Source organism: Pseudomonas sp. RIT-PI-r, from assembly GCF_001297015.1.
Taxonomy (GTDB): Bacteria; Pseudomonadota; Gammaproteobacteria; order Pseudomonadales; family Pseudomonadaceae; genus Aquipseudomonas.
Genome location: NZ_LIGE01000018.1, coordinates 1 through 57,671, shown reverse-complemented (window position 1 = coordinate 57,671; position 57,671 = coordinate 1). Strand labels below are relative to the sequence as shown.

The window sequence follows — 57,671 nt, the reverse complement described above, 5'->3', positions numbered from 1 at the left end:
TCCAGAGTTTCCAGACCCAACAGCTCCAGGCCTTGCTTGAGGGTGCGACCGGTCAGCGCGGCCAGGCGCAGACGGCTCTGCATCTGGGCCGGGGTTTCGGCAGCGAGGATCGGGCAGTTCTCGTAGAAGCTGGAGAACAGACCGGCAACGTCGTACAGATAAGTGCAGAGAATGTGCGGCGTGCCTTTGTCGGACACGTTGTTCAGCACTTCGCCGAACTGCGCCAGTTTCGCCGCCAGTTCTTGCTCATGTGCGGCTTCCAGCACGATCTGGCCATCGACTTCGCTGAAGTCCTTGCCCAGTTTGCGGAATACACCGGCCACACGGGTGTAGGCATACAGCAGGTACGGCGCGGTGTTGCCTTCGAAATTCAGCATCAGGTCGAAGTTGAAGCTGTAGTCGCTGGTGCGGTGCTTCGACAGGTCGGCATATTTCACCGCGCCGATGCCGACGACTTTGGCGATGTTGCGCAGCTCGTCTTCGGCCAGCGTCGGGTTCTTTTCTTTCACCAGGTTATAGGCACGTTCCTGCGCTTCGTTCAGCAGATCGATCAGCTTCACGGTGCCGCCGTCACGGGTCTTGAACGGACGGCCATCGGCGCCGTTCATGGTGCCGAAGCCCATGTGTTCCATCTCCATCGGATGGGTGACAAAACCGGCCTTGCGCGCCACGGCGAACACTTGCTGGAAGTGCAGGGCCTGACGCTGGTCGACGAAGTACAGCGCGCGATCGGCTTTCAACTTGCCGCTGCGGTAGCGCACGGCAGCGAGGTCAGTGGTGGCGTACAGGTAACCGCCGTCAGCCTTGACGATGATCACCGGCAGCGGGTCGCCGTCGGCGTTCTTGAACTCGTCGAGGAACACGCATTGCGCGCCATTGCTTTCGACCAGCATGCCGGCGGCTTTCAGATCGTTGACCACGTTGATCAGGTCGTCGTTGTAGGCACTTTCGCCCATCACGTCGGCCATGGTCAGTTTGACGTTGAGCAGTTCGTAGATCTTCTGGCAGTGCGACAGCGAGATGTCCTTGAACTTGGTCCACAGCGCCAGGCACTCGGCGTCACCGGCCTGCAGCTTGACCACCAGGCCACGGGCGCGGTCGGCAAACTCTGCGGATTCGTCAAAGCGCTGCTTGGCGGCGCGGTAGAAATTTTCCAGGTCGGACAGCTCGTCGCTGGTGATCGGGTTTTCCTGCAGATAGGCCATCAGCATGCCGAACTGAGTACCCCAGTCGCCGACGTGGTTCTGACGGATCACTTCGTCGCCGAGGAATTCGAGTACGCGGGCCACGCCGTCGCCGATGATGGTCGAGCGCAAGTGGCCGACGTGCATCTCTTTGGCCAGGTTCGGTGCGGACAGGTCGACCACGGTGCGTTGGGCAGGACCGGCCTTGCGTACGCCAACATGGGCATCAGCCAATGCAGCGTCGAGGCGCGAAGCCAGCGCCTGAGTGTTCTGGAAGAAATTGATGAAGCCCGGGCCAGCGATTTCGGCTTTGGTGACGTTCTCGTCAGCCGGCAGTGCGGCGATGATTTTTTCCGCCAGATCCCGCGGTTTCATGCCCGCAGGCTTGGCCAGCATCATCGCGATGTTGCTGGCGAAGTCGCCGTGGGTCTTGTCACGGGCGTTCTCCACCTGAATCGCCGGCGACAGGCCTTCAGGCAACACACCTTCGTTGACGAGTTGGGTGAGGGCTTGTTGGATCAGCTGGCGAATGGTGTCTTTCATGGTCTTCTCTTTCGACCGCAAGCGCGGCGGGCGCATCGATGCGCGGGTGGAAAAACTGGGCATTATCCGTTGCGAAGACGGGCTTGCCAACCTTAGCAGGCAGCTTATGGATATGTGGTGTCATTCAGATCAAAAGATCGCAGCCTTCGGCATCTCCTACACGGGGATACGCATTTTCCTGTAGGAGCCGCCGAAGGCTGCGATCTTTTGATCTTCAATACAAATCGACGGGATCGACATCCAGCGACCAGCGCACCGCGCGCCCACTCGGCATCTGCTCCAGTACCAGCAACCAGCTCGCCAGCAACCGATGCAGCGGCGCACGTGCCGTCGCCTGCAACAAAAGTTGCGCGCGATAACGCCCGGCGCGGCGCTCCATCGGCGCAGGCACTGGCCCGAGCAATTCGATCCCGCCCAGATTCTGCTCAGCCAGCAAGCGCTCGGCTTCGCTACACGCCTCATCGAGAAAGCCTTCCGCTTGCCCCGGTTTGTGCGCTTCGGCACGCAACAACGCCAGATGCGCAAAGGGTGGCAGCCCGGCGGCCCGGCGTTCGCTCAAAGCCTGCTCGGCAAAGGCGAAATAGCCTTGTTCGGTGAGCTGCACCAATAAAGGATGGTCGGCGAGGTGCGTCTGAATGATCACCTTGCCCGGCTCCTCAGCACGCCCGGCGCGCCCGGCCACCTGCACGATCAACTGCGCCATGCGCTCGCTGGCGCGGAAGTCGCCGGAGAACAAACCGCCGTCAGCATCGAGGATCGACACCAGAGTCACCCGTGGAAAGTGGTGACCCTTGGCCAGCATCTGCGTGCCGACCAGAATGCACGGCTGGCCTTTCTGAATCGTCGCGAACAGCTGATTCATCGCGTCTTTGCGCGAAGTGCTGTCGCGGTCAACGCGCAGCACCGGATAGTCCGGGAACAGAATCGCCAAGCGTTCTTCGGCGCGCTCGGTGCCGGCGCCCACGGGCCGCAAGTCGACCTTGTTGCACTTCGGGCACTGGCGCGGCGTGCGCTCGACGTAACCGCAGTGGTGGCAGCGCAGCTCGCCGTAACGCTGGTGCACGGTCATCCGCGCATCGCAGCGCGAGCACTCGGACATCCAGCCGCAGTCGTGGCAGAGCAACGTTGGCGCGAAGCCGCGACGGTTGAGGAATACCAACACCTGCTGGCCGTTGGCGAGGGTCTGGCCGATGGCTTGTTGCATCGGCCCGGAAATCCCACTGTCCAGCGGACGACTTTTGACATCCAGGCGCAGGAACCGCGGTTGTTTGGCGCCGCCCGCTCGCTCATTCAGGCGTAGTAGGCCATAACGACCGGTGTAGGCGTTGTGCAGACTTTCCAGCGATGGCGTGGCGGAACCGAGCACAATCGGGATGTTTTCCTGCCGCGCACGTACCAGCGCCAGATCGCGAGCGTGATAGCGCAAGCCTTCCTGCTGTTTGTAAGAACCGTCGTGCTCTTCATCGATGATGATCAGCCCGGGATTTTTCATCGGCGTGAACAGTGCCGAGCGGGTGCCGATAATAATGTCGGCCTCGCCATCGCGGGCGGCGAGCCAGGCGTCGAGGCGCTCGCGGTCATTGACTGCCGAGTGCAGCAGGGCGATCCGCGCGTTGAAGCGCTGCTCGAAGCGCGCCAGGGTCTGCGGGCCGAGGTTGATCTCCGGGATCAGCACCAGCGCCTGTTTACCCGCTGCGAGGGTTTCGCGAATCAGCTGCAAATAGACTTCGGTCTTGCCGCTGCCGGTGACCCCGGCCAGCAGGAACGCGTGATAACTGTCGAAGCCGGCGCGGATCGCTTCGTACGCGGCACGTTGTTCGCCATTGAGCGGCAGCTCCGGTTGCGCCAGCCAGTGTTCGTGGCGCACGCCCGGCGCGTGGCGGCGGATTTCCACTTGCACCAGGCCTTTGGCCAGCAGCAGATCGAGACTGTCTTTGCTCAACATCAGTTTGCTCAGCAACTGATGGGCGACGCCGTGCGGGTGCTGGGCCAGGGTCGCCAATGCCTCGCGCTGGCGCGGTGCGCGGGCGATGCGCGGATCTTCGAGGCTGGCGCCAGGGGTGATTGACCAGAAACGTTCTTGCCGGGCCTCGGCCAGTTCGCCTTGGCGCAACAGCACCGGCAACGCCCAGCTCAGGGTGTCGCCGAGGCTGTGCTGGTAATACTGCGACGTCCACAGGCAAAGCTTGAACAGCGCGGGCGGCAGCGGCGGCGTGTCATCAAGCAGGGCCAGCGCCGGTTTCAGTTTCTCCACCGGCACTTCGCTGGTGTCCGTGACTTCGACCAGAATCCCGATCATCTCGCGCCGGCCGAACGGCACCCGCAGGCGCATGCCCGGCTGCAATTGCTCGCGCAGCACGCCAGCCGGCGCTCGATAGTCGAACAGGCGGCGCAGGGGCGAAGGCAAAGCGAGGCGCAGAATGGCGTCGGGCACGCGGGGGATCTCGATCAACACAAGGGCTAGGCACATAACCCTGTAGGAGTGAGCCTGCTCGCGATAGCGGGGTATCAGACGACATAAATGTTGAATGACACACCGCGATCGCGAGCAGGCTCACTCCTACAAGGGAATCGCGTATTGGGCCGGGAGCCTAGCAGACGGTCGGTCTCGGTGACAGCTTGCGTGATTGAAAAGGTCTGGTAGAATCCACGGCCTAATTACGTGCGGTATTCAACAATAGTGTTGGATGGCGGCACGCAGCCTGAGGAAGACACCATGAAAGCCGATATCCATCCAACATACGAAATCACCGCAGTTACCTGCAGCTGTGGCAACAAGTTCGAAACCCGTTCGAACCTGGCCAAGCCTCTGGCGATCGACGTATGCAACGAATGCCACCCGTTCTACACCGGTAAGCAGAAGACTCTGGACACCGGCGGCCGTGTGCAGAAGTTCGCAGACCGTTTCGGTGCTTTCGGCAAAAAAGCCTAAGGCTCCTCATTCTGGAAAACCTCTACGGCTTTTCCGGTCTGATGAAAAAGGCGTCCCTTGTGGGCGCCTTTTTTGTGTCCGCGATCTGGCTGTCCGGCGCGCAGGCCTTCTGCCCAGCGCCCGCTGGATTGACCAGCGTCACGGTGCAGCGCGTGATCGATGGCGATACCTTGCGCTTGGGCGACGGCCGCAGTGTGCGCATGATCGGCCTCAATACGCCTGAACTGGGCAAGCAGGGCCGCAGCGACGAACCGTTTGCAGTGGCGGCGCGCCAACGTTTGCAAGCCTTGGTCGAAGCCAGCGGCGGACGTGTCGGTTTGCGCCCAGGCAAGCAAGCCCAAGACCATTACGGGCGTACGCTCGCCCATATTTACAGTGCCAGCGGCGCCAATCTTGAGGCGCAAATGCTCGCCGATGGCCTGGGTTTTCAGGTCGCGGTGGCACCGAATGTCGATCTGGTCGCCTGTCAGCAAGCCGCCGAACGCAGCGCCCGGCAGGCAGGCCGAGGCCTCTGGCGGCAATCACCTGTAGTGAAATCGGGGCAGATCCAGCGCTCGGGCTTCGCCGTGGTCAGTGGGCGTGTGAGCAAGGTTCAGCGCAATCGCGGTGGAATCTGGATCGAGTTGCATGACTCGCTTGTATTGCGCGTTGCACCCAATCTGGTCGGACAATTCGACAATGCCCGCTGGCCGGCGCTGAAGGACAAGCAAATCGAGGCGCGCGGCTGGATCGTCGATCGCTCGCGGCGCGGTGGGCTTCAATCCGGTCAGTCGCGTTGGTTGCTTCCGCTGACGGATCCTTCAATGTTGCAAACGCCGCGCTGAAGAAAAATTGTAGACATTTTTTCTGTCGATTGTGAACAGTCCAGCCCTTGTGCGCCGTGGCTCTTGGCCCAAAGTCGTAGGGCAGGGCGCTTGACAGGGGTGACCGCTCAGTCTTGTGGGGACTTTGCGAGGCGCGTATCCTCGCTGACCAGTCTGTCCAACAGTAAAAAGCGGAATGCCAAAATGTCTGATCTGAAAACTGCCGCTCTCGAATATCATGCCAATCCTCGTCCAGGGAAGCTGAGTGTCGAGCTCACCAAGGCCACTGCTACCGCTCGCGACTTGTCGCTGGCCTACAGCCCCGGCGTAGCTGAACCAGTGCGTGAGATCGCTCGCGATCCTGAACTGGCCTACAAATACACCGGCAAGGGCAACCTGGTTGCAGTCATTTCCGATGGCACCGCGATTCTCGGTCTGGGTAACCTCGGCCCACTGGCGTCCAAGCCAGTGATGGAAGGTAAAGGCGTACTGTTCAAGCGCTTCGCCGGCATCGACGTGTTCGACATCGAAGTCGACTCCGAAAGCCCGCAAGCCTTCATCGACACCGTAAAACGCATCTCCATCACCTTCGGTGGCATCAACCTGGAAGACATCAAGGCACCTGAGTGCTTCGAGATCGAGCGCGCTCTGATCGAGCAATGCGACATTCCGGTATTCCACGATGACCAGCACGGCACCGCCATCGTGACCGCTGCCGGCATGATCAACGCCCTGGAAATCGCTGGTAAAACCCTGCCAGACGCCAAGATCGTCTGCCTGGGCGCCGGCGCTGCCGCCATCTCCTGCATGAAATTGCTGGTGAGCATGGGCGCACGCATCGAAAACATCTTCATGGTTGACCGTACCGGCGTGATCCACTCCGGCCGTGACGACCTGAACCAGTACAAAGCAGTATTTGCCCACGCTACCGAGAAGCGCAGCCTGGCTGACGCACTGGCAGGCGCTGACGTGTTCGTCGGTCTGTCCGGTCCGAACCTGCTGAGCGCTGAAGGCCTGCTGTCGATGGCGGCCAACCCGATCGTGTTCGCTTGCTCGAACCCGGATCCGGAAATCTCCCCGGAGCTGGCGCACGCTACCCGTAGCGACGTGATCATGGCCACCGGTCGTTCGGATTACCCGAACCAGGTCAACAACGTGTTGGGCTTCCCGTTCATCTTCCGTGGTGCCCTGGACGTTCGCGCCAAGCGCATCAACGAAGAAATGAAAGTGGCTGCAGCCAACGCCCTGCGTGAATTGGCCAAGCTGCCTGTTCCTCAGGACGTGTGCGATGCCTACGGTGGCGCGCCGCTGGAATTCGGCCGTGAGTACATCATTCCGAAGCCAATGGACAAGCGTCTGATCACCCTGATCTCCGACGCTGTGGCCAAAGCCGCGATCGAGACCGGTGTAGCGACCCTGCCGTATCCGAAGAACTACCCGCTGAAAAGCGTGGATGACGTGTTCAACGGCTAAGCCGTTGTAGCGCTTCAACCGAAAGCCCCGGCTCGTGAGAGTCGGGGCTTTTTATTGCCTGAAGATCAAGAGCCCCCTCACCCTAACCCTCTCCCTGAGGGAGAGGGGATTGACCGTGGAAGATTCGCGAGATACACCGACCTGAAAGTGCGTTAGCGCCTATGGATTCAACACAGCACGTTCAGGTCGGCATCACTCACCAGCATCCCCCAATCAGTCCCCTCTCCCTCCGGGAGAGGGCTAGGGTGAGGGGCTCTTGATCTTCAGGCATTGAAAAGCCCCGCACTTCTCTCGAAGGCGGGGCTTTTCAATGCCGCTGGATCAGAACAGATCGATCGGTGCCTGCTCATCCGCCGGCAACGGGCTGCCCGGCACGGCGCCGTTACCCAGCTCATTCACCGACGGCGGCGTATCCTCAGCCTTGAACAGCTCAAAGTACGCACCCGGAGTGCTCGGCGTCGCCGCACGACCACTGACCGGATCCACGCGCAGGCTCAGCAAACCTTCCGGCTCAGGCTGAACATGCGGCGGCTTGTCCTTCAACGCTGCCGACATGTAGTTCATCCAGATCGGCAGTGCCACCGTGCCGCCGAACTCACGGCGACCGAGGCTTTCCGGCTGGTCGAAACCGGTCCACACCGTGGTCACGTAATCGGCGTTGTAACCGGAGAACCACGCGTCTTTCGATTCGTTGGTCGTGCCGGTCTTGCCAGCGATGTCGCTGCGGCCCATGGCCAATGCGCGACGACCGGTGCCAAGCTTGATCACGTCCTGCAGCATGCTGTTGAGGATGTAGGTAGTGCGGCCATCGACGATCCGCTCAGCCACCGCCGGCGCTTGCGCTACGGCAGCATTGCCCGGCGCTTCACCCGGAACCGGCGCGGCATTGACCGTGAACGATTGAGTCTCCGGCGCTGCAATACCGTCCGTCGCCGAACCGCCCTGAGGCACGGTCGGCGGGTTGGCGACGAACAGCGTGTCACCGTTACGGCTTTCGATCTTGTCGATGATGTACGGGGTGATCTTGTAACCGCCGTTGGCGAACGTACTCCAACCGGTCGCAATCTCCATCGGCGTCAGCGTTGCGGTGCCGAGCGCCAGCGACAGGTTTGGCGGCAGGTCCTGCTTGTTGAAGCCGAAGCGGGTGATGTAGTCGATGGTCTTGCCCACGCCCATCGCCTGCAGCAGGCGGATCGATACCAGGTTGCGCGACTTGTACAGGGCTTCACGCAGACGGATAGGGCCGAGGAAGGTGTTGGTGTCGTTCTTCGGACGCCAGACCTTGTCCAGGTACTCGTCGACGAACACGATCGGCGCGTCGTTGACCAGCGTGGCGGCGGTGTAGCCGCTGTCCAGCGCAGCGCTGTAGACAAACGGCTTGAAGCTCGAGCCCGGCTGACGCTTGGCCTGCATGGCGCGGTTGTAATTGCTCTGCTCGAAGGCAAAACCGCCGACCAGCGAGCGGATCGCACCATTCTGCGGGTCCAGCGACACCAGCGCGCCTTGTGCCTGCGGAATCTGGCTGAACTTCAGCGAGTTGTCTTTCTGGCGCTGCACACGAACCAGGTCGCCGACCTGCGCAACATCCGACGGCTGACGCGGGTTAGCGCCCATGCTGTTGGTGTTGAGGAACGGCCGCGCCCATTTCATGGTGTCCCAGGCGACGTGCTCTTCGCCGGTGCGGGTCAGCACTTGCAGGCCATTCTTGTCGATCTGAGTGACGATGGCCGGCTCGAGGCTGCTGATGGTGCGTTGCTTGGTCAGCTCGCTGGCCCAGGCTTCACGGGTTTTGCCCGGCAGACGCGACTCAGGCCCACGGTAGCCGTGACGCTGGTCGTAGGTCATCAAGCCTTCGTGCAGCGCCGTGTTGGCCATTTCCTGCAGATTGCTCGGCACCGTGGTGGTGACGCGGAAACCTTCGGTGTAAGCCTCGCTGCCATAGCGACCGACCATTTCGGCACGGGCCATTTCGGCGATGTACGGTGCGTTCACTTCCGGCGTCGGTACGTGATAGCTGGCGTTCAGTGGTTCGTTGATCGCGGCGGTGTAATCCGCTTCGGTGATCTTGCCGAGCTTGTACATGCGCCCGAGGATCCAGTCGCGACGTTCTTTACTGCGCGCCGGGTTGGCCAGCGGGTTGAAGCGCGACGGTGCTTTCGGCAGGCCGGCGATCATCGCCATCTGCGCCAGGCTGATGTCACGGATCGACTTGCCGTAATACACCTGCGCCGCCGCCTCGATGCCGTAGGCGCGGTTGCCCAGATAGATCTTGTTCACATACAGCTCAAGGATTTCATCCTTGGTCAGCTGCCGTTCGATCTGCAGGGCCAAGAGAATTTCGGTGGTTTTGCGCGAGAAGCTGCGTTCGCTGGTCAGGAAGAAGTTCTTCGCCACCTGCATGGTGATGGTGCTGCCGCCGGACTGGATGTGTCCGCTTTTGACCAATTGGGTCGCGGCACGCATCAGGCTGCTCGGATCAACGCCATAGTGGTTGGCGAAATTGTCGTCTTCAGCACTTAGTAACGCATTAATGAAATTGGGTGGAATGTCGGCGAAACGGATCGGTGTACGGCGCATTTCGCCAAATTCTGCGATCAACTTGTTGTCGCTGGAATAGACCCGCAGGGGAATCTGCAACTGAATGCTTCTCAGCGCCTCCACAGACGGCAAACCCGGACTAAGGTAAAGAAACGCGCCGCTGAGACCTAAAAGCAGTCCGCAGAAAACGGCGACGATGGACCAACCGAAAAATTTCAGCAGACGAATCAAGGCGTTTGAACATCCAGGGCAAAGAATGAATTTGGCGACGGGGTTCCGGCTACACACAGAACAGTCCGCGCTGGCAGTAAAAAGCGGAAAAAAACGCTGGGCATTATAAGCACTTTTCCGTCGGAGGCGTCATTTGCGCTTCTGTCAAGACGGGAGGAAGGAACGCAATGCGTATTACAGAGTCCGTAACTCACGGAAAGTCATAGGGAATTGGTAGTGCTGGGACTCTTCAATAAAAAGACCAATACGTTACTGGGGATCGACATCAGCTCAACCTCGGTAAAGCTGCTGGAGCTGAGCCGTCAGGGCGATCGCTACCGGGTCGAGGCGTACGCGGTGGAGCCATTGCCCGCGAACGCCGTGGTCGAGAAAAACATCGCCGAGCTCGAAGGCGTTGGCCAAGCCCTCAGTCGGGTGCTGGTCAAGGCACGCACCGGGCTGAAAAGCGTGGCGGTGGCGGTGGCCGGTTCTGCGGTGATCACCAAGATCATCGAAATGGACGCCGGACTGTCCGATGACGAGCTGGAAAACCAGCTCAAGATCGAAGCCGACCAATACATTCCCTATCCGCTGGACGAAGTCGCCATCGATTTCGAAGTCCAGGGCGTGTCGCCGCGCAACCCCGAGCGTGTCAGCGTTTTGCTGGCCGCCTGTCGCAAGGAAAACGTCGAAGTCCGTGAAGCGGCCCTGGCCTTGGCCGGCCTGACTGCGCGGGTGGTGGATGTGGAGGCTTATGCGCTGGAGCGCTCGTTCGGCCTGCTCGCGAAGCAGTTGGCGGCCTCGCAGGAGCGCTTGACCGTGGCAGTGGTCGACATCGGCGCCACCATGACCACCCTTAGCGTCCTGCACAACGGCAAGATCATCTACACCCGCGAGCAATTGTTTGGCGGTCGCCAGCTCACCGAGGAAATCCAGCGTCGCTATGGCCTGACTGTCGAGCAGGCCGGACTGGCGAAAAAACAGGGTGGCCTGCCCGACGATTACGTCAGTGAGGTCTTGCAGCCGTTTCGTGAGGCGCTGGTGCAGCAGGTATCACGTTCACTGCAGTTCTTCTTCGCTTCCGGCCAATACAACGCGGTCGACCACATTCTGCTGGCCGGCGGCACGGCGTCGGTGCCGGGGCTCGACCGCTTGATCGAGCAGCGCCTGGACACGCCAACCCAAGTGGCCAATCCGTTTACCGACATGGCCTTGAGCAGCAAGGTCAACGCCGGGGCACTGGCCAGTGATGCACCAGCCCTGATGATTGCCTGCGGGCTCGCGCTCAGGAGTTTCGACTGATGGCGCGGATCAATCTTTTACCCTGGCGCGAAGAGCGTCGCGAGGAGCGGCGCAAACGCTTCCTGCTGGCGCTGATCGGCGTAGTCGTAGGGTCGGTGGGTGCGGTATTTATTGCCGATCAGATCATCAGCGCGGCCATTGATCGGCAAATGGCGCGCAACGAATACATTGGCAAGCAGATCGCCGTGGTCGATGAGCGGATCAAGCAGATCAGCGATCTCAAGGCGCGCCGCCAGCAATTGGTCGAGCGCATGCGCATCATCCAGGACTTGCAGGGTAACCGGCAGATCAGCGGGCGGATCTTCGATCAACTGGCGCGCTCGCTGCCTGATGGCGTGTATTTCACCCAGGTGAAAATGCTCGGCAGAACCCTTTCCATCAGTGGCGCAGCGGAGTCGAACAATCGCGTTTCCGAGCTGATGCGCAATCTGGACGCTTCTGACTGGTTCGATGCGCCGAGCCTGAATGAGGTAAAAGCGATCACAGCCGATCAGGTGGAGCAATCCAGTACATTTCAGTTGACCGTTCGTCAGACGCAGCCGAAAAGCCTGGAGGACGATCAATGAAACCGTCCGAATGGCTTGAAAGCCTGCGCAACATCGATTTCAACGATCTCGACTCCAGCAACATCGGTTCCTGGCCCGCCGTCGTGAAGGCCATCGCCGGGGCGTTGTTGATGGTGCTGGTATTGGGTCTCGGCTATAACTTTTTCATCAGTGACATGGAAAACCAGCTCGAAACCAAACGGGAAGAAGAGGCCGCGCTCAAGGAACAGTTCGCCAGCAAAGCGCGTCTGTCGGCCAATCTCGAGCTGTACACCCAGCAGATGAAGGAGATGGAAAACTCCTTCGGCGTGTTGTTGCGGCAGTTGCCTAGCGACACCGAGGTGCCGGGGCTGCTGGAGGACATCACCCGCACCGGTCTGGGTAGCGGCCTGGAGTTTGAAGAAATCAAACTGTTGCCGGAGGTCACTCAGCAGTTTTACATCGAGCTGCCGATCCAGATCACCGTTACCGGTGCCTATCACGACCTGGCGACTTTCGTCAGTGGCGTCGCAGGGCTGCCGCGCATCGTCACCCTGCATGACTTCGAGCTGGCGCCGGCCAACCCCGAGGGCGGGTCGAAGCTGCGCATGAGCATCCTCGCCAAGACCTACCGCTATAACGACAAGGGGCTGCAAAAATGACCCCGACTCGTTATTTCGCCCTGTCGGTGGCCTTGCTGGCGCTGAGCGGTTGTGGAGGCAGTAGCGATTTCAGTGACCTCGACGCCTACCTGAATGAAGTACGCCTGCGTCCGGCCGGCAAGATTGAACCAACCCCGACATTCCGGTCTTACCCCACATTCACCTACAGCGCTGCCAATCTGCGCAGTCCGTTCTCGCGGCAGGTGCGTGCCGATCTGGCCGGGCGGCAGCACGGCTCGCGCAACGTCAAACCCGACCCCAGCCGGGTCAAGCAATACCTCGAAGGTTTCAATATCGAGCAGTTCGAGATGGTCGGCACGATCTCCAATGTTTCCGGCTCCTTTGCGCTGTTGCGCGGGGCGGGCGGGGTGCATCGGCTGAAAGTCGGCGATTACCTGGGGCGCAACGATGGCCGCATCGTCGCCATCAGCGCCACCCAGGTCGATGTCGTCGAAATCGTTCCTGACGGCGAAGGCGCCTGGCTGGAGCGCCCGCGCACCATTCCTTTGAAAGAGCACTCATAGTGGAAGTCGAACAATGAACAGGATTTTCTCAACCTTCGGTTTTTCGCTATGGATAGCGCTGATGTCGCCGATGGTACTCGCGGCCAACCTGAAAACGCTGGACGTGGCGGCGTTGCCGGGTGATCGCGTCGAGCTGAAACTATCGTTCGACGGCGCACCGCCCCAGCCCAAGGGTTACACCACCGAATCACCGGCGCGGATCGCTCTCGACTTGCCGGGTGTGTCCAGTCAGTTGGCCAGCAAGAACCTCGATCTGGGCAGCGGCAATGCGCGCACTGCCACGGTAGTCGAGGCCAGGGACAGGACGCGGCTGATCGTCAGCCTCACCCAGCTGGCGCCTTACAACACGCGAGTCGAGGGCAATAATCTGTTCGTGACGGTCGGGCAGGGTGCGCCAGTTGCCGCGCCACGACCTGCTGCCATTGCGCCACGCCCTGTGGCGGCACCGGCCAAGGCATTTGTGCCGAAAAGCCGGGCCATTCGCGGCGTGGATTTTCAGCGTGGTACGACAGGTGAGGGTAACGTGGTCATCGATCTGTCCGACCCGACCATCGCCCCGGATATCCAGGAACATGACGGCAAGATCATTCTCGGCTTTGCCCGTACGCAGTTGCCAGAAAAGTTGCGAGTGCGCCTCGACGTCAAGGATTTCGCCACACCGGTGCAGTTCGTCAATGCCGCCGTGACCGGTGATCGCACGGTTATTACTGTCGAGCCCAGCGGCACCTACGAATACTCAACCTTCCAGACCGACAACAAGCTGACCGTCAGCATCCGTCCGATGACGGTCGACGACCTGCAAAAGCGCAATGCCGACCGCAACAGCTATGTCGGCGAGAAGCTTTCGCTGAATTTCCAGGACATCGATGTTCGTTCGGTGCTGCAACTGATCGCCGACTTCACCAACCTCAATCTTGTCGCCAGCGATACGGTGCAGGGCGGCATTACCCTGCGTCTGCAGAACGTACCTTGGGATCAGGCGCTGGATCTGGTGCTGAAAACCAAGGGGCTGGATAAGCGCAAGGTCGGCAATGTACTGCTGGTCGCACCGGCCGATGAGATCGCCGCGCGCGAACGCCAGGAACTGGAATCGCAAAAGCAGATCGCCGAACTGGCGCCGTTGCGTCGTGAGCTGCTGCAGGTCAATTACGCCAAGGCGGCGGACATCGCCAAACTGTTCCAGTCGGTGACCAGTGCCGAAGCGAAAATCGACGAGCGTGGCTCGATTACTGTCGATGAGCGGACCAACAACATCATTGCCTACCAGACCCAGGATCGCCTCGACGAACTGCGGCGCATCGTGGCGCAACTGGATATTCCGGTGCGCCAGGTGATGATCGAGGCACGCATCGTCGAAGCCAACGTCGATTACGACAAGAGCCTGGGTGTGCGTTGGGGCGGGTCGGTGCAGAACAAGGGCAACTGGAATACCTCCGGGGTCAGCAACGGTTCTTCGACGACCATCGGCACGCCGGGCAGTACCAGTACCAACTCACCGTTCGTCGACATGGGCACCGTCAACAACACCTCGGGGATCGGCATCGCTTTCATTACCGACAACGTCTTGCTCGATCTGGAGCTGACAGCCATGGAGAAAACCGGCAACGGCGAAATCGTCTCGCAGCCAAAGGTCGTCACCTCCGACAAGGAAACCGCGAAAATCCTCAAGGGCACCGAGATACCGTATCAGGAAGCCAGCTCCAGCGGCGCCACTTCGGTGTCGTTCAAAGAGGCTTCGTTGTCTCTGGAAGTCACGCCGCAGATCACCCCCGATAACCGCATCATCATGGAGGTCAAGGTCACCAAGGACGAACCGGATTACCTGAACAAAGTGCAGGATGTGCCGCCGATCAAGAAAAACGAGGTCAATGCCAAAGTCTTGGTGAACGACGGCGAAACCATCGTGATTGGCGGTGTTTTCTCAAATACTCAAAGCAAGGTTGTAGATAAGGTGCCATTTCTTGGCGATGTGCCGTATCTTGGCCGCCTTTTCCGGCGTGATGTGGTTTCGGAGAAAAAATCCGAGCTGCTGGTGTTTCTCACTCCGCGTATCATGAACAATCAGGCGATTGCTGTGAGTCATTGATTCTGTGCGAAATTTGATTCTTGTAGGACCGATGGGCGCTGGAAAAAGCACCATCGGCCGGCTGCTGGCCAAAGAGCTGCGCCTGCCGTTCAAAGATTCCGACAAGGAAATTGAACTGCGCACGGGCGCCAACATTCCGTGGATCTTCGATAAAGAAGGTGAACCGGGCTTTCGTGACCGTGAGCAGGCGATGATCGCCGAGCTCTGCGCGTTTGACGGCGTGGTTCTGGCGACCGGCGGTGGCGCAGTCATGCGTGATGCCAACCGCAAGGCCCTGCATGAGGGCGGGCGAGTGGTGTATCTGCATGCCTCCGTCGAACAGCAGGTCGGCCGCACGTCGCGTGATCGCAACCGGCCGTTGCTGCGCACCGCCAATCCAGAAAAAACCCTGCGTGACCTGCTGGCGATCCGCGATCCGCTTTATCGGGAAATCGCCGATCTGGTGGTGGAAACCGACGAACGGCCGCCGCGCATGGTGGTGCTCGACATTCTCGATCGTCTGGCACAGCTTCCACCCCGTTAAAGCATCGCTCGAAATGCGCTATCCTCGGCGTCCTGTCACAGCCCTGCGAGGTTGTGGCGGCTAGCGTGCGAGCGACGTCATACCCGCTACAGGCCGCAGATAACCAATAATTCAGGGCAGGACGCCTGCTTCCATCTTCACTGTGGGGACACATGCAGACACTCAAGGTCGATTTAGGCGAGCGCAGCTACCCGATTCATATTGGCGAAGGTTTGTTGGATCAGCCTGAACTGCTGGCGCCGCATATCCATGGGCGGCAGGTGGCAATCATCTCCAACGAGACCGTTGCGCCGCTCTATCTTGAACGTCTGACCCGCAGCCTGGCGCAGTTCTCGGTGATCTCCGTGGTTTTGCCGGCCGGCGAAGCCTTCAAGAACGGGGAACCCCTGCAACTGATCTTCGACGGTCTGCTGCCCGCCCGGCATGACCGCCGCACCACCGTGATCGCCCTTGGCGGCGGTGTGATCGGCGACATGGCCGGCTTCGCCGCGGCCTGTTACCAGCGCGGTGTCGATTTCATCCAGATTCCTACGACATTGTTGTCCCAGGTCGATTCGTCGGTGGGCGGCAAGACCGGTATCAACCATCCGCTGGGCAAGAACATGGTCGGCGCGTTCTATCAGCCGAACGTGGTGCTGATCGATACCGCGTCCCTGAAAACCCTGCCAGAACGCGAGCTGTCCGCAGGCCTGGCAGAAGTCATCAAGTACGGGCTGATCTGTGACGAGCCGTTCCTGACCTGGCTCGAAGACAACGTCGACGCCCTGCGCGCACTGGATCAAAAAGCCCTGACCTATGCCATCCAGCGCTCCTGCGCGGCCAAGGCGGCGGTGGTCGGCGCCGATGAAAAGGAAACCGGCGTGCGCGCCACGCTCAACCTCGGCCACACCTTCGGCCACGCCATCGAAACCCACATGGGCTATGGTGTCTGGCTGCATGGTGAGGCGGTCGCGGCGGGCACCGTGATGGCGCTGGAAATGTCCGCGCGTCTGGGCTGGATCAGCTTTGAAGAACGTGATCGCGGCATCCGTCTGTTCCTGCGCGCCGGCCTGCCGGTGATTCCGCCTGAGGAAATGACCGAAGCCGACTTTCTCGAACATATGGCAATTGATAAAAAAGTGATCGACGGTCGTCTGCGCCTGGTGCTGCTGCGCCGGATGGGCGAAGCGGTGGTGACCGACGATTATCCGAAAGAGGTTCTACAGGCCACGCTGGGAGCGGATTACCGCGCCCTGGCTCAGCTTAAAGGTTAATAAGATTCCGATGACTAGTTTGCATGCCGACGAGGCGTTCCTCGGCCATTTCCAGTTAAGTCACGACCCGTTCGCGCCGCGCGTGCCGGGCTTCAAATTCTTCCCGGCCCAGCGCAAACCGGTGCTGGGGCAGTTGCATCACCTGGCGCGTTACAGCCAGTTGCTGTTGGTGGTTACCGGTCCGCAAGGCAGCGGCAAGACTCTGCTGCGTCAGGCCTTGGTGGCCAGTACCAACAAGCAGTCGGTGCAGAGCGTGGTGGTTTCCGCCCGCGGCGCTGGCGATGCCGCTGGCGTGCTGCGTCAGGTCGCTCAGGCGCTGGATGTGGCTCAGGCCGACGTCGGTGCGATTCTGGCGCAAGTGGTACAACTGGCGCTGACCGGCCAGGAGGTCTATCTGCTGGTGGATGACGCCGAGCAGCTCGACGAATCCGCGCTTGAAGCGCTGATGGCGCTGGGTGCCGGTGCACCGGAAGGTCGCCCGCACGTGTTCCTGTTCGGCGAGTCGTCGCTGATCGCGCAACTCGAGGCCTTGCACCTCGAGGAAGAGCGCTTCCACGTCATCGAGTTGCAGCCGTACACCGAAGAAGAGACCCGCGAGTATCTCGACCAGCGGCTCGAAGGTGCGGGCCGTGGTGTCGAACTTTTCACCGCGGATCAGATCTCTGATATTCACGAAAGCTCCGAGGGTTGGCCTGGCAACATCAACCAGGTTGCTCGCGATGCACTGATCGAAGTCATGATTGCCAGCCGCTCTGCGGTGAAGCGTCCAAGTATGGGGTTCAACATGCCGAAGAAACACGTATTGGCGATTTCCGCCGTCGTCGTGGTCGCGGTCGCCGCCGCCTGGTTGATGCCAGGTCGCAGCAAGGCGCCGACCACCGGTGCTCCGGCCAATGAACAGGCACAGTTGCCGTTGGGCCAGGGCGCTGCCAATGGCGCAAATCCATCCGTCGAATTCGCCGGTAACACGCAGCCGATGCCGTTGCCGCTGGTCGGTAACTCGCAACCGGTCATGCGTGGTCCGCTGGCTGAAGAGGCTGGTGGCATCACTGAAGGCGACGACGGCGTGCCGTTGGAAGGCTCCAGCGCTACACCGCCTACCGTAACCACTTCCGCGCCACCAGCAGGCGTTCCGGCCGGTCCTGCACCGACACCGGTGCCAGTCCCGGCGGCCAAACCCGCTCCAGCGCCAACTCAGGTTGCCACCGCCAAGCCTGCTCCGGCAGCGCCAGCGGCAAAACCTGCTCCAGCGCCAGCCAAGCCAGTTGCTGCGGCCAAACCGGCCGAGAAGCCGGTCACCGTTGCCAAGGCCGCCGGTGGCAGTTGGTACGCCGGTCAGCCGACCGGTAACTATGTGGTGCAGATCCTCGGCACCAGTTCGGAAACTGCCGCGCAAAACTTCGTCAAGGAGCAGGGCGGCGAGTACCGTTATTTCAAGAAAGTCCTCAACGGCAAGCCGCTTTACGTGATCACCTACGGCAACTTCGCCAATCGTGATGCAGCCGTTTCTGCCATCAAGGCCTTGCCAGCGAAGGTTCAGGCTGGTAAACCTTGGCCTCGCACTGTCGCCAGCGTCCAACAGGAACTGGCAACAACTCGCTGAAGATTCGGCGACCTTACCCAGGCCGCCTCTCCAAGCACCTCAAAATTTCTACGAGTGCGCGCCGCCTTCACAGGCCGCGTGCCTTGTGGTGTCTGCGTCACAGTAGTCTTTGAGTCGTTGCAGTCAGAATTAAAAAAGTTTTGACTAGCACAGCAGATCGCTTTAAACCTTTCACAAATGCGACATGAATTTGCGACATTTCGTCGTCAAATTTGTGAGCCTCTGTGTCGCTGTGTACAATGACCACCCTTTTGCCCCTGCTAAGCTGGCGTACGTTCGGCGCGGGATGCAAGTGGTTGAATTGAAAAGAAATTTGCCTCGAAAAGAGGCAGCCTGGTGAGAAAGTGTCTATGAAAGCAGGTCTGTACCAACCAGATGAATTCAAGGATAACTGCGGTTTCGGCCTGATAGCCCATATGCAGGGCGAACCCAGTCATACCCTTTTGACAACGGCCATCGAGGCCCTGACCTGCATGACCCACCGCGGTGGGATTAATGCCGACGGCAAGACCGGTGACGGTTGCGGTCTGCTGATTCAGAAGCCTGATGCGTTCCTGCGTGCCATTGCCCAGGAAACCTTCAGCGTCGAGCTGCCCAAGCAATATGCGGTGGGCATGGTTTTCTTCAACCAGGACCCGGTCAAGGCCGAAGCCGCTCGCGAAAACATGAACCGCGAGATCCTCGCTGAAGGTCTGCAACTGATCGGCTGGCGCAAAGTGCCCATCGACACCAGCGTCCTCGGCCGCCTGGCCCTTGAGCGCCTGCCGCAGATCGAGCAGGTGTACATCGGCGGCGAAGGCCTGAGTGATCAGGACATGGCCGTGAAGCTGTTCAGTGCGCGTCGTCGTTCGTCGGTGGCCAACGCCGTCGATTCCGACCACTACATCTGCAGCTTTTCGCACAAGACCATCATCTATAAAGGCCTGATGATGCCGGCCGATCTGGCCGCGTTTTATCCAGACCTGAGCGACGAGCGCCTGCAAACCGCAATCTGCGTGTTCCACCAGCGCTTCTCCACCAACACCCTGCCGAAATGGCCGCTGGCCCAGCCATTCCGCTTCCTCGCCCACAACGGCGAGATCAACACCATCACTGGTAACCGTAACTGGGCGCAGGCCCGTCGGACCAAGTTCAGCAATGATCTGATGGATCTGGAAGAGCTCGGCCCGCTGGTCAACCGTGTCGGTTCCGACTCCTCGAGCATGGACAACATGCTCGAGCTGATGGTCACCGGCGGCATCGACCTGTTCCGTGGCGTGCGGATGATCATTCCGCCAGCGTGGCAGAACGTCGAAACCATGGACCCGGATCTGCGTGCGTTCTACGAGTACAACTCGATGCACATGGAGCCGTGGGACGGCCCGGCCGGCGTGGTGATGACCGACGGTCGTTACGCGGTGTGCCTGCTCGACCGTAACGGTCTGCGCCCGGCGCGCTGGGTCACCACCACCAACGGCTTCATCACCCTCGCCTCGGAAATCGGCGTGTGGGACTACAAGCCTGAAGACGTGATTGCCAAAGGCCGTGTCGGCCCTGGCCAGATCTTCGCCGTGGACACCGAAACCGGGCAGATCCTCGACACCGATGCGATCGACAACCGTCTGAAATCCCGTCATCCGTACAAGCAATGGTTGCGCAAGAACGCCCTGCGCATTCAGGCGACCATGGAAGACAACGACCACGGTTCGGCTTTTTACGACGTCGATCAGCTCAAGCAATACATGAAGATGTACCAAGTCACGTTCGAAGAGCGCGACCAGGTCCTGCGTCCGCTCGGCGAACAAGGCTACGAAGCCGTTGGCTCGATGGGCGACGACACGCCGATGGCCGTGCTATCCCAACGTGTGCGCACGCCGTACGACTATTTCCGCCAGCAGTTCGCGCAGGTCACCAACCCGCCGATCGACCCGCTGCGTGAAGCGATCGTGATGTCGCTGGAAATCTGCCTCGGTGCCGAGCGCAACATTTTCCAGGAGTCGCCGGAACACGCCTCGCGCGTGATCCTCAGCTCGCCGGTCATTTCCCCGGCCAAGTGGCGCTCGTTGATGAACCTCGACCGTCCGGGTTTCGAACGGGCGATCATCGACCTCAACTACGACGAAAGCGTCGGCCTCGAAGCGGCAATCCGCAATGTCGCCGATCAGGCTGAAGAAGCCGTGCGCGCCGGGCGGACCCAGATCGTCCTGAGCGACCGCCATATCGCCCCGGGCAAGCTGCCGATCCACGCATCCCTGGCGACCGGTGCCGTGCACCACCGTCTGACCGAAAAAGGCCTGCGTTGCGATTCCAACATCCTCGTTGAAACCGCGACCGCTCGCGACCCGCATCACTTTGCGGTGCTGATCGGTTTCGGTGCCTCGGCGGTTTATCCGTTCCTCGCGTACGAAGTGCTGGGTGACCTGATCCGTACCGGTGAAGTGCTGGGCGACCTCTACGAGGTGTTCAAGAACTACCGCAAAGGCATCACCAAAGGTCTGCTGAAAATTCTGTCGAAGATGGGCATTTCGACCATCGCGTCGTACCGCGGTGCGCAGTTGTTCGAAGCCATCGGCCTGTCCGAAGAAGTCTGCGACCTGAGCTTCCGTGGCGTACCAAGCCGCATCAAGGGTGCGCGTTTCGTCGACATCGAAGCCGAGCAGAAAGCACTGGCCAGCGAAGCCTGGAGTCCGCGCAAGCCGATCCAGCAGGGCGGTCTGCTGAAGTTCGTCCACGGCGGCGAATATCACGCGTACAACCCGGACGTGGTCAACACCCTGCAAGCCGCCGTGCAGCAGGGCGACTACGCCAAGTTCAAGGAATACACCTCGCTGGTGGACAACCGTCCGGTGTCGATGATCCGCGACCTGTTCAAGGTCAAGACCCTCGACACGCCGCTGGACATCAGTGAAATCGAACCGCTGGAATCGGTGCTCAAGCGCTTCGACTCCGCCGGTATCTCGCTGGGCGCACTGTCGCCGGAAGCTCACGAAGCCCTGGCCGAAGCCATGAACCGCCTCGGTGCGCGTTCCAACTCCGGCGAAGGTGGAGAGGATCCAGCACGTTACGGCACCATCAAGAGCTCGAAAATCAAGCAGGTTGCCACTGGCCGTTTCGGGGTAACGCCGGAATACCTGGTCAACGCCGAAGTGCTGCAGATCAAGGTCGCGCAAGGCGCCAAGCCGGGCGAGGGCGGGCAACTGCCTGGCGGTAAAGTCAACGGTTTGATCGCCAAGCTGCGTTACGCAGTGCCGGGCGTAACGCTGATTTCGCCACCGCCGCATCACGATATCTACTCGATCGAAGACTTGTCGCAGCTGATTTTCGACCTGAAACAAGTCAACCCGAAAGCACTGGTTTCCGTGAAGCTGGTAGCTGAAGCGGGCGTCGGCACCATCGCCGCCGGTGTGGCCAAGGCCTATGCGGACTTGATCACCATCTCCGGCTACGACGGTGGCACCGGTGCATCGCCGCTGACCTCGATCAAATACGCCGGCGCACCGTGGGAACTCGGCCTCGCCGAAACTCACCAGACCCTGCGCGGCAACGACCTGCGCGGCAAAGTCCGGGTGCAGACCGACGGCGGCCTGAAAACCGGCCTCGACGTGATCAAGGCGGCGATCCTTGGCGCCGAAAGCTTCGGCTTCGGTACTGCGCCAATGATCGCGCTGGGCTGCAAATACCTGCGTATCTGCCACCTGAACAACTGCGCCACCGGCGTTGCGACGCAGAACGAGAAGCTGCGCAAGGACCACTACATCGGTACCGTCGACATGGTGGTGAACTTCTTCACCTACGTCGCCGAAGAAACCCGTGAGTGGCTGGCAAAGCTCGGCGTGCGCTCCCTCGAAGAGCTTATCGGTCGTACCGATCTGCTGGAAATCCTCGAAGGCCAGACCGCCAAGCAAAACCACCTGGACCTGACGCCGCTGTTGGGCAGCGATCACATTCCGGCGGACAAGCCACAGTTCTGCGGCGTTGAGCGCAACCCGCCGTTCGACAAAGGCCTGCTGGCCGAGAAAATGGTCGAGATGGCTTCGTCGGCGATCAACGACATGAGCGGCGCCGAGTTCGACCTGGACATCTGCAACTGCGACCGTTCGATCGGCGCGCGGATCTCCGGCGAAATCGCGCGCAAGCACGGCAACCAGGGGATGGCGAAAGCGCCGATCACCTTCCGCTTCAAGGGCACTGCCGGTCAGAGCTTCGGTGTGTGGAACGCCGGCGGCCTGAACATGTACCTCGAAGGCGACGCCAACGACTACGTCGGCAAAGGCATGACCGGTGGCAAACTGACCATCGTGCCGCCAAAGGGTAGCGTTTACAAAACTCAGGAAAGCGCCATCATCGGCAACACCTGCCTGTATGGCGCCACCGGCGGCAAGCTGTTTGCTGCTGGCACCGCAGGCGAGCGTTTCGCCGTGCGTAACTCCGGTGCCCACACGGTTGTGGAAGGCACTGGCGATCACTGCTGTGAGTACATGACCGGTGGTTTTGTCTGCGTTCTGGGCAAGACCGGTTACAACTTCGGCTCTGGCATGACCGGTGGTTTCGCCTACGTGCTCGATCAGGACAACACCTTCGTTGACCGGGTCAACCACGAACTGGTGGAAATCCAGCGGATCAGCGGCGAGGCGATGGAAGCCTATCGCAGCCACCTGCAAAACGTGCTGAACGAGTACGTCGCGGAAACCGACAGCGAGTGGGGTCGTGAACTCGCCGAAAACCTCGATGACTACCTGCGCCGTTTCTGGCTGGTCAAGCCCAAGGCTGCCAACCTGAAGTCGTTGCTTTCCAGCACTCGTGCCAACCCGCAGTGATATGCGCCTGAAGAGTTTGATGAGGTTTTAACAATGGCTGAACGTCTGAATAACGACTTCCAGTTCATCGATGTCGGGCGCAAAGATCCGAAGAAGAAACTGTTGCGTCAACGCAAGAAAGAGTTCGTCGAAATCTACGAACCGTTCAAACCCCAGCAGTCGGCCGATCAGGCCCACCGCTGCCTGGGTTGCGGCAACCCGTATTGCGAATGGAAGTGCCCGGTGCACAACTTCATTCCCAACTGGCTCAAATTGGTGGCCGAAGGCAACATCCTTCAGGCCGCCGAGCTGTCGCACCAGACCAACACCCTGCCGGAAGTCTGCGGCCGGGTGTGCCCGCAGGATCGTCTGTGCGAGGGTGCCTGCACCCTTAACGACGGTTTCGGCGCGGTGACCATCGGTTCGGTCGAGAAGTACATCACCGACACCGCATTCGCCATGGGCTGGCGCCCGGACATGTCCAAGGTCAAGCCGACCGGCAAACGTGTCGCGATCATCGGTGCAGGTCCGGCGGGTCTCGGTTGTGCCGACGTGCTGGTGCGTGGTGGCGTGACCCCGGTGGTGTTCGACAAGAACCCGGAAATCGGTGGCTTGCTGACCTTTGGCATCCCCGAGTTCAAGCTGGAAAAGACCGTGCTGAGCAATCGTCGCGAAGTCTTCACCGGCATGGGCATCGAGTTCCGCCTGAACACCGAAGTCGGCAAAGACGTGACCATGGAGCAACTGCTCGCCGAATACGATGCAGTGTTCATGGGCATGGGCACCTACACCTACATGAAGGGCGGCTTTGCCGGTGAGGATCTGCCGGGCGTTTATGACGCACTGGATTTCCTGATCGCCAACGTCAATCGCAACCTGGGCTTTGAAAAGTCGCCGGAAGATTTCGTCGACATGAAAGGCAAGAAGGTCGTGGTCCTTGGTGGCGGCGACACGGCGATGGACTGCAACCGCACGTCGATCCGTCAGGGCGCCAAGTCGGTGACCTGCGCTTATCGTCGTGACGAAGCGAACATGCCCGGCTCGCGCAAAGAGGTGAAGAACGCCAAGGAAGAAGGCGTGAAATTCCTCTACAACCGCCAGCCGATCGCCATCGTCGGCGAAGACAAGGTTGAAGGCGTCAAAGTGGTCGAGACCCGTCTCGGCGAACCGGACGCCCGTGGCCGTCGCAGCCCCGAGCCGATCCCGGGCTCCGAAGAGATCATCCCGGCCGACGCCGTGGTTATCGCTTTCGGTTTCCGCCCGAGCCCGGCGCCGTGGTTCGAACAGTTCGAGATCCAGACCGACAGCCAGGGCCGCGTCGTTGCGCCTGAGCAAGGTCAGTACAAGCACCAGACCAGCAACCCGAAAATCTTCGCCGGTGGCGACATGGTGCGCGGTTCCGACCTGGTGGTGACGGCCATCTTCGAAGGCCGCAATGCTGCCGAAGGGATCCTCGATTACCTGGGCGTCTAAAAAACAACGCAATACTTTGTAGGAGTGAGCCTGCTCGCGATGGCGGTAGATCAGTCACCTGATGCATTGACTGATACTCCGCTATCGCGAGCAGGCTCACTCCTACAGTTGTTTTTGGGTGCTGCAAAATCTGCATTCCAACGCAATAAATTGACCCGATAGACAAAAGGCTGACCTGCATCCGTGCCTTTTGCGTCGCGCTCTGAGAAAATGCCCGCACTTTTTTTCCGGATGCCGACATGACTGCCCTGAAGAACGACCGTTTCCTCCGCGCCCTGCTCAAGCAACCCGTTGACGTCACCCCGGTGTGGATGATGCGCCAGGCCGGCCGCTACCTGCCGGAATACCGCGCCAGCCGCGCCCAGGCCGGTGATTTCATGAGCCTGTGCATGAATCCGGAATTCGCCTGCGAAGTCACGATGCAACCGCTCGACCGCTATCCACAATTGGACGCGGCGATCCTGTTTTCCGACATCCTCACCATCCCCGACGCCATGGGCCAAGGCCTGTACTTCGAGACCGGTGAAGGCCCGCGCTTCAAGAAAGTCGTCAGCACCCTTGCTGATATCGAAGCCCTGCCGATCCCTGATCCACACAAAGACCTCGGCTACGTGATGGACGCGGTGAGCACCATCCGTCGCGAGCTGAACGGTCGTGTGCCGCTGATCGGCTTCTCCGGCAGCCCGTGGACCTTGGCGACCTACATGGTCGAAGGCGGCTCGTCGAAAGACTTCCGCAAGACCAAAGCCATGCTCTACGACAACCCGCAGGCCATGCACCTGCTGCTGGATAAACTGGCGCAGTCGGTGACCTCATACCTCAACGGCCAGATCATGGCCGGCGCGCAAGCCGTGCAGATCTTCGACACTTGGGGCGGTAACCTGTCGGCGGCGGCGTACCAGGAGTTCTCGCTGGCCTACATGAAGAAAATCGTCAGCGGCCTGATCCGCGAGCACGACGGTCGCAAAGTGCCGGTGATCCTCTTCACCAAGAACGGCGGCCTGTGGCTGGAAAGCATCGCCGAGGCTGGTGCCGACGCATTGGGCCTGGACTGGACCTGCGACATCGGCAACGCCCGCGCCCGTGTCGGCGACAAGGTTGCCCTGCAGGGCAACATGGATCCGACCGTGCTTTACGCAAAACCGGAAGCGATCCGCACCGAAGTCGGGCGCATTCTGGCAAGTTATGGCAAGGGCAGCGGTCACGTGTTCAACCTCGGCCATGGCATCACACCTGAGGTTGATCCGGAGCATGCGGGTGCGTTTTTGCGTGCGGTGCATGAGTTGTCGGCGCAGTATCACGAGTGATCGCCACACCATAAAAAACGCCCGGCTAAATGCCGGGCGTTTTTGTTTGCACGATTCAATGTCGGACACAGATCAATTGTAGGAGTGAGCCTGCTCGCGATAGCGGTGTGTCAGCCAGTACGTTCAGCGACTGACTCACCGCTATCGCGAGCAGGCTCACTCCTACAGGGTTTTTGTGTCAGGCTTTGACACTCTGCAGCGGCGGCAACTTCGCCAGCTTCAATGCGACCAGCAGCGCGATCAGCAACAGCGCACCAATAAACAGGCCTATGCCATTCCACCCGCCGAGATGCCAGAACACCCCGCCCGCCGTCCCGGCGATGCTCGACCCTGCGTAATAGCTGAACAGATACAACGACGACGCCTGCCCCTTGGCCTTGGTCGCGCGACGACCGATCCAGCTACTCGCCACCGAATGCGCGCCAAAGAAGCCAAAGGTGAAAATCAGCATGCCGACAATCACCAGCAGCAGCGGCGTAAACATCGTCAGCGCAAGGCCGGCGAACATCAGCGCAATGGTCGCCCACAGCACCTTGCGTCGTCCCAGCTTGTCCGCCAGTGAACCAATCTTCGCCGAACTGTAGATACCCGACAGGTAAACCACCGACAGCAAGCCCACGAACACCTGATCGAGGTTGTACGGCGCCGCGAGCAAGCGATAGCCGATGTAGTTGAACAGCGTGACAAACGCGCCCATCAGCACGAACGCTTCAAGAAACAGCAGCGGTAAACCGGCATCGCGAAAGTGCATGGTGAAGCCGTCGAGCAAGCTACGCGGGTGCAGCGAACGCGAGCGGAAGTTGCGTGATTCCGGGAGGATCTTCCAGAACACCGCCGCGGCAATCATCGCCAGGCCACCGATCACCAGCATCGCCGTGTGCCAGCTGACGAAGTCGATCAACACACCGGTGATCAACCTCCCGCTCATCCCGCCAATCGCGTTGCCGCCGATGTACAAACCCATCGCCAGGCCGATGTGTTGCGGATGAATTTCTTCACTCAGATACGTCATTGCCACCGCCGCCAGTCCGCTCAGCGACAGCCCGATCAGCGCGCGCATGATCAGCACACCTTCCCAACTCGGCATCATTGCACTGGCCATGGTGCACAGCGCCGCCGCGAACAGCGCGGTCACCATCACCGGTTTGCGCCCGACCCGATCGGAAATCGGCCCGGTGATCAGCAGGCCGATGGCGAGCATGCCGGTGGCTACCGAGAGGATCAGGCTGCTTTGCGCCGCGTTGATTCCGTACTCGTGGGACAACAGCGGCATCATCGGCTGCACGCAGTACAGCAAGGCAAACGTCGCGAAGCCGCCGCTGAACAGCGCCAGTACCGTGCGCATGAACATCGGTGTGCCTTTTTCGATGTAGATTTCTTGCAGCTCGGCGACGACATCGTCCGCCGCAGCGGGCGGGACTTCATGGGCTAAGGGCGCAACAGCAGTTTTCACTTCAGACCTCGGAGGGCACGGCCAGGCAGGCAATGAAAAAATCATATAGCTGGCTAATGTTTCTATCCAATATATTGTTCGACCTGTTTGATAGCTTTTACGACCTAATGGGATATCCATGGAATTTCGTCATCTGCGCTACTTCATCGCCGTCGCCGAAGAACTGCATTTCGGCCGCGCCGCACAGGTGCTGGGTATCTCCCAGCCGCCGCTGAGCCAGCAGATTCAGGCGCTGGAACAGGAAGTCGGCGCGCGACTGTTCGAGCGGACCAACCGTCGGGTCGAGCTGAGCGAGGCCGGTCGCTTGTTTCTCGAAGAAGCACGGCTGGTGCTGGCGCAGGTCGATAAAGCGGCGGACGTCGCGCGACGTGCGCAGTTGGGGGAATTGGGCGAGTTGAAGATTGGTTTTACCTCGTCAGCGCCGTTCAACTCGACGATTCCGCAGGCGATCTTTGCCTTTCGTCAGCGCTTCCCGGCGGTGCACCTCAACTTGCGCGAGATGAGCAGCACGATGGTCGCAGATGCGTTAGTGGATCAGTCGATCGAGGTGGGGATCATGCGCCCGCTGGGGTTGCCGGATTCGCTGAGCGTGGTCGAGTTGATGCGTGAGCCGCTGGTCGCGGTGCTCGGTTCCAAGCATCCGCTGGCGCAGGGCAGTGAAGAAGGGCTGTTCCTCTCGGCGCTGGCGCTGGAGCCGTTCGTGTTCTTTCCGCGCAGTTACGGCAGCGGGTTGTATGCGCAATTGCTCAGCCTGGCGCGGGATGCCGGGTTCAGCCCGCACTTCGCGCAAGAGGCTGGGGAGGCGATGACCATCATCGGTCTGGTCGCAGCGGGGCTGGGAGTATCGGTGCTGCCGGCGTCCTACCAGCGGATGCGCATCGATGGCGTGGTCTATCGACCGTTGCTCGATCCGGAGGCGGTGTCTGCAGTGTGGCTGGTACAGCGCAAGGATCAGAAATCGCCGATGGCAAAGGCGTTTGTTGACCTGCTCACGCGCAAGGTCGAGTCCGCCTAACAGATCGCAGCCTTCGGAAGCTCCTGCATTGATCCCTGTAGGAGCTGCCGCAGGCTGCGATCTTTTGATCTTGCCGTTATGGCAACCGCACCAGATCCCCCTTCAACGCCACCCGCGTGACAAAAATCCCTGCCCGGCACTCGTACGTATTCAAATCCTTGCGCACATGCTGGTCGTAGTAACTGACGATATTGACCACCGCATTCGCCCCGACCCGCTTGGCATCGGCCTGCAACTTGATCAGATTCGACTGCAGCACCCATTCGCAGGAATCGTGATCGCTCTTGTTGAAACCATTGGTGCTCAGATCACTGATCACACCACGGCGCAACAACTGCTGAGTGCCCTGCGGCCCGTTGCCGACCAGATAAAACCTCACACTGCCATCCAGCCGACCTGCGCGAATGGCATCCGACAGCACGGTTTCGAACGGCATATACATGAGGTTGGTGGCGTGGCTGGCGCTCGGCAGCAGAGCGAAAAGCGTGGCGGCAATCAGGGCTTTCACTTGCATGGTCATCTCCTTGACGGTGAAAGAGAAGCGCGGGCAGGCATGGTGCTGATGTGGTTTGAGGGAGTGTAGATGCTGCGTGTTCAGGTTGCAGGTTGAAGTCAGTAGCGAAACTTACATTTTCAGTAACGGAACAGCCTTAGTGAAAACTCCGTTTTTTGCGCAAAATCGGTTCTTTTCAGTGAGCGCAACGGATGCCACTTCGTTACCAGCCCAAGGAGGGCAGTGTGCTGATTTGTGATTTTAGGGGGTATGAAGTCCCTGAGATGGTCAAGATCAGACCCGTAGTTGTCATACGTAAACACAGGACTAACAGCTTGTTGGTAACCGTCGTGCCACTGAGTACTACGGCGCCCGATATCATGCTTGGTCACCACCTTGAACTCGCAAGTCATCTGCAGGGCGCCAGCCCCACATGCTGGGCAAAGTGCGACATGGTGGCGACAGTTAGCCTTTCTCGGCTTGACCGTATAAAAAGCAAGGATCGAGAAGGACGGTGCGTTTACCTGATTTCACATCTTGCAATAGACGAGTTTTCTGCGGTCAAAGCCGCCGTTAGACTCGCGCTTGGGCTGTAATGGCAGCAGGGGTGGCGCGGCAAGGCCAAACGCCAGCCGTTGTCCGGCAATCCAATTCAGGCAATACTGTGGGGGTTCCCGTAAGGGGCTTGTGAGACTCTGAGGATCCTGGGTAACCAGCCATCGCAGAGCCAGACAGGTAATCGGCCATGACAAGCCAACCTGTTTGTGAAAGGGCGCCCAAAGGCGCCCTTTGTCGTTTCTGGCGTTTACTGAACCTTCGCCAGGTCACCCTTCAACGCAACACCCGCCATGATCGCGCCGGCGTGGCATTCGTAGGTCTGCGCATCCTTGCGCTCGTTGCTCTTGTAGAAGCTGACGATGTTGGTCACGGCATTGGCGCCGGCGCTTTTCGCGGCCTGGTGCAGGCTGATGATGGCCGACTGTGCAACCCATTCGCAGGCTTCTGCATCGGACTTGTTGAAGGCGTTGGTCTTCTTGTTGGTCACGGCGCCGGGGCTGATGACGCTGACTTTGCCGGCCGGGGGGTTGCCGGCCAGATAGAACTTCACGCTGCCATCGATTTTGCCGGAGCGGGTGGCTTCGGCGACGGCTTTGTCGAATGGCAGGTAAACCGCCGTGTCACGGGCCTGGCTGACCGCAGGCAAGGCGCAGAGCAGCAGGGTGGTGATAGCAAGTTTCTTGAAGTGCATGGAGGTCTCCTTGACCTGGATTAATTCGGTTGTGACCAGCGGCGGAAAATCAACGAGGTGTTGACCCCACCAAAAGCGAAGTTGTTGTTCATCACGTAGTCATGGTGCATCTGGCGGAATTCGCCGCGCAGATAGTCGAGCTTGCCGCAGTGCGGATCGACTTCCTCGAGGTTGAACGTGTGCACATACTGGTCGCGATTCATCATCTCGATGCTGAACCACGACTCCAGCGCCCCGCAGGCGCCGAGCGTATGGCCGAGGAAGCTCTTCTGCGAGCTGATCGGCATGCGTTCACCGAACAGGCTGCTGGTCGCCAGTGTTTCGGCAATGTCGCCCTGTTCTGTCGCAGTGCCGTGGCCGTTGACATAGCCGATGGCGTCCGGTGTCAGTCCGGCGTCTTCCAGCGCCAGTTCCATGGCGCGGCGCATGGTCACCTGCTCCGGGCGGGTGGTGTGCTGGCCGTCGGCGTTGCTGCCGAAACCGACGAGCTCGGCGTGGATGCGCGCGCCGCGCGCGAGAGCATGCTCCAGTTCTTCGAGGACCAGCATGCCGCCGCCTTCACCAATGACCAGGCCGTCGCGGCCCTTGTCGTAAGGGCGCGGACTGGTTTGCGGGGCATCGTTTTTCAGGCTGGTGGCGTACAGCGCGTCGAAGACCATGGCTTCGGTCGGGCAGAGTTCTTCGGCGCCGCCGGCGAGCATCAGCGGCAGGCGACCGAACTTGATTGCCTCGTAGGCGTAACCGATGCCCTGGCTGCCGCTGGTACAGGCGCTGGACGTCGGGATCAAACGCCCGGTGAGGCCGAAGAAGATGCTGATGTTGGCGGCGGTGGTGTGCGGCATCATCCGCACATAGGAGTTGGCGTTCAGCCCCTCGGCCACCGAATTGAGCAACATGTTGCCGAACGCTTTGATTTCGTCGGTACTGCCGGTGGACGAGCCGCAGGCCACGCCCATGCGCCCGTCCCTGATCGATTCGTCGCCCAGCAGACCGGCGTCAGCCAAGGCTTTTTCTGCGGCACCGACCGCTAGCCGTGAAACCCGGCCCATGCTGCGCAGTTGTTTGCGTGTCCAGTGCGCGGGGACGACGAAATCATCGATAGGCCCAGCCAGGCGGGTGTTGAGTTCGCTGAAACGATCCCACTCGTCCATCCGGCGGATGCCGCTGCGGTTGGCCGCGAAGTTGCCGGCGATGGTTGCCCAGTCGCTGCCCAGCGAGGTGATGCCGGCCATGCCGGTGACGACGACGCGCTTCATCAGCACAAGCCTCCGTTGACCGCCAGAACCTGGCGGGTGATGTACGAGGCTTCCGCCGACATCAGGAAATTCACCGCACCGGCCACCTCTTCAGGGGTGCCCATGCGCTGCGCGGGGATCATTTTCATCAGTTCTTCCACCGGCACGTTGTCGTCGAGCATCGCCGTGTCGATCAGGCCCGGCGCGACGCAGTTCACGGTGATTTTGCGCTTGCCCAGTTCAATCGCCAATGCCTTCGCGGCGCCGATCACGCCGGCTTTCGAGGCGCTGTAGTTGACCTGGCCACGGTTGCCGATCAGCCCCGACACCGAAGTGATGCAAACAATGCGACCGGCGGCGCGGCGGCGGATCATCGGCATCATCACCGGGTGCAGGACGTTGTAGAAACCGTCGAGGTTGGTGCGCAAAACCACGTCCCAATCGTCGTCACTCAGGGCGGGGAATGCGCCGTCACGGGTCAGCCCGGCATTCAACACCACGCCGTAATAGGCACCGTGAGTTTCGACGTCGGCTTCGAGAATGGCTTTGCAGGTTTCGCGCTCGGCGACGTCGAATTGCAGAATCCGCGCCTTGCGGCCCAACGCTTCGATTTCAGCCTGCACGGCTTGTGCTTCGGCCATGCCGCTGCGGCAATGCAGGACGATATCGTGCCCGGCCTGCGCCAGACGCAGGGCAATAGCGCGGCCAATGCCACGGCTGGAGCCGGTGACCAATACGGATTCAGTCATCGTTCGACTCCTTTTTTTGTACAAGATAAGCAGCCGCTTGCGGCGGCCGAAACACATTCAATCGGGCAGTCGCTTCGATGCCGGGTGCGCTGATATGGCATTCGAAAACGCCCATGCCATTGTCATCTTCCAGCGAGCGAATGCCATGAATGGTCAATTCGCTCCCCGCTGGAAACGCGTCGACGTTGCACTCGAACTTGCGTGTGCCGAGCAGAAAGCCCAGCTCCACCGGGTTGCCTTTCTGCCGCGCGTGGCAACCGGCAAACGCGGCGACGCTTTGCGCCATCAGCTCGATGCCGACCCAGGCCGGCAGGCTGCCGTCGGGCAGATTGAACAAGCCATCGGGCTTGACCGTGAGGCGGGTGTAAATCTGCTCGTCGTCAAAGCTTGTGATGCTGTCGATCAGGATCATGTCGCCCGCATGGGGCAGCAGCTCGGCGAGCGGCCAGTCAATCATGGGGCGTCTCCGATAATCAGGCTGACGTTGTTGCCGCCGAAGGCAAACGAGTTGCTCATCAGGTAGCGGGGTGCAATGGACGTCAGGCGTTCGTTTGCGGTCACCCACTTCAGAGGCGGCAGCGCCGGGTCGGCCTGGCCGTCCCAGACGTGCGGTGGCAAAACGTGAGCGGGATTGTCGGCGCTGAGGCTCAACCAGCAGAACGCGGCTTCCAGCGCGCCGGCAGCGCCGAGGGTATGGCCGCTCATCGGTTTGCTCGACGAACACGCCACGCCTTCGGGAAACAACGCCGCGACCGCCAGACTTTCCATGGCGTCGTTGTGTTGGGTGGCGGTGCCGTGCAGGTTCAGATAGTCGATTTGTGCAGCGTGCAGCTGGGCACGGTTCAAGGCTTTCTGCATCGCTTGCAGGGCGCCGCGACCGCTCGGTTCAGGCGCGGAAATATGGTGCGCGTCGGAGCTGGCCCCGGCACCGAGCAGGGCGATGGCCGGGCCGTCGCCCGGTTGTCTGCTCATCACGAACAGCACCGCGGCCTCGCCGATATTGATGCCGTTGCGATTAGCCGAAAACGGATTGCAGCGCTCGTCCGACACCGCTTCCAGCGATGAAAAACCGTTGAGAGTCAGTTTGCACAAACTGTCGACACCACCGCACAGCACCGCATCGCACAGGCCCAGATCCAACAGGCGTTGAGCGCTCATCAAGGCCCGGGCGCTGGAGGTGCAAGCGGTAGAAATCACATAGCTCGGGCCGCTGAGCTGCAGCCAGTCGGCGAGAAAATTTGCCGGCGCGCCGAGTTCCTGCTGGCGGTAGTCGTATTCGCTGGGGAATTGCTGCTCGCGGATGTAGTGCGCCAGCCCACGGCTGGCTTCGTCGATGCCCGAGGTGCTGGTGCCGAGCACCACGCCAATGCGCTCACGCCCGTAGGTGCGGATTGCCTGATCGATGTCATCGCGAATCTGCAGCGCGGCTTCGAGCAACAACTGATTGTTGCGGCTGCTCTGCTCGGCGAGTGCTGCTGGAATCGCTGCCAGTTCACCGTGCACGGCAGCCACCGGCAAATCACGCTCCGCGACCCAGCCGGATTCGTGGCGCATGCCCGAGCAGTCGCCTGCGAACAGGTTACGGGCAACTTCAGACTTGTCGCGACCCAGCGCACAAATGACGCCGAGGGCATTCAGATAAGCGGTCATGGCGTCGATTCACCGAGCGGAGAAACGCGATAGTGCGGGCCTTGGGGCAGGTTCAATTCGAAGCTCAACGGTTGTGCATAACGGATGTTCCAGCGCGCCGGCAGGGTACGTTGCCCAGCTTGTTGTTGCGCAGTGGGGTAATTGCGCAGCAATTCGCCGGACGGAGTCAGGGCGAACAACAGCGCAGCGAACAGTTCCCGGGCTTCCGGGTTCGGCGGCAGCAGACCATCGGCCTGCCAATGCCCATCGATCAATTGCTGACGCGCCTGCGGGATACCCAGTGGATCCATCATCGACCAGCGGATGCCCGGGCCTTCGCGCTGGATCACCAGCAGCCAGTCCTGACGCTGATCCGCCTGATTACGTTCGATGTGCAACTGCAGCGGTAGCGGCAGTGTTGGATTGCCCACCGGCAACGGGGCCTGGCTGGCGCAGGCACTCAGCAGAAAAAATACACCGATCATCACCAGTCGCAGCACTGCGGTCACTGTAGGAGTGAGCCTGCTCGCGATAGCGGTCATGGATTCACAATACAGGTTGGCTGACCCACCGCTATCGCGAGCAGGCTCACTCCTACAAGGATTTGTGTACATCAGGAAACCTCTGTCAGCGGCTTGCGCGCGACGACGTTGACCAACGTCTCTTCACGCTGCCCAAACGGCTTCGGCTTGCGTAACCCAAACCGCTCCAGCAAGCCAAAATCCTTCGACCGGCTCCACCACAGATACGGGTACGAGACGTTGCGCTCGGTAAAATCAAACCCTTGCCCGCGAATCATCTCCAGGTACTGCGCCGCACTCTTTTGTACATGCATCGGATGGCGGAACAACCAGCGGATCACCCAGGTATCAATGTAGGCCTCGGTGGATTCGGCGAACAGCAGATACCCACCAGGCTTGAGCACACGATAAAACTCGGCCAGCGCTTTTTCCTGCTCGACCAGATGATGAAAGGTCTGGTGACAGAACAGCAGATCGACGCTGGCGTCCGGCACATTGAGCGTCGCGCAATCGCTGCCGATCAGTTCAACATCGAGACCCAGACGCGCCGCTTCTTCGCCGCTCAACTCAAGACTGTGCGGATCGGCGTCAATGCCGATCAAGCGCTGTGGCACGAAGGTCTGGCGCAGATGGGCGAACGACTTGCCCTGGCCGCAACCGGCATCGAGCAACACCGGGTTCTGTGGCAGCGATTCACTGAACAGCCCACGCAAATCGTTGATCGCCACCCGCAATACATGATGCTGCCAGGTGTGGCTGCGCAGGAACCAGAAACCGAAGCGGGTTTCCTCGACGTAGCTGTCGCTCAAGTAATTCATGTGGCGTCCTTTGCACAGAGTTCGGAGATCATTTTCAAACGGCGCCGCGCTTCGCTGACGAACGGATTGCGCTCATCCCAGGCATAACCGGCGAGGATCGAGCAGATCATCCGGCGAATGTCTGCCTGACTGTCTTCGTAAAAAATCACGTCCTGAAAGGTGCCGGCGTACCAGCCCTCGACATAGCAGCGGAAGGTGTCGACGCCGCGCTTCAGCGGTTCGGCGAACTCGCTTTGCCAGTCGACCGTTTCGCCCTGCAACTGCCGGTGCAGCACGGCAGCGGCCATGCTCGCCGAGCGCATGGCGATGGTCACGCCGGAAGAGAACACCGGGTCGAGAAATTCCGCGGCATTGCCGAGCAAGGCGAAGCCCGGCCCGTGCAAGGTTTTCACGTTGGCCGCGTAGCCGCCGAGGGTGCGCGCCGGGGTGTCCCACACGGCGTTGTTCAGCACGCCGGCGAGGCTTGGCGTCTCGGCGATAAAGCTGCGCAGGCAGGCGTCGAGGTCGGCATCGCGACCGACGAAGTGTTCGGCGGCAGCGACCACGCCCACCGAACAACGACCGTTGCTGAACGGGATCGTCCAGAACCAGACATCGCGATGCTGCGGGTGGGTGGTGACGAGGATTTTTTCGCGGTCGAACCCCGGGTTGTCGATGTGATCTTCGACGTGGGTGAACACCGCTTGGCGCACCGGAAAATTCGACGGTGCTTCCAGATCGAGCAAGCGCGACAGCACCCGGCCATAGCCGCTGGCATCAAGGACGAAATCCGCTTCGACGCGGTATTCGCTACCGTCCTCGCGACGCACATCCAGCTGCGGTTTGGCCCGGTCGAAATCGACGCTGACGATGGCATCGCCATAGCGAATTTCGACGCCTTGCAGCGCCGCTTGATCGGCCAGCAGTTTGTCGAAATCGGCGCGCTGCACCTGGAAAGTGGTCGGCTTGCCGTCGGTAAAGGTGTCGCTGAAATCGAACGCGCTGTAGCGCTCGCCCCAGGCGAAAGCCGCACCGGTCTTGCGCTGGAAGCCAGCGGCGTTGACGGCGTCAAGCATGCCGGCTTCTTCGACAAAGTCCAGGCAATGGCTGAGCAGGCTTTCACCGATGGAAAAGCGTGGAAAGTGCTGGCGCTCGATCACCAGGACATCGTGGCCCTTGCGCTTGAGCAACGCCGCAGCGATTGCGCCGGAAGGGCCGGCACCGATGATCACGACCTGACGGGATTCCATTTCAACGATTGGCACGCGAGCTCCGGGGCAAAGGGTTTTTCAGATTCATAGGCGCGCTGTGCAGGCCGATCAGGGCCGGTAGCAGCGTCGCGATCAGGCCCATCAGCATCAGCGCGAAATACAGCGCCGGGGTGATGAGCTGTTGTTGCAGCAGCAAATTGAGGAAGACGATTTCGCTCAGCCCACGGATGTTCAGCAGCACGCTCTCGCGCCAGCGGCTGGCGCCTGCGAACGAGGCGCCGGCCCAACCGAGGCCGAGCCAGTTGCCGAGCAGTTTACTGGCAATCGGCAAGAGCAGCAGCGTCGCCCATTGCGCCGCGCCGAGACTGGCCAAAGCGCTGTGCACATCGATTTGCACGATGCCGAAGGTGAGGATCAGCGGGATCGCGACCCACGTCTGCAAACGGCTCATCCAGCGCGCCGGCAACGGCAGCACCAGCGGCACTTTGAGTGCGGCCATGCACAGCAGATAGCCGATGCCGAAGATCAGCGCATTGAGTCTGTAATGCTCTGCCATCACCAACAGTGCGAAGAAGCCGAGGCTGTAGGTCAGCGGGCGGCGCACGCGGAACAGATGCAGCAACAACGGCACACAGGCAAGCCCCAGCGGTAGCAACAGGCTGCTCAGGTGCAGACTGCCTTGGGCGAGGCCGAACAGTGTCCAGCAGCTCAGATCGATGAGAATCGCGGTTTGCACCAGCCGCCGGGTGGCGGCGGGCGGGTAATCGATGTGACGCAGATACAGATACAGCACCGGGATCGCGGTAATCGCAAAGACCAGCCCGATTGCCAAAGAGCTGAGCCACGGTTGCGCAGGCAACAGCCAGTAAGCCGCTGCCAGACCGCAGACAAAGGGCACGACGAAGCTCGGTATGGCGATTTTCACACTCTGGCGATCCAGTTTCAGATCGATCACATCACTGAGGATATGCCCCAGGAGCAGGGCGAAACTCAGGCTGTAGAGGTTTTTCAGCCAGTCTGGAGCGATCAGTTGAGCGCCGCTGAGTTGCCAGCCCGGCTCGATCCAGAAATACATCAGCAGTGGCAAACCGAAGCTTGCGAGTAATAGTTGGCTGACAATCGGAATCAGACCGAAATGCCGACCGACATGGGTGGCCGTGACAAACAGCGCCAAGGCCAGCAGCCAAAAGGCAACGACCATCATGCTGCCGGCTCCCCGACAGTGGCACGGTGTTCGTGACGTCCGGCCCACGGTGCAAGCAGGAAGCTGAACGCCAGACCAAGGCTCACCGACAAACCGAAATTGCTGACGGCCGGCGTGCTCGACACTGCCAGCAGACCGAATGACAACCACGTCGTCACGGCGGCCAGCAACGTGCCGAGCAGGCTCACCGCCGCACCACCGACCTGCTCACGCATGAGGATCGCGTAGTCGACACTGATCGCCGTCACCAGCAGCAGACCGAACAGGCTGAACAGCGTCAGCGGCTGGCCGAGCCAGCCAAGACTGGCCAGGCTGCACAGCGCCGCCAGCAACGGCAGGGCAACGATGCGCAAGGCGCCGCCGAAGCCAAACGGCAGGATCAGCACCAGCACGATCAGCACGCAAGAGGCGAGCTTCAGTTCGGCCGCGCTGACCTGCGTGGCGGCGAACACTTCATTCAACTCACCGAGACGATCGACCAGCATCACCCCCGGCAAATCCAGGGCCTGTATTCGTAGCAGAGCAGGGTTGTTCAAGCCTTGCAGGCTGGTTATCGCCGCCACGCCGTCTTCGGTCGGCCCCAGCCAGAGCATGCGATAGGGTTCGCCGAGCGGGCCGGCGAGCGCGGTGTCGATGTCTTCGGCGGGCACGGTCTGCAACTGTTGCAACTCGGTTTGCAGCGCGGCGAGCGGCACGCCGAGTTCAAGCAGCGGCTGCCAGTATTGCGGCAACTTGTTCAGCGCTGCGCGCACCTCTTCTTGCTGGCTCGGCGGGCTGACCAGTTGATCGAGAGCCAGATAGCCTTGCAGCTTGTCGAGATTGACCAGTTGTTGCAGGCGATCGCTCAACGCGGCCTGGCGTTCCAGCAGTTCTTGCTGATTGGCGCCGCGCACGAGGAAAAATTGACTGGTGGGCTGATAGCCAGTGATCCGCGCGATGGTCTGTGCTTCATCGGTCAGATGTTGCGGCGCACCGACCCACTGGCGGATGTCGTTCTTGCTTTGCAGTTGCACCAGACCGCCGACGCAGAAGGCGATCAGCAGCGCCAACAGCACCGGTGTGCGTACGCGCTCAAGGAGTTTTTCGCGCAGATCGACCAAGCGCTCGGCCAGACGCAGCGGCCATTGTGCTGGACGCAGTTCGACATTTTTCAGCAGTGCCGGCAGCAGGCACACCGCCGACAGATAAGCGCCGAGCAGCCCGGCGGCGGAGAACACCGCGATTTGCGTCAGCGCCGGGAACGGCGTCCACGCCAGCGCCAGATAGCCGATGGTGCTGGTGATCAGGCTCAGGGTCAGCCCGGGCAAGGTCAGACGCAAGGCCGGCCAACTGCGCCACGGCTTCAGGCTCCAGCTCTTCGACAGGTAGTGCAGCGGGTAATCCACTGCCACGCCGATCAGGCTGGAGCCGAGTACCAGCGTCATCACATGCATATGGCCGAACAGCGCTACACAGGCCACCGCGCCGAACAGCATGCCGACCAGCACCGGCACGAACGCCAGCAGCACGCGCCAGCGACGAAACGCCAACAGCAGCAACAGCAGAATGCCGACAGTGGCACCGCCGCCGACCCAGGTCATCTCGCGTGTCGCTTGCTGCTGACCATTGGCCGCGTACAGCAGGCCACTGGCGGCAAGCAATTGCACGTCGGCTTTCGCCGCTTGTTCACGGCTGTGCTTGAGCAGATCGGCCACTTGCAGCGGCAGGTTCATGTCGAAGGCATTGCCGGTGGTGCGCGCACGCAGCATGACCCAGCTCTTGCCGTCAGCATCGGCAACCAGTGCGCCGCTGCCGATGTCGAGTTGCACCGAACCATGCTGTGGCTGGCTGTTCTGGATGCGTGCGGTCAGGCCCAGCCAATCATCCTGATTCGGCACCAGACTGAACCCTGTGAACGGGTCGAACAGCGCCTGCACTCGCTGATGGATGAACACATCGGGATGTTCGGTGAGCAGTTGCTGATCGTCCGTCGACAACATCGCCAGGCGCCCCAGCAGCAGTTGCGTGCGCAGGGCCGGCAGGTCAGCTTGCAGGTTCCACTGCACTTTTTCGAACAGGCCGCTGGCCTGCCACTGTTCACCCAGCGTCTGCGCCATGGCCACGGCTTGCTGGCGATCGGCGTGGCCGACCAGCACCAGCATTTCGCGGTTGAGCGGTTCCTGCATACGCTGTTCGGCACGCAGTTCGAGAGCGTCCGGATTAGTGCCGGGTACCAGTTCCATCAGGTTCGCCGACAGCGGCGCACCGTCGCGCCACTGCCAGCCCGCCAGTGCGACGACGGCCAGCAGCAGGATCAGAAACAGCCAGGGCAGCCTGCGTTCACTCGGCAAAGTCATGTTGCTCCGCGTCGCTCAATGGTTGCCCGGCGGTGCTGTCCTGCATGCGCAGCACGGTGCTGTCGCCTTGGGTTTCCAGCAGTTCGATGGTTTGCACCAGCGTGCTGCCGTCAATGTTGATCTGGTTGAACACTTGCTTGAGCAACACCGAGCGCGGTGTCAGCGTGAGTTTCCACTGCTGCGCGTCGCCGCTCAGGGCCAGTTCGAAATCCCGTTGCAGGCCGCTGCTGTCACCTTGCAACACGGCAAGGAACAAGCGGTTCTGCTCGGCCCCGGCGCTCTTGTTTGGCAGCAGCTGCCAACCATTGCCGTCACGGCGGGCGATGCCTTTGGCGCTGATGCGATAGTCCTGTTGCAGCGGGGTTTTCAGCAGCCACAGCAGGCCGTGATTTTTCGCCAGGACGAAGCTGCCCTTGCTGATCAGCGGTTGCGGCAGGGCGCGCAGGTGTTTTTCCTGGATGAACTGGCCGTGGATCACCTCCGGTTTCGCCAGTTGCTCACTGAGCTGTTGCAGGTCGAAGGCGTTGGCCAGTGTCGACATCGCCAGCAGCGCCAGCGCGCTCAGGCTTTTAGCAAAAACATTCATCGCAGCATCCTTTCCACGGCATCGGTGAAGACTTTTGGCGACGCCAGCTGCATCTCGCGGCTGCTGACTTCGACGGCGACCTGCACCGAGCTGGCGCGGGTCAGGCGCTCGCCGCTGTGCAGGTCGGTGATCAGATAGTTGATCTTCAGGCGGCTTTCCCATTCGACCAGACTGGCGCGCACATTCAGGCGCTGGCCAAACACCGCGCCGCGTACGTAACGCAGTTGCAGGTCGATGATCGGCCAAGCGAACCCGGACTCGACCATGTGCGTGTAGTTGTGGCCGATCTTGTCCAGCAGCGCGCACCGCGCCACTTCGAGGTATTTGACGTAATGGCCATGCCAGACCACGTGCATGGTGTCGACGTCGAAAAACGGCACGAGGATTTCAGTGTCGGCGTGAAGCACTCCGGCGCTACGCATGCAGCCTCCAGTGTTGCGCGGCGATGCGTTGCAGACACAGGCGCAATTCGCCCTCCAGTGCGCGGTCTTCGATGACTGGCGGGAAGTCCTTGGCCAGTTCCTCGTGCATCGCTGCCAGCGACGGCGGCAGTGGTCGCGCATCTTCGGCCTGACCGCGCAGCCATACGCCTTGGTTGGCGGCGAGCAGGGTAGCGGCGGCGACCTGTTCGGTCAGCTCCAGCACACGAATCGCATCGCGGGCGGCGATGGTGCCCATGCTCACCTTGTCCTGGTTGTGGCACTCGGTGGAGCGCGAGAACACGCTGGCCGGCATGGTGTTTTTCAGCGCTTCGGCGGTCCAGGCGCTGGTGCCGATCTGCACGGCTTTGAAGCCGTGGTTGATCATCGCGCGATCCGCTGGCGCGCCAGACAGATTGCTCGGCAGACCATGGTTGTAACGCTCATCGACCAGCAAGGCGAGCTGTCGATCCAGCAGATCGGCGACGTTGGCCACCAGATTCTTCAGGCTGTCCATGGCGAACGCGATATGGCCGCCGTAGAAGTGCCCGCCGTGCAACACGCGCTCGGCTTCGGCATCGATGATCGGGTTGTCGTTGGCGCTGTTCAGTTCGGTTTCGATGAACGAGCGCAGCCAGTTCAGGCTGTCGGCCAACACACCGAGTACGTGCGGGGCGCAGCGCAGCGAATAGCGATCCTGCAAACGATGCAGCGGCGCAGTCGGCGCGTCGATCGCCAGATCCTTGCGCAGCCACGCGGCGACCTGCATTTGCCCTGGGTGCGGTTTGGCGGCGAACAGACGTTCGTCGAAGTGCTCCGGGTTGCCTTGCAGCGCGACCACGTTGAGCGCGGTGATGCGCGTGGCCAGTTGCAGCAGGTAGTCGGCGCGGGCAAAGGCCAGGCACGCGAGGCCAGTCATGACGGCAGTGCCGTTCATCAGCGCCAGCGCTTCTTTCGGGCGCAGCACCAACGGAGTCCAGCCGAGTTCGCGGTGCACATCGGCAGCCTGGCGGCGCTCGCCACGGAACATCACTTCACGTTCGCCGGACAAGGTCGCGGCGACGTAAGACAGCGGCGTCAGATCGCCGCTGGCACCGACCGAGCCTTCTTCGGGAATCAGCGGCAGAATGTCGTATTCGAGGAACGCGTGCAGACGCTCCAGCAGTTCCACGCGCACCCCGGACACGCCGTGGCACAACGACTGCAACCGCGCCGCCAGCACCGCGCGGGTGGCTTGCGCGTCGAGCAGTTTGCCCAGGCCGCAACCGTGGAAGGTGTAGAGATGACGCGGCAACGCTTCGACGTGATGCAACGGCACTGCGACCACGCAGGAGTCGCCGTAACCGGTGGTCACGCCGTAGATCACGCCTTCCTTGTCCAACAGCGAATCGAGGAACCGCGCGCCCTTGGCGATGCGCTCGCGATACTCGGCGTCGCTCTGCAGTTGCACGGGCGCCTGACGGTTGGCCAGGGCCAACACGTCTTCGATGCGCAAAGGGCGTTCGCCGAAGGTTACCGGCTCATGGGTTGGCGTCGTCATCGGTCTTCCAGAAAGGGTAAAAGTTGAACCATTGTTGCGGCGCTTCGAGGCAATAGTGACTCAGGCGCTGCGCATAGCGGGTGGCCCACTGATGAATGACCTGCTCGCGCTCGCTGCGCTTCCACACCACGGCGTCGGCGAAGGGCTCGAGGGTCAGGCGATAGTGACCGTCCGGTTGTTTCAGGCACATCAGCAGATTGATAGGGCATTTCAGCAGACCGGCCAGCAGCCACGGGCCCTGCGGGAACGGCGCCTGATGGCCGAGAAAGTCTACGGTCACACTTCGCCCGCCGTGCAGCGGCACGCGGTCGCCGGCAATCGCCAGCCACTCGCCGCGCTCCAGGCGTTCGTGCAGTTGCAGCATGATTACCGGGTCGAGTTCGCTGACCTGAATCAGGCGCAGATTGGTCGCCCCGGCTTCGCCGAGCAGGCGGTTGAATTGCTCGGCGTGCTTGGTGTGCACCAGCACATTCATGGTGACCTTTTCGCCTATCTCCGCCAGTGCGCGGCAGACTTCGAGATTGCCCAGGTGCGCGCCGACCAGCAGTTGCCCGCGACTGCCGCGCAATTGATTGCGTAACAATGCCGGGTCAATGATTTCGATCTGTTCGATGCTCAGCTTGCCGTTCCACACGTCGAGTTTGTCGAGCATCGAGTCGGCGAAGGCCATGAACTGGCCGAACACCCGCCAATGCGTCGGGCGCAAATCCTCGCGCTGACGCCAGTCGGCCAAGCGCTGCTGGTATTGCCAGGCACTGCGCCGGGCGGTGCGACCGAACAGGAAAAAGTACAGGACGATGCCGTACAGCAACGGGCTGAGCAGGCGTCTGCCCAGTACCTTGGCGGCGAACGCGGTGAATTTCATCAGCAGGAAGCTGCCGCGTTCTTCGCGGTCAGCCCAGTGTTTCTTGTCGACCTCGTTGGTCATGCTCGCCACCGTCGCCAGAGGATCAGCGGAAAACGCAGCAACATGCCGAAGAACAGCCGCGTGTGCATGCTTGAAATCAGCGCGTTGTCGTGGAACAGGCGGAAGTGCGACACGCCGTCCAGCGGGTAGTGCACGCTGGTTTGCAGCCAGCGCATCGGCTGATTGCGCCACGACAGGCGCACGAGAATGTCCGAATCGAAATCCATGCGCTTGCCGATTTTTGCCGAATCAATCACCGCCAGCGTCGAGGTCAGTGGATAAACGCGGAAACCGCACATCGAGTCGCGGATCTGCAGCGACAGTGTGTTGATCCAGACCATCACGTGGGTCAGGTAGCGTGCATACAAGCGGCCCTTGGGCACGCTTTCATCGAACAGCGGATAACCGCAGATCAGCGCCTCGGGATGGGCACGGGATTCTTCAACGAAACGCGCGACGTCGTGCAGGTCGTGCTGACCATCGGCGTCGACCTGCAGTGCATGGGTGAAGCCCAGCAGCGCGGACTCGCGCAAACCGGTCATCACTGCACCGCCCTTACCCTGATTGGCGGTGAGGCGTACCAAATGCACCTTGTCGCGCTCGGCCAGAGTATCGAGCACCTTCGCGCAGGATTGGGTGCTGGCGTCGTCCACCAGAATGCACGGCAGGCCTTGGGCGAGCAGAGCGTCGACCACTGTGGTAATCGCGGTTTCGTGGTTGTAAACCGGGATAACGGCGCAGGGATTATGCATATCGACGATCCCTGTAGGAGTGAGCCTGCTCGCGATTGAGTGCGTAGCACTCACCAAGGTCAATCATGCTCTACACCCAAAAGAATCCGCCCACTGGAACAGGTCGCCGTGTCATTGCGATAAGCGAAATACAGTTTGCTGCGTTCGGGATCAAAGCGCAGGTGCAGCTGGATTTCATCGCCGGGGCGCACCAGTTGCTGGAATTTCAGCACTTCCATCCCGGCAAACGGGCCAGTCAGGTTGAGCAATTGGCGACCGAGGTTCAGCGCCCATTCCACCTGCACCACGCCTGGTAATACCGGGGCTTTAGGGAAGTGCCCACTGAAATAGGCCAGATCCGGCGGTACGCTGAGTTGCAGGCTCCACTCGCCATCGGTTTCGACCTGCTCCAAGACTTCCGGCGCTTTCGGACGTGGGGCTATCAGTAACGCTTCGACGTCGGCTTGAGGCAGTTTGCCTTGGCTGTTCAGCGGCAATTGCCGCACCAGCCGCCAGCGCCGCGGCAGGGCCAGCGCTTCACAGTGCTGGCTCAGATGCTTGCGCAGGCCTTCAGTCAGGCTGCGCCGGCCGTGTTCGCGCAAGGCAAACAGACCCGAGTCGCTGAGGACCAGCAAGGCGCCCAGCGACGCACGGTTTTCCTGCACCACACCCAGACGCGCTTCGGCGACCCAGTCATGAGCGACCAGGGCTTGTTCGAGCATCGGCAGGGAGATGCGTTTCTCTTCGAGTTTGACGATCCGGTCCAGCCGTCCGAGCAGTTCGAAGCGGCCATCGGCGGCGATTCGCGCGGCATCGGCGGTGTGCTCGATGTGTCCGGCGGGCAGGTAGGGCGAGGCGACCAGCAGCGCACCGTCGTTGTCCTGGCTCAGTTCGACACCGGCAAACGGTTGCCACAGCGGCTGGCCCTGACGCCAGGCGATACCACCTGTTTCCGAGCTGCCGAGGATTTCGGTCGGCCACTGTTGCAGGCGTTGCTGCAGGCTTTGCGCGGCGTCTGCCGGTAGCGCGCCGCCAGAGGAAAACACCCGGCGCACGGCGCTGAGGGCAGGCCAGTCAAGGTTATCGCCCATACGCTTGAGCAACGCCGGGCTGGCGACCCAGGCGAAGGCCGCATGCTCGCGGCTGGCGCGCTGCAAGTCTTCAGGGAATGCCAGTTGCTGGCGTACGAACGGGCGCCCGGCGCACAACGGCCACAACACCCGAAAGAGCAGACCGTAGATATGTTGGGTGGCGACGCTGCCGATGATGCAGGCCTCACCGAGGTCCGCGCCCCACTGCTGTTCCAGCGCTTCGACCTCGTTGGCCATTTGGTGCAGGGTCTTGTCGATACGCTTGGGTTCGCCACTGGAGCCGGAGGTACACAGGCTCAAACGGCACTGGTCGAGATCCAGTTCGGCAGCGGGCAATGCCGGCTGATAAAGGTCTTCGAGCTGCGCGTCATCGGGATGATCGGTCAGCCACAGATCGACCTCAGCCGACCAGCGCTGACGCGTTTGCGCCTGCAAGTCGGCCGGCAGCAACACGCTGGCACCTGCGCGCCAAGCACCGAGCAGTGCGACGGCCAGTTCGGCGGCATCTTCCAGATGCACAGCCAGGCGCTTCACGCCCTGCGCTTGCAGGCCGGCGGCGACGCTCAACGCCTGCTCGCACAGTTGCGCGTGATCGAGTGCCGGCGCAGCGCAGATCGTTCGTGCCGGCACAGCCTTGAGCAACAGCTGCTCAAGTTTTATCCAGTTCATGTACGGCCTCTTACCCGTTGTCGTATCAGCCATTCAATGGCAAACATCAGGCCGATCAATCCATAGGAGATCAGGCCGGTGTACAACATCCACCAATTCAGCGGCGCCCACAGGGTCAGGAGGGCGGCGCACAAACCGTTGCAGAAGAAAAACACGCTCCAGGCCACGGTGACCTTGCGTGTGTAGCGAATTGCGATGTCCGGCAGTTCTGGCTCACGCAGGCGCGCCAGGCGTTCGACCATTGGTGGGCCGTATTTCAGGCTCAGGCTGAACAGCACCAGCATGAAGCCGCTGATCAGCACCGGATACCAGCGCAGCAACAGCGGGCTGTCGAACAGTGCCAGCAACAGGCAAAACACGATCGCCACGCAAGCCATCCACAGGCTGCCGGGCTTGCGCTCGCCGGTCAGCGCCCGCGCCAGCCACAGGCTGCCGAGCAACAGGCCGAACTGCCACGGAGCAAAATGCTCCATGCCGAAATACACCGCAAAGGGGTACAGCAGACCGGCCAGCAGCAGGCCGAGGCCGATCAATCGGCTCATGCGGCCGGTTGAACCAGACGGTAAACCGCCTCGACCACGTCACCGACCGTGCGCACTGATTTGAATTCTTCAGCGGCAATTTTCTTGCCGGTCTGACGCTTGATGTGGTCGATCAGATCGACCGCATCGATGCTGTCGATTTCCAGATCCTGATACAGGTTGGAATCCAGGCTCACACGGGCCGGATCCAGTTCGAACAGCTCGACCAGGGCATCGCGCAGGGTGTTGAAAATGTCGTCACGAGTTTGCATGGTCCGGTCTCAAGCTGCTTTTTTTGCCGTGACGAAGGCCGCAAGGCTCGCCACGTTAGTGAAATGGTTGCGGGTGTCTTTGGCGTCGGCGTCGATTTTGATGCCGTACTTTTTCTGGATCGCCAGACCCAGTTCCAGCGCGTCGACGGAATCCAGGCCCAGGCCTTCGCCGAACAGCGTTTGTTCATCGCCGATGTCGTCGACGCTGATGTCTTCGAGGCCGAGGGCGTCGATGATCAGCAGTTTGATGTCACGATTCAGATCGCTCATCTTCGGCGAGCTCCTTAATAAAGTAAGAGTGCAAATAATCGTTGAGCTTGCGCGAGGCTTGCGGTGCAGGCCCCTGCGCGGCGAAGGCTTGTGGGTCTATATCGGCCCCGACGCGAAAACTGAAGTGCACGCGGCGAGACGGGATCCGATACCACGGTTCGGCTTTGGTCAGCGTGGTCGGGTTGACCTTGATGATCACCGGGGTGAGGATTTTCGCACCGCGCAGGGCAATCGCCGCCGCCCCCCGATGAAAGGCCGGTGGCTGTCCCGGCTGGGTGCGCGTGCCTTCGGGGAAAATGATCAGCGTCTGGCCGTTTTGCAAGGATTGGGCGGCGGCATCGAGCATGTCCATGCTGCCGTCGTTGCTGATGTATTCGGTGCTGCGCAGCGGCCCGCGAGTGAAGGGGTTTTCCCACAGGCTTTTCTTCACCACGCAATTGGCCTGGCGAACCAGACCGATGAGGAATACCACGTCGATCAGTGACGGGTGATTGGCGATGATCATTTGTCCCGGACGACCGAGGCGTTCGGCACCTTGAATGTCGTAGGTCAGCACGCCGGTGCGAGCCATGAACCGCACGAAGAACCAGAACAGCCGACTGACGGTCTGCCGCGCACGCTGACGATGGCGGAGCGCGTCACCGGGCAGGCAGCCCAGCAGCGGGAACACCAACACGCGCAGGCACAGCCCGCCGAGCCCGAACAGGGCGAAGCTTGCGGCGGTGGCCAGCAGGCGCCAGTAATAGGCGTCGCGGTTTTTCTCGGTTACAGGCTGCGTTGCCAGGTCCATACGCGATTTTTCCAGGCATGTTGGCAAAGGGGTTGCTGGCCGAGCAGGGTTCGCAGCAGATTGAGCGCGTGGGGCCAGTGCGCGTTGGACAGTGCTTCTGTGGTGCTGTTCAGGGTCAGCCGCCAGTCGGTACCGGGGGTGAGCAGCAGGCCTACGGCGTACGGAAACGGCACGTCATCGATCCACTTCGAGTAGGCGACGGGCGGCTGTTCTTCGGTGATCACCAGCAGCACGGCGGGGGCGCCCTCATTCAACAGGGCAGCGGCTTCGAGCATGCCGTGTTCGAGGCCGTCGCCCGCCGCAGCGAGGGCGGTCATTTCGCTGGTCTCACCGCGCATGATCGACCACAGGCCGATGATCGCGTTGTGCACCGAGAGGCTGAACTGGGTCGGCGACAGCGGTTGCTCGGTCGCCAGATCGCTGAGGATCTCGTAAGTGCGCGGGGTTTCACCATGACGCGAAACGAACACCAGCGGCAGATTCTCCCGTCCGTCGGCCAGAGGCCAGCCAACGCTGAATGCCATGCGTGCCAGTCGGCTGAGGCGACGGCGCTGCATGGCCGGCAAAAACGACACATCGGGCGCGGCATCACTGCTCTGGAGCACCACCGGTTGTCGGCTCCAGGCCTGCCAGGCGTCCACGCTGTCGAGCCCGGGGGCCCACGCGCGCCATTGGGCGATGTTGAAGTTGATCACGGACATTCATCCCGCCCCTGCGGGCTTGTATTGACGCGTTGAATCACCAGAACGCGACGGGCGTGGCGTGGCGCTTGGCGCCGAGTGGCGCGCATTATCCCGGTGCGACGAGTGTGTAGCAAATGCTGGTTACATTTTGTGCAACGAAATGTACCGATTGGTTCGCGGTAAAACTGTCATTTGGCCATTATCCAGATTGTCAGCGGCTTGTCTGTCGGGCATGGCGAAGATCAATGACAGTTTCTACGTCGCGCATGCGGCGATATTTGCACCGGACTTTGTAGTCCGTGTCCGTGGAGGTAGCGAACCGAGGCCACGCGCATCTACACTCGGTCATTCTTTGATACACGGAGGTTTGGTCATGCGGCGCGTGGTGTTCAATCAGAAAGGTGGCGTAGGCAAATCCAGCATTGCCTGCAATCTGGCGGCGGTCAGCGCCAGCGAGGGTTATCGCACGTTGTTGGTGGATCTCGATGCCCAAGCCAACTCCACTCAGTATCTGACCGGGCTCACCGGCGATGACATTCCGATGGGCATTGCCGACTTCTTCAAGCAGACGCTGTCCTCGGGGCCGTTCTCGAAGAAGAATCAGGCGGATATCTACGAAACCCCGTTCGACAACCTCCATATCATCACCGCCACCGCCGAATTGGCCGACCTGCAGCCCAAGCTTGAGGCCAAGCACAAGATCAACAAGCTGCGTAAGTTGCTGGATGAGTTGTCCGAGGATTACGACCGGATCTACCTCGATACCCCGCCAGCGCTGAATTTCTATGCGGTATCGGCGCTGATAGCTGCTGATCGCGTGTTGATTCCTTTTGATTGCGACAGCTTCTCCCGTCAGGCCCTGTACGGCCTGATCGCGGAAATCGAAGAGTTGAAGGACGACCACAACGAAGGTCTGGAAGTCGAAGGTATCGTGGTCAACCAGTTCCAGGCCCGGGCCAGCCTGCCTCAACAGATCCTGGATGAACTGATTGCCGAAGGTTTGCCGGTACTGCCGGTGTATCTGACCAGTTCGGTGCGCATGCGTGAATCGCACCAGGCCAGCATGCCGCTGATCCACCTCGATCCGCGCCACAAGCTGACCCAGCAATTCGTCGAGTTGCATAACCTGATCGAAGGGCACTGATCTCTTGAGCTACGCAGATCCCCTGTAGGAGTGAGCCTGCTCGCGATGGCGTCCGTCCAGCCAACATCTATTTGACTGACGCAGCGCCATCGCGAGCAGGCTCACTCCTACAATTGGTTCGGTGGTGGGTCAGATGCCCTGGCTACGCAGCCACGCCATCAATTGCGGCAGCGGAAACGCGCCACTCTGCCGCGCCACCTCGCGGCCGTTCTTGAACAGAATCAGGCTCGGAATCGAGCGAATCCCCAACTGCGCCGACAACTGCTGATTCGCCTCGCTGTCGAGCTTGGCCAACCGACACTTGCCCGCCAACTGTGCCGCCGCCTGCTCGAACACCGGCGCAAACGACTTGCACGGCCCGCACCAGTCGGCCCAGACATCTACCAACAACGGCAGATCGCCCTTGATCTGACTGGCGTAATCGCCTTGCTTGAGTTCGAACGGTTTGTTCAGCAGCACAGCGGATTTGCAGCGTCCGCACTTGGGCTGGTCCGCAAGGCGTTCGGCGGGGATGCGGTTGAGGCCATTGCAGGAAGGGCAGGGGATGAAGAGTGGGGTGGTCATGAGCGAAATCCGGAATTGAGCTGATAACACCTAGTTGGAGACGTTTGCTCATATTTTCAATCGTGCAGGCTCTCGCGTTGTGCCTAGTCTGAAGGCGACCAGGCGAGCCCGTTGGTCTGCTTAGCTGTATCGCAACTTGCGATATTTTTGGTTTGTGATTAACTCCCCATAGCAAAATGCGATAAGGATGTTGCATGCATGTCATCACTGGAAAACGGATACGAGAAGCTAAGAATAAATGGCCGGCAGCCGCTAGTGCGCTGGATCACAGGCTTGAAGTGGCAAAAGGATGCAAGCCAACAGACTTTGCAATGATGAAGGCACTGTTTCCCGCTATCGATAAGGTGGGAGATTTTCATGTTTTCGATATTGGCGGTAACAAACTGAGGCTGATTGCCTGCGTCAGATATCGACCTCAAAAGCTGTACATCAAGCACATATTGGATCATCGCGAATACGACCGCGGCAAATGGAAGGAGGGAAGGGCATGAGTGTTCTGATCAAAAAAGCTGCCGAGCACTGGGAGTTCGTTTCGCCGTTGCTGCGCAAGCCGAAAAACGAAGACGACTACGACGCGCTGGTTCAGGCACTTGACGAGTTGCTTGAAATGACTGGCGATGACGAGTCTCATCCGTTGATGAGCTTGGTGGATATCATTGGTGACTGGATTGAAGAGTGGGATCAAACGCATCACCCGGTCCCAAAACCTCCGGGTTTTGAAGTATTGGGATATCTGATGCGTGAGCATGGTTTGACCCAGAGCGACTTGCCTGGAGTGGGCACTCAGTCAGTCGTCTCTGAGATCCTGAGCGGCAAGCGGCAACTAAACCTGCGACAGGTTCGATGGTTGGCTGAGTACTTCAAGCTGCCTGTAGACGTGTTTATCTAGGCCGCCTCAGGAAGAACAACTGATCTCCAAATGCTTGCCCCACTCCGGCGGCCGCTCGGCATAACCGTCCATCCCCGGCTGCTCTTCAAATGGTTTGCTCAGCACCGCGTGCAGCCGGCGTACTTCTGAGTAATCCCCTTGCTCTGCCGCGTCGATGGCTTTTTGCGCCAGGTAATTGCGCAGGATGTACAGCGGATTGACCGCGTGCATGCGGGTGCGGCGCTTTACCTGATCGGCGTCGCCATCGCGGACAACCCGGGCGATGTAGCGCTCGCCCCAAGCATCAAAACCTTTGATGTCGACGAAATCATCACGTAAGCGGGCGACTGCCTGCTGAGGTGAGTCTTCGCCAAGTCGGCGGAAAAACAGCGTGTAATCGACGCCGCTGTTCTGCATCAGTTGCAACAGGTCTTCCAGCAGCTTCTGGTCATCGTCCTCGGCCGTGGTGAGGCCGAAGCGGCGGCGCATCAGGTCGAGGTAGTGCGCCTGAAACAGCGGCAGGTACAAGCCGAGGGTTTCGCGCAGGGCTTCGACGCTGATGAACGGCGTCAACGCCTGAGCCAGCGCACTGAGGTTCCACTGGCCGACCGGCACCTGATTGCTGAACGAGTAGCGGCCCTGATCATCGGAGTGGTTGCAGATGAAATTGGCGTCGAAGTCGTCGAGGAAGGCGAACGGGCCGAAGTCGAAGGTGATGCCGAGGATCGACATGTTGTCGGTGTTCATCACACCGTGGCAAAAGCCGTAGGCCTGCCACTTGGCGATCAGTTCGGCGTTGCGTTCGACGATTTCGCGGAACATCGCCAGGTACGGCTCCGGCTGCTCAAGGCATTCAGGGAAGTGATTCGCCAGCACGTGCTCGCCGAGCTGCTTTTGCTGCTCGGGGCGCTTGGTGTAATAGAAGTATTCGAAGTGGCCGAAGCGGATGTGGCTCGGCGACAGACGCAGCACCATGGCCGCGCGTTCCTGCTTTTCGCGCCAGACCGGCGTATCGGAGCCGATCACGCAGGCTGCCCGTGAGGACGGAATGTTCAACGCGTAAAGCGCTTCGGAAGCCAAAAACTCACGGATCGACGAACGCAGCACCGCACGACCATCGCCCATGCGCGAAAACGGCGTCTGCCCGGCGCCCTTGAGGTGCAAGTCCCAATGCTCGCCGGCCGTGTTGTACACCTCGCCCAGCAGCAGCCCGCGACCATCACCCAGTTGCGGCGTGTAACCGCCGAACTGATGCCCGGAATAAACCATCGCTCGCGGCTCGGCATCGGCCCACAGCTTGTGGCCGCCGAACAGTTCGGCGAATTCGTTGGTTTCGGCGGTGGCCGGGTCGAGATCCAGCAAGGCCAGGGCCGCCGGGCCCGCCACGACCAGACGCGGATTGTCGATCGGCTCGGGCAGCACGTGGGCGGGGAACGCATCGCCCAGGCGGGCGAAGCGGTTGTCGGAGGTCGGTTCGTCGAGGGCTTTCAAGGGCCGGCTCCAGCAGAATGGCCGAGCATTCTGCTGGGATCAGACCGGTTAGTCGAGTTTGGCCGGCGGCGGCTCTTGCAGCGGTTTCTGATCGTCGGCGATCGGCACGATGGTTTTGGTTTCCGGTTCGATCGGCACCATCTTGTATTCCTGGCCGTGCAGGTTCTTCAGGTAAACCTCCATCTGGCGGAACGAGATGTTGATGTGCTGCTTCTTGAACTCGCGATTGATGAAGCGGTTGACCTCATCGAGCACCGGGTTGCGGTCACCGAGGTCGCGCACGTGCATGCGCAATTCGTGATCCAGCGTGCTTTCGCCGAAGTTGAGGAAGTACACGTGTGGCTCGGGTTCCTTGAGTACGCGCGGGTTCTCGCGAGCGGCCTTGAGCAGCAGTTCCTTGACCAGATCCAGATCGGAACCGTAGTCGACGCCGAGTTTCAGCGTTACCCGAGTGATGGTGTCGGTCAGCGACCAGTTGATCAGTTGCCCGGTGATGAACGTCTTGTTCGGGACAATGATGTCCTTGCGGTCGAAGTCGGTGATGGTCGTGGCGCGGATGCGGATCTTGCTCACCGTGCCCGAGAGGTTGCCGATGGTGATGGTGTCACCGATCCGCACCGGACGTTCGAAGAGGATCATGATGCCGGAGATGAAGTTGGCGAAGATCTCCTGCATACCGAAGCCGAGGCCGACCGACAGCGCCGCCACCAGCCATTGCAACTTGTCCCAGCTCACGCCGAGGGTCGACAGGGTCGAGACGAAACCGACGCCGGCGATCACATACGACAGCAACGTCGTGGTCGCGTAGGCACTGCCCTGCGCCAGATTGAGCTTGGACAGCACGAACACTTCGAGCAGGCCTGGCAAGTTGCGCGCGAGGGCGAAGGTGATGCCGATGATGATCAGCGCGCCGAGCATGTCGCCGATACTGATCGGCACCATGCTCATGTTGGCGCCGGTGCCGCTGGTGTATTCGTAGAGAGTGATGTTGTCGAGGTACGAGAACACCGAAATCAGGTCCGACCAGACCCAGTACAGCGCGGCGATGAAGCCGCCGAGCAAGGCCAGGCGGATCAGGCGCAGGGACTGTTCGTTGACCTTTTCGATGTCCAGCGTCGGCTCTTCGATCACCGCTTCGCCGTCGCCGGCCTCTTTCGCCGCCTGACGCTTGGCCAGCGCACGCTGGTAGGCCAGACGTCGCGCAGCAACACTCAGGCCGCGCACGAAAGTTGCCTCGATCACCAGCCAGAACATCAGCAGGTACAGGGTGTTGATCAGGCGATCACTGAGTTTCAGCGCGGTGTAGTAGTAGCCGAAGCACACCGCGACAAACAGGGCGATCGGCAGCAAGGTGAACATCACGCCGACGGCCTTGCGGAACAGCGAAGTGTTCTCGTGGGCCGGGCTGCTGATCAGCAAGCGGCTGAGCAGCCATGCCATCAGGGCGTAGCAGGTCAGCACCACCGGCATGCCGAGTACGTCGTCGGCCAATGCCGCCGGTTGCAGTTCGGCCACGGCGACAATGGTCACCAGCGCCATGACCACCAACCCGAGTCGACGGATCCAGCCCTGAAGGAATTCGACCTGTGGCTTTTCCCAGCGGAAGTGCAGTTCGGCCACGCCGCCCGGCGCCAGAATCCGGTACGCGGTGTAGAACACCAGCCACGCTTGCCCCATCTGCAGCAGTGCCGCACCCATGTTGGCGTTCTGTCCACGGGCGTCGATCTGCAATGCCAGTCCGCATAGCGCCAAGCCCAATGCGACCGGCATCGCCAGCAGAATATTGATCAGGATCGCCTGCGGCGTGTGCCACTGGCTGTCGCGTTTAAAGTGGCCGATGTCCTGGTGAACCTTGTTTAGCCGCGCGTACAGATTCTTGCGTCGCCACAGCAGTGCACCGATCAACAGCGCCAACGGCAGGAACAGCAGCGGTCGCTGGATCAGACCATCGGTCAGCTCGCTCAGACTGGAGGCCCACGGCAGCGTATCGATCTGACGCTTGAGGCGCTCCGGCACACTGCGCATCCACTCAAGGTCCAGCGGCTTGTTGCTGGGAATCCAGAACATTTGCTCATCGAGGGTCGCGCGCAGGCTCTGCGCGGTGCTCAGCAGCTGTTTCTGATTGAGTTGCAAGGTGATCGATTCGTTGAGCACTGCGCTCAATTCGCGGTTCAAGCGTTCGAGCAGATCGGCGCGGGTATTGGCCAGATCGAGCAGGCTTTTGCGCAGTTGCGGGGTGACTTGTTCAGGCGGTTGCGTCGCCAACAGGTTGTCGACGTAGGTCGACGGGTTGCTGAGCAACTCACGTTGCTGGCTGACTTCGAACTGGTACAGGCGAATGTCGGCGATCTGATCCGCCAGGTCACGGTCGACCTTCAAGCGCGGCAGTGCCTGCTTCTGCTTATAGAGAATCTTCGACAGCAGCAGGCTGCCCTTGAGCACGTTGATCTGCTCGTCGAGCGCCGAGTCGCTTTGGGTCAGGCTGTCGAGTTGCTGCTTGGTCTGCAGGTTCTGCTGGGTGACTTCGTTGAGGCGGTCGGTGCTTTTCAGCAGATAGTCCGAGAGCTTGAGGTTGGCGGTGCTCTCACTCGCGAGCAGGCTGCTGCCACCGGACTTTTGCGCCTCGATCGATTGCTGGGTGACCGTCTCCTGAGACTGCGCCAGACGTTTCTGGTTGATCAGGGTTTGCAGTTCCTGGATCTCGCGGTCGAGGCGGTCGGACTTCTCCGCGAGCAAGTCATGCTGGGCGTTGCCCAGATCCTGCAACTGGCTGTTGCCGGCCAGTTCCTGGCGGCGCAGCGGGATCAGCGCGTTCAGCGCCGCCAGCTCGGCGTTGAGCTGGTCACGCTGTTCGGCGCTGACGGTCTTGCCCGCGTCCTTGCCGGATTTGAGGATGTTATTGATCTGCTGGATGCGCGTCTGGCTGGCGGAGATTTCTGCCTGGGCACGTTCCGGACGCGTCTGTGCGGTGATGATCAGGCTGTTGGCGTCGGCCAGGGCTTTCTGCAGATCGCTTTGCTGAGTGGAGCGATCAGTGAGGATCTGCTCCAGTTGCTGGATCGATTCCCTGGGGAAGCGTTGCGCCACCGGTATCACTGCCGTGGCCTTGAGGCGCGTCAGCTCGCGGGTATTTTCAATCGTTTGCTTGGGCGCGGTCGCCAGTTGCTGCTTGAGATCGACCAGCTTCTGTTCGTAATCACGCTGATTGTTCAGCTGATTGAGCGTGCTCTGCAGGATCGTTTGCAGGCTCTTTTTATCGGCATCCGGCAGTTTGCTGTCGGCGAGCTTGTCGAGGCTGGCCTGCACGGCGTCGCTGGACGGTGGTTCGGCGGCGTACAGGGGGCCGACAGTAAGACTCAGGCCCAGCAGGGCCGCGACGAAAAAGGAGCGCAGGGTAGGCATAGAGACCGGTCGAGCAAGTGAGAGTGGACGCAGTTTAGAGGAAGAGCCCGGGGCCCGGGCGACTTCCTTCGGGGAATCTGACGCCCACTTTACCGATCTTGTTCCCGTCCATGACCGCGACGGTCCAGTGGGTGTTGTTCCACTCCACCTGGTCGCCGACGATGGGGGCACCACCGACCTTGTGGGCAATGAAGGCGCCCAGGGTCATGTCTGGATCGATGCCTTCGGCCGGCAGCCCATAAAGCGCTGCAACCGCTTTAAGCTGGGCGTCTCCTTCGAGCACGAAGTCGCCGAAGAAACGCAGATCGAGGCCGCGTTGCGGTGCCTGGCTGAACAGTTTGCCGAGGGCGCCGAGGTTGTGTTCATGGCCGATAACGCACAGCAAATCATCGACTTCCAGCACCGTACTACCCGACGGATGGAGCAGTTGCTGGCCACGAAACAGCGCCGCGATACGTGTGCCTTCGGGCATTTTCAGCTCGCGCAAGGGTGAACCGATGCACCATTTTTCCGCGCCGAGCTTGTAAACGAACAGTTCCCACTCGCTGGTGATGTGCACTTCCAGCGCTGATCGGGAGATCGGCGCTGGCTCCGGCGGCACCGTCACTTTCAGCAGCTTGGCGACCCACGGCAGGCTCGTGCCCTGCACCAGCAGCGATACCAGCACGATGAAAAACGCGAGGTTGAAGTACAGCTGTGCATTCTGCAGCCCGGCCATCAGCGGGAACACCGCGAGAATGATCGGTACCGCACCGCGCAGGCCAACCCAGGAAATAAACGCCTTCTCACGACCATGGAATGCCTTGAACGGCAGCAGGCCGACCATCACCGACAGCGGCCGCGCGAACAGAATCATCCACAGAGCCAGACCGAGTGCGGGCAGGGCGATGGGCAGCAAATCGTGCGGCGTCACCAGCAGCCCCAGCACGAGGAACATGCCGATCTGCGCCAGCCACGCCATGCCGTCGAGCATGTGCAGAATGCCGTGACGGCTGCGCACCGGACGGTTGCCGATGACCAGGCCGCACAGGTAAACGGCGAGGAAACCGCTGCCGTGCAAGGCGTTGGTCAGGGCGAATACCAGCAGACCGCCGGCGATCACCAGAATCGGATACAGGCCGGCCGCCAGATTGATCCGGTTGACCAGTTGCAGCATCAGCCAGCCTCCGCCCAGACCGATCACGCCGCCGATGCCGAACTCGCGGATCAGGTGGGTCAACAGGCTCCAGTGCAGGCCGGTCTGGCCGCTGGCGAGCATGTCGATCAGAGTGACAGTGAGAAATACCGCCATCGGGTCGTTGCTGCCGGATTCGATTTCCAGGCTGGCGGTCACCCGTTCGTTCAGGCCTTTGCCACCGAGCAGCGAGAACACCGCTGCGGCGTCAGTGGAGCCGACGATGGCGCCGATCAGCAGGCCTTGAATCAGATTGAGGTCGAACAACCAGGCGGCGGCCATGCCGGTCAGCCCGGTGGTAATCAACACCCCGACCGTGGCCAGCGATAGCGCCGGCCACAAGGCTACGCGGAAACTCGACACTCGCGTGCGCAAACCGCCGTCGAGGAGGATCACCGCCAGTGCGAGGTTGCCGACCAGATAGGCCGTCGGGTAGTTATCGAAAATGATTCCGCCGCCATCGACCCCGGCGGCCATGCCGACCGCGAGAATAATGACCAGAATCGGAATGCCGAGACGCGAAGACAATGAACTGACAAGAATGCTCGCACCTACCAGCAACGCGCCGATCAAGAACAGGCTGTTGATGGTCGTCGCATTCAAAGGCAGTACTCCAGAAGCGTAAATACGGGCACAAACTGACCATGCAGTCTGCGTGCCAGCGATTCTAACCTGTTGAAATGTGATGCTGTCAAAAAGGTTTTTACGCTGGCGTGTTCGGGATTTTGGTTCGGCTGAAGATTGCAGCCCTCACCCTAGCCCTCTCCCAGGGGGAGAGGGGACTGATCGCGGTGTTTGTGCGAGGTACATCGACCTGAAAATTCTGAGTCGAACTCAGGTTTGAAAAGCACAAAGATCTGCTCCCTTTCCCCTCTCCCGAGGGTAGAGGGGACTGATCGAGGTGTTTGTGCGAGGTACATCGACCTGAAAATTCTGAGTCGA

Annotated in this window: 50 protein-coding genes (1 of these 50 running past the window's edge); 20 read left to right on the top strand and 30 right to left on the bottom strand. The window is 60.8% G+C overall.

All coding sequences use genetic code 11. The features are described 5' to 3' along the window. Positions 1 to 1,727: the 5' portion of an arginine--tRNA ligase gene (gene argS, locus AK821_RS06080; protein ID WP_064388877.1), read on the bottom strand. 10 nt of this gene lie to the left of the window's left edge; only the first 1,727 of its 1,737 coding nucleotides appear in the window; it begins with the start codon at positions 1,725 to 1,727; its stop codon lies beyond the left edge, outside the window. On the opposite strand from argS, the gene AK821_RS06075 reads away from it, so the two are divergent. Continuing rightward, the gene (locus AK821_RS06075; RefSeq protein ID WP_064388876.1) at positions 1,726 to 1,911 is read left to right on the top strand and encodes a hypothetical protein; all 186 of its coding nucleotides are present in this window, start codon (positions 1,726 to 1,728) and stop codon (positions 1,909 to 1,911) included. The genes argS and AK821_RS06075 overlap by 2 nt on opposite strands. Positions 1,912 to 1,941: 30 nt before the next feature. On the opposite strand, the gene AK821_RS06070 is transcribed toward AK821_RS06075, so the two are convergent. Further along, on the bottom strand, positions 1,942 to 4,161 hold the full coding sequence (locus AK821_RS06070) for a primosomal protein N' (protein WP_064388875.1): 2,220 nt from the start codon (positions 4,159 to 4,161) through the stop codon (positions 1,942 to 1,944). Between the two features lie 282 nt (positions 4,162 to 4,443). Between AK821_RS06070 and rpmE the strand changes: the two genes are divergently transcribed. The 3 genes from rpmE to AK821_RS06055 all read left to right on the top strand — a co-directional run bounded on the left by rpmE (position 4,444) and on the right by AK821_RS06055 (position 6,935). After that, positions 4,444 to 4,659 (top strand): 50S ribosomal protein L31, encoded by a 216-nt coding sequence (gene rpmE, locus AK821_RS06065; RefSeq protein WP_054595223.1) that lies wholly within the window; start codon positions 4,444 to 4,446, stop codon positions 4,657 to 4,659. A gap of 41 nt (positions 4,660 to 4,700) precedes the next feature. Further along, positions 4,701 to 5,483: a thermonuclease family protein gene (locus AK821_RS06060; RefSeq protein ID WP_064388874.1), complete on the top strand. Its 783-nt coding sequence runs from the start codon at positions 4,701 to 4,703 to the stop codon at positions 5,481 to 5,483. A 183-nt stretch (positions 5,484 to 5,666) separates the two neighbouring features. After that, positions 5,667 to 6,935, top strand: coding sequence for a malic enzyme-like NAD(P)-binding protein (locus tag AK821_RS06055; RefSeq protein WP_064388873.1), 1,269 nt, complete (start codon positions 5,667 to 5,669; stop codon positions 6,933 to 6,935). A gap of 321 nt (positions 6,936 to 7,256) precedes the next feature. Here AK821_RS06055 and AK821_RS06050 read toward each other — a convergent pair whose 3' ends face one another. After that, positions 7,257 to 9,701: a penicillin-binding protein 1A gene (locus tag AK821_RS06050; RefSeq protein ID WP_401166437.1), complete on the bottom strand. Its 2,445-nt coding sequence runs from the start codon at positions 9,699 to 9,701 to the stop codon at positions 7,257 to 7,259. A 219-nt stretch (positions 9,702 to 9,920) separates the two neighbouring features. Here AK821_RS06050 and AK821_RS06045 point away from each other — a divergent pair, with 219 nt between their 5' ends. The 11 genes from AK821_RS06045 to hemE all read left to right on the top strand — a co-directional run bounded on the left by AK821_RS06045 (position 9,921) and on the right by hemE (position 25,715). Then, positions 9,921 to 10,985, top strand: coding sequence for a pilus assembly protein PilM (locus AK821_RS06045; protein ID WP_064388871.1), 1,065 nt, complete (start codon positions 9,921 to 9,923; stop codon positions 10,983 to 10,985). Continuing rightward, on the top strand, positions 10,985 to 11,551 hold the full coding sequence (locus AK821_RS06040) for a PilN domain-containing protein (RefSeq protein WP_064388870.1): 567 nt from the start codon (positions 10,985 to 10,987) through the stop codon (positions 11,549 to 11,551). The genes AK821_RS06045 and AK821_RS06040 overlap by 1 nt, the downstream gene beginning before the upstream one ends. After that, complete coding sequence (gene pilO / locus AK821_RS06035) at positions 11,548 to 12,171, top strand: type 4a pilus biogenesis protein PilO (RefSeq protein WP_064388869.1); 624 nt, start codon at positions 11,548 to 11,550, stop codon at positions 12,169 to 12,171. The genes AK821_RS06040 and pilO overlap by 4 nt, the downstream gene beginning before the upstream one ends. Then, positions 12,168 to 12,695, top strand: coding sequence for a pilus assembly protein PilP (locus tag AK821_RS06030; RefSeq protein WP_064388868.1), 528 nt, complete (start codon positions 12,168 to 12,170; stop codon positions 12,693 to 12,695). The genes pilO and AK821_RS06030 overlap by 4 nt, the downstream gene beginning before the upstream one ends. 13 nt (positions 12,696 to 12,708) lie before the next feature. After that, the gene (gene pilQ / locus AK821_RS06025; RefSeq protein WP_064388867.1) at positions 12,709 to 14,781 is read left to right on the top strand and encodes a type IV pilus secretin PilQ; all 2,073 of its coding nucleotides are present in this window, start codon (positions 12,709 to 12,711) and stop codon (positions 14,779 to 14,781) included. Between the two features lie 4 nt (positions 14,782 to 14,785). Further along, on the top strand, positions 14,786 to 15,304 hold the full coding sequence (gene aroK / locus AK821_RS06020) for a shikimate kinase AroK (protein ID WP_011332081.1): 519 nt from the start codon (positions 14,786 to 14,788) through the stop codon (positions 15,302 to 15,304). A gap of 152 nt (positions 15,305 to 15,456) precedes the next feature. Next, entirely contained in the window at positions 15,457 to 16,557 is a 1,101-nt protein-coding gene (gene aroB, locus AK821_RS06015) for a 3-dehydroquinate synthase (protein WP_064388866.1), read from the top strand. A gap of 10 nt (positions 16,558 to 16,567) precedes the next feature. Then, positions 16,568 to 18,160 (top strand): AAA family ATPase, encoded by a 1,593-nt coding sequence (locus tag AK821_RS06010; RefSeq protein WP_064388865.1) that lies wholly within the window; start codon positions 16,568 to 16,570, stop codon positions 18,158 to 18,160. 350 nt (positions 18,161 to 18,510) lie between these two features. Next, positions 18,511 to 22,956, top strand: coding sequence for a glutamate synthase large subunit (gene gltB / locus AK821_RS06005; protein ID WP_064388864.1), 4,446 nt, complete (start codon positions 18,511 to 18,513; stop codon positions 22,954 to 22,956). A gap of 33 nt (positions 22,957 to 22,989) precedes the next feature. Beyond that, positions 22,990 to 24,408 carry an FAD-dependent oxidoreductase gene (locus AK821_RS06000; RefSeq protein WP_007909438.1) on the top strand — a complete coding sequence of 473 codons (1,419 nt, stop codon included), beginning with the start codon at positions 22,990 to 22,992 and terminating at the stop codon, positions 24,406 to 24,408. A gap of 239 nt (positions 24,409 to 24,647) precedes the next feature. Then, positions 24,648 to 25,715 (top strand): uroporphyrinogen decarboxylase, encoded by a 1,068-nt coding sequence (gene hemE, locus AK821_RS05995; protein ID WP_008077242.1) that lies wholly within the window; start codon positions 24,648 to 24,650, stop codon positions 25,713 to 25,715. A 178-nt stretch (positions 25,716 to 25,893) separates the two neighbouring features. On the opposite strand, the gene AK821_RS05990 is transcribed toward hemE, so the two are convergent. Beyond that, the gene (locus tag AK821_RS05990; protein ID WP_064388863.1) at positions 25,894 to 27,168 is read right to left on the bottom strand and encodes an MFS transporter; all 1,275 of its coding nucleotides are present in this window, start codon (positions 27,166 to 27,168) and stop codon (positions 25,894 to 25,896) included. Positions 27,169 to 27,286: 118 nt separating this feature from the next. Between AK821_RS05990 and AK821_RS05985 the strand changes: the two genes are divergently transcribed. Beyond that, complete coding sequence (locus AK821_RS05985; RefSeq protein ID WP_064388862.1) at positions 27,287 to 28,183, top strand: LysR family transcriptional regulator; 897 nt, start codon at positions 27,287 to 27,289, stop codon at positions 28,181 to 28,183. A gap of 76 nt (positions 28,184 to 28,259) precedes the next feature. Here AK821_RS05985 and AK821_RS05980 read toward each other — a convergent pair whose 3' ends face one another. Continuing rightward, on the bottom strand, positions 28,260 to 28,697 hold the full coding sequence (locus AK821_RS05980; RefSeq protein ID WP_064388861.1) for a hypothetical protein: 438 nt from the start codon (positions 28,695 to 28,697) through the stop codon (positions 28,260 to 28,262). A 191-nt stretch (positions 28,698 to 28,888) separates the two neighbouring features. On the opposite strand from AK821_RS05980, the gene AK821_RS05975 reads away from it, so the two are divergent. Further along, positions 28,889 to 29,272 (top strand): type II toxin-antitoxin system PemK/MazF family toxin, encoded by a 384-nt coding sequence (locus AK821_RS05975; protein ID WP_064388860.1) that lies wholly within the window; start codon positions 28,889 to 28,891, stop codon positions 29,270 to 29,272. A 209-nt stretch (positions 29,273 to 29,481) separates the two neighbouring features. Here the strand turns inward: AK821_RS05975 and AK821_RS05970 are convergent, their stop codons facing one another. The 21 genes from AK821_RS05970 to AK821_RS05870 form a co-directional block, all read right to left on the bottom strand. Further along, complete coding sequence (locus AK821_RS05970; RefSeq protein WP_064388859.1) at positions 29,482 to 29,925, bottom strand: hypothetical protein; 444 nt, start codon at positions 29,923 to 29,925, stop codon at positions 29,482 to 29,484. A gap of 20 nt (positions 29,926 to 29,945) precedes the next feature. Beyond that, positions 29,946 to 31,181, bottom strand: coding sequence for a beta-ketoacyl-ACP synthase (locus AK821_RS05965; protein ID WP_064388858.1), 1,236 nt, complete (start codon positions 31,179 to 31,181; stop codon positions 29,946 to 29,948). After that, positions 31,181 to 31,909, bottom strand: coding sequence for a 3-oxoacyl-ACP reductase FabG (gene fabG / locus AK821_RS05960; RefSeq protein WP_064388857.1), 729 nt, complete (start codon positions 31,907 to 31,909; stop codon positions 31,181 to 31,183). The genes AK821_RS05965 and fabG overlap by 1 nt, the downstream gene beginning before the upstream one ends. Beyond that, a complete protein-coding gene (locus AK821_RS05955; RefSeq protein WP_064388856.1) occupies positions 31,902 to 32,366 on the bottom strand; it encodes a hotdog family protein in 465 nt (154 codons plus the stop codon). Before AK821_RS05955 ends, fabG begins: the two co-directional genes overlap by 8 nt. Beyond that, complete coding sequence (locus AK821_RS05950; RefSeq protein ID WP_064388855.1) at positions 32,363 to 33,559, bottom strand: beta-ketoacyl-[acyl-carrier-protein] synthase family protein; 1,197 nt, start codon at positions 33,557 to 33,559, stop codon at positions 32,363 to 32,365. The genes AK821_RS05955 and AK821_RS05950 overlap by 4 nt, the downstream gene beginning before the upstream one ends. Next, on the bottom strand, positions 33,556 to 34,023 hold the full coding sequence (locus tag AK821_RS05945; RefSeq protein WP_371920135.1) for a hypothetical protein: 468 nt from the start codon (positions 34,021 to 34,023) through the stop codon (positions 33,556 to 33,558). The genes AK821_RS05950 and AK821_RS05945 overlap by 4 nt, the downstream gene beginning before the upstream one ends. Before the next feature lie 128 nt (positions 34,024 to 34,151). After that, positions 34,152 to 34,877, bottom strand: coding sequence for a class I SAM-dependent methyltransferase (locus AK821_RS05940; protein ID WP_064388854.1), 726 nt, complete (start codon positions 34,875 to 34,877; stop codon positions 34,152 to 34,154). After that, positions 34,874 to 36,121: an NAD(P)/FAD-dependent oxidoreductase gene (locus AK821_RS05935; RefSeq protein WP_064388853.1), complete on the bottom strand. Its 1,248-nt coding sequence runs from the start codon at positions 36,119 to 36,121 to the stop codon at positions 34,874 to 34,876. Before AK821_RS05935 ends, AK821_RS05940 begins: the two co-directional genes overlap by 4 nt. Then, on the bottom strand, positions 36,108 to 37,271 hold the full coding sequence (locus AK821_RS05930) for a hypothetical protein (protein ID WP_064388852.1): 1,164 nt from the start codon (positions 37,269 to 37,271) through the stop codon (positions 36,108 to 36,110). The genes AK821_RS05935 and AK821_RS05930 overlap by 14 nt, the downstream gene beginning before the upstream one ends. Continuing rightward, complete coding sequence (locus tag AK821_RS05925; protein WP_064388851.1) at positions 37,268 to 39,607, bottom strand: MMPL family transporter; 2,340 nt, start codon at positions 39,605 to 39,607, stop codon at positions 37,268 to 37,270. The genes AK821_RS05930 and AK821_RS05925 overlap by 4 nt, the downstream gene beginning before the upstream one ends. Beyond that, the gene (locus tag AK821_RS05920) at positions 39,591 to 40,193 is read right to left on the bottom strand and encodes an outer membrane lipoprotein carrier protein LolA (RefSeq protein ID WP_064388850.1); all 603 of its coding nucleotides are present in this window, start codon (positions 40,191 to 40,193) and stop codon (positions 39,591 to 39,593) included. The genes AK821_RS05925 and AK821_RS05920 overlap by 17 nt, the downstream gene beginning before the upstream one ends. Then, positions 40,190 to 40,615 carry an acyl-CoA thioesterase gene (locus AK821_RS05915; protein ID WP_064388849.1) on the bottom strand — a complete coding sequence of 142 codons (426 nt, stop codon included), beginning with the start codon at positions 40,613 to 40,615 and terminating at the stop codon, positions 40,190 to 40,192. The genes AK821_RS05920 and AK821_RS05915 overlap by 4 nt, the downstream gene beginning before the upstream one ends. Then, the gene (locus tag AK821_RS05910) at positions 40,608 to 42,152 is read right to left on the bottom strand and encodes an HAL/PAL/TAL family ammonia-lyase (protein ID WP_064388848.1); all 1,545 of its coding nucleotides are present in this window, start codon (positions 42,150 to 42,152) and stop codon (positions 40,608 to 40,610) included. Before AK821_RS05910 ends, AK821_RS05915 begins: the two co-directional genes overlap by 8 nt. Then, positions 42,133 to 43,080: an LpxL/LpxP family acyltransferase gene (locus AK821_RS05905; RefSeq protein WP_064388847.1), complete on the bottom strand. Its 948-nt coding sequence runs from the start codon at positions 43,078 to 43,080 to the stop codon at positions 42,133 to 42,135. Before AK821_RS05905 ends, AK821_RS05910 begins: the two co-directional genes overlap by 20 nt. After that, positions 43,077 to 43,811: a glycosyltransferase family 2 protein gene (locus AK821_RS05900; protein WP_064388846.1), complete on the bottom strand. Its 735-nt coding sequence runs from the start codon at positions 43,809 to 43,811 to the stop codon at positions 43,077 to 43,079. The genes AK821_RS05905 and AK821_RS05900 overlap by 4 nt, the downstream gene beginning before the upstream one ends. Before the next feature lie 59 nt (positions 43,812 to 43,870). After that, positions 43,871 to 45,550, bottom strand: coding sequence for an acyl-CoA synthetase family protein (locus AK821_RS05895; protein ID WP_064388845.1), 1,680 nt, complete (start codon positions 45,548 to 45,550; stop codon positions 43,871 to 43,873). Continuing rightward, positions 45,547 to 46,092, bottom strand: a complete 546-nt coding sequence (locus AK821_RS05890) for a hypothetical protein (RefSeq protein ID WP_064388844.1) — start codon at positions 46,090 to 46,092, stop codon at positions 45,547 to 45,549. The genes AK821_RS05895 and AK821_RS05890 overlap by 4 nt, the downstream gene beginning before the upstream one ends. After that, positions 46,089 to 46,343, bottom strand: a complete 255-nt coding sequence (locus AK821_RS05885) for an acyl carrier protein (protein ID WP_064388843.1) — start codon at positions 46,341 to 46,343, stop codon at positions 46,089 to 46,091. The genes AK821_RS05890 and AK821_RS05885 overlap by 4 nt, the downstream gene beginning before the upstream one ends. A 9-nt stretch (positions 46,344 to 46,352) precedes the next feature. Beyond that, entirely contained in the window at positions 46,353 to 46,613 is a 261-nt protein-coding gene (locus AK821_RS05880; protein ID WP_064388842.1) for a phosphopantetheine-binding protein, read from the bottom strand. Continuing rightward, positions 46,594 to 47,403, bottom strand: a complete 810-nt coding sequence (locus tag AK821_RS05875; protein WP_064388841.1) for a lysophospholipid acyltransferase family protein — start codon at positions 47,401 to 47,403, stop codon at positions 46,594 to 46,596. The genes AK821_RS05880 and AK821_RS05875 overlap by 20 nt, the downstream gene beginning before the upstream one ends. Beyond that, on the bottom strand, positions 47,379 to 48,104 hold the full coding sequence (locus AK821_RS05870; RefSeq protein ID WP_064388840.1) for a beta-ketoacyl synthase chain length factor: 726 nt from the start codon (positions 48,102 to 48,104) through the stop codon (positions 47,379 to 47,381). Before AK821_RS05870 ends, AK821_RS05875 begins: the two co-directional genes overlap by 25 nt. Before the next feature lie 355 nt (positions 48,105 to 48,459). On the opposite strand from AK821_RS05870, the gene AK821_RS05865 reads away from it, so the two are divergent. Continuing rightward, the gene (locus AK821_RS05865) at positions 48,460 to 49,230 is read left to right on the top strand and encodes a ParA family protein (protein WP_064388839.1); all 771 of its coding nucleotides are present in this window, start codon (positions 48,460 to 48,462) and stop codon (positions 49,228 to 49,230) included. Positions 49,231 to 49,359: 129 nt separating this feature from the next. Here the strand turns inward: AK821_RS05865 and trxC are convergent, their stop codons facing one another. Then, positions 49,360 to 49,794, bottom strand: coding sequence for a thioredoxin TrxC (trxC, locus tag AK821_RS05860; RefSeq protein WP_064388838.1), 435 nt, complete (start codon positions 49,792 to 49,794; stop codon positions 49,360 to 49,362). Between the two features lie 194 nt (positions 49,795 to 49,988). Here trxC and AK821_RS05855 point away from each other — a divergent pair, with 194 nt between their 5' ends. Together AK821_RS05855 and AK821_RS05850 are read left to right on the top strand one after the other, a co-directional pair. Further along, complete coding sequence (locus tag AK821_RS05855) at positions 49,989 to 50,285, top strand: type II toxin-antitoxin system HigB family toxin (protein ID WP_064388837.1); 297 nt, start codon at positions 49,989 to 49,991, stop codon at positions 50,283 to 50,285. Continuing rightward, positions 50,282 to 50,683 carry a helix-turn-helix domain-containing protein gene (locus tag AK821_RS05850; RefSeq protein ID WP_064388836.1) on the top strand — a complete coding sequence of 134 codons (402 nt, stop codon included), beginning with the start codon at positions 50,282 to 50,284 and terminating at the stop codon, positions 50,681 to 50,683. Before AK821_RS05855 ends, AK821_RS05850 begins: the two co-directional genes overlap by 4 nt. 6 nt (positions 50,684 to 50,689) lie before the next feature. Here the strand turns inward: AK821_RS05850 and selO are convergent, their stop codons facing one another. The 3 genes from selO to AK821_RS05835 are packed head-to-tail and all read right to left on the bottom strand — an operon-like array spanning position 50,690 to position 57,332. Continuing rightward, positions 50,690 to 52,153 (bottom strand): protein adenylyltransferase SelO, encoded by a 1,464-nt coding sequence (gene selO / locus AK821_RS05845; RefSeq protein ID WP_064388835.1) that lies wholly within the window; start codon positions 52,151 to 52,153, stop codon positions 50,690 to 50,692. A 48-nt stretch (positions 52,154 to 52,201) separates the two neighbouring features. Then, positions 52,202 to 55,555: a mechanosensitive channel MscK gene (mscK, locus tag AK821_RS05840; RefSeq protein WP_064388834.1), complete on the bottom strand. Its 3,354-nt coding sequence runs from the start codon at positions 55,553 to 55,555 to the stop codon at positions 52,202 to 52,204. Between the two features lie 34 nt (positions 55,556 to 55,589). Then, positions 55,590 to 57,332 carry a potassium/proton antiporter gene (locus AK821_RS05835; RefSeq protein ID WP_064388833.1) on the bottom strand — a complete coding sequence of 581 codons (1,743 nt, stop codon included), beginning with the start codon at positions 57,330 to 57,332 and terminating at the stop codon, positions 55,590 to 55,592. Positions 57,333 to 57,671 lie beyond the last annotated feature (339 nt).

Bases quoted from the DNA above. Each gene is read 5' to 3' on its own strand.
- AK821_RS06075 (WP_064388876.1), top strand. From the start codon at position 1,726: ATGGTCTTCTCTTTCGACCGCAAGCGCGGCGGGCGCATCGATGCGCGG.
- rpmE (WP_054595223.1), top strand. From the start codon at position 4,444: ATGAAAGCCGATATCCATCCAACATACGAAATCACCGCAGTTACCTGC.
- AK821_RS06060 (WP_064388874.1), top strand. From the start codon at position 4,701: ATGAAAAAGGCGTCCCTTGTGGGCGCCTTTTTTGTGTCCGCGATCTGG.
- AK821_RS06055 (WP_064388873.1), top strand. From the start codon at position 5,667: ATGTCTGATCTGAAAACTGCCGCTCTCGAATATCATGCCAATCCTCGT.
- AK821_RS06040 (WP_064388870.1), top strand. From the start codon at position 10,985: ATGGCGCGGATCAATCTTTTACCCTGGCGCGAAGAGCGTCGCGAGGAG.
- pilO (WP_064388869.1), top strand. From the start codon at position 11,548: ATGAAACCGTCCGAATGGCTTGAAAGCCTGCGCAACATCGATTTCAAC.
- AK821_RS06030 (WP_064388868.1), top strand. From the start codon at position 12,168: ATGACCCCGACTCGTTATTTCGCCCTGTCGGTGGCCTTGCTGGCGCTG.
- pilQ (WP_064388867.1), top strand. From the start codon at position 12,709: ATGAACAGGATTTTCTCAACCTTCGGTTTTTCGCTATGGATAGCGCTG.
- aroB (WP_064388866.1), top strand. From the start codon at position 15,457: ATGCAGACACTCAAGGTCGATTTAGGCGAGCGCAGCTACCCGATTCAT.
- AK821_RS06010 (WP_064388865.1), top strand. From the start codon at position 16,568: ATGACTAGTTTGCATGCCGACGAGGCGTTCCTCGGCCATTTCCAGTTA.
- gltB (WP_064388864.1), top strand. From the start codon at position 18,511: ATGAAAGCAGGTCTGTACCAACCAGATGAATTCAAGGATAACTGCGGT.
- AK821_RS06000 (WP_007909438.1), top strand. From the start codon at position 22,990: ATGGCTGAACGTCTGAATAACGACTTCCAGTTCATCGATGTCGGGCGC.
- hemE (WP_008077242.1), top strand. From the start codon at position 24,648: ATGACTGCCCTGAAGAACGACCGTTTCCTCCGCGCCCTGCTCAAGCAA.
- AK821_RS05985 (WP_064388862.1), top strand. From the start codon at position 27,287: ATGGAATTTCGTCATCTGCGCTACTTCATCGCCGTCGCCGAAGAACTG.
- AK821_RS05980 (WP_064388861.1), bottom strand. From the start codon at position 28,697: ATGCAAGTGAAAGCCCTGATTGCCGCCACGCTTTTCGCTCTGCTGCCG.
- AK821_RS05975 (WP_064388860.1), top strand. From the start codon at position 28,889: ATGCCACTTCGTTACCAGCCCAAGGAGGGCAGTGTGCTGATTTGTGAT.
- AK821_RS05970 (WP_064388859.1), bottom strand. From the start codon at position 29,925: ATGCACTTCAAGAAACTTGCTATCACCACCCTGCTGCTCTGCGCCTTG.
- AK821_RS05965 (WP_064388858.1), bottom strand. From the start codon at position 31,181: ATGAAGCGCGTCGTCGTCACCGGCATGGCCGGCATCACCTCGCTGGGC.
- fabG (WP_064388857.1), bottom strand. From the start codon at position 31,909: ATGACTGAATCCGTATTGGTCACCGGCTCCAGCCGTGGCATTGGCCGC.
- AK821_RS05955 (WP_064388856.1), bottom strand. From the start codon at position 32,366: ATGATTGACTGGCCGCTCGCCGAGCTGCTGCCCCATGCGGGCGACATG.
- AK821_RS05950 (WP_064388855.1), bottom strand. From the start codon at position 33,559: ATGACCGCTTATCTGAATGCCCTCGGCGTCATTTGTGCGCTGGGTCGC.
- AK821_RS05945 (WP_371920135.1), bottom strand. From the start codon at position 34,023: ATGATCGGTGTATTTTTTCTGCTGAGTGCCTGCGCCAGCCAGGCCCCG.
- AK821_RS05940 (WP_064388854.1), bottom strand. From the start codon at position 34,877: ATGAATTACTTGAGCGACAGCTACGTCGAGGAAACCCGCTTCGGTTTC.
- AK821_RS05930 (WP_064388852.1), bottom strand. From the start codon at position 37,271: ATGATGGTCGTTGCCTTTTGGCTGCTGGCCTTGGCGCTGTTTGTCACG.
- AK821_RS05925 (WP_064388851.1), bottom strand. From the start codon at position 39,607: ATGACTTTGCCGAGTGAACGCAGGCTGCCCTGGCTGTTTCTGATCCTG.
- AK821_RS05920 (WP_064388850.1), bottom strand. From the start codon at position 40,193: ATGAATGTTTTTGCTAAAAGCCTGAGCGCGCTGGCGCTGCTGGCGATG.
- AK821_RS05915 (WP_064388849.1), bottom strand. From the start codon at position 40,615: ATGCGTAGCGCCGGAGTGCTTCACGCCGACACTGAAATCCTCGTGCCG.
- AK821_RS05910 (WP_064388848.1), bottom strand. From the start codon at position 42,152: ATGACGACGCCAACCCATGAGCCGGTAACCTTCGGCGAACGCCCTTTG.
- AK821_RS05905 (WP_064388847.1), bottom strand. From the start codon at position 43,080: ATGACCAACGAGGTCGACAAGAAACACTGGGCTGACCGCGAAGAACGC.
- AK821_RS05900 (WP_064388846.1), bottom strand. From the start codon at position 43,811: ATGCATAATCCCTGCGCCGTTATCCCGGTTTACAACCACGAAACCGCG.
- AK821_RS05895 (WP_064388845.1), bottom strand. From the start codon at position 45,550: ATGAACTGGATAAAACTTGAGCAGCTGTTGCTCAAGGCTGTGCCGGCA.
- AK821_RS05890 (WP_064388844.1), bottom strand. From the start codon at position 46,092: ATGAGCCGATTGATCGGCCTCGGCCTGCTGCTGGCCGGTCTGCTGTAC.
- AK821_RS05885 (WP_064388843.1), bottom strand. From the start codon at position 46,343: ATGCAAACTCGTGACGACATTTTCAACACCCTGCGCGATGCCCTGGTC.
- AK821_RS05880 (WP_064388842.1), bottom strand. From the start codon at position 46,613: ATGAGCGATCTGAATCGTGACATCAAACTGCTGATCATCGACGCCCTC.
- AK821_RS05875 (WP_064388841.1), bottom strand. From the start codon at position 47,403: ATGGACCTGGCAACGCAGCCTGTAACCGAGAAAAACCGCGACGCCTAT.
- AK821_RS05870 (WP_064388840.1), bottom strand. From the start codon at position 48,104: ATGTCCGTGATCAACTTCAACATCGCCCAATGGCGCGCGTGGGCCCCC.
- AK821_RS05865 (WP_064388839.1), top strand. From the start codon at position 48,460: ATGCGGCGCGTGGTGTTCAATCAGAAAGGTGGCGTAGGCAAATCCAGC.
- trxC (WP_064388838.1), bottom strand. From the start codon at position 49,794: ATGACCACCCCACTCTTCATCCCCTGCCCTTCCTGCAATGGCCTCAAC.
- AK821_RS05855 (WP_064388837.1), top strand. From the start codon at position 49,989: ATGCATGTCATCACTGGAAAACGGATACGAGAAGCTAAGAATAAATGG.
- AK821_RS05850 (WP_064388836.1), top strand. From the start codon at position 50,282: ATGAGTGTTCTGATCAAAAAAGCTGCCGAGCACTGGGAGTTCGTTTCG.
- mscK (WP_064388834.1), bottom strand. From the start codon at position 55,555: ATGCCTACCCTGCGCTCCTTTTTCGTCGCGGCCCTGCTGGGCCTGAGT.